The organism is Ekhidna sp., from assembly GCF_040220215.1.
Classification (GTDB): domain Bacteria; phylum Bacteroidota; class Bacteroidia; order Cytophagales; family Cyclobacteriaceae; genus Ekhidna.
In genome coordinates, this window is record NZ_JAVJTR010000012.1 from 1 (window position 1) to 57,671 (window position 57,671).

Annotated in this window: 51 protein-coding genes; 30 read left to right on the forward strand and 21 right to left on the reverse strand. The window is 40.9% G+C overall.

Annotation, left to right across the window (positions count from 1 at the left end):
* The 3 genes from RIC88_RS07100 to RIC88_RS07110 all read left to right on the forward strand — a co-directional run.
* A partial coding sequence (locus RIC88_RS07100) for a tail fiber domain-containing protein (protein ID WP_350216829.1) occupies positions 1–1,795 on the forward strand: 1,795 nt, incomplete at its 5' end.
* Entirely contained in the window at positions 1,795–3,021 is a 1,227-nt protein-coding gene (locus tag RIC88_RS07105; RefSeq protein WP_350216830.1) for a T9SS type B sorting domain-containing protein, read from the forward strand. The genes RIC88_RS07100 and RIC88_RS07105, both read left to right, overlap by 1 nt.
* Positions 3,018–4,055, forward strand: coding sequence for a PorP/SprF family type IX secretion system membrane protein (locus tag RIC88_RS07110; protein ID WP_350216831.1), 1,038 nt, complete (start codon positions 3,018–3,020; stop codon positions 4,053–4,055). The genes RIC88_RS07105 and RIC88_RS07110 overlap by 4 nt, the downstream gene beginning before the upstream one ends.
* On the opposite strand, the gene RIC88_RS07115 is transcribed toward RIC88_RS07110, so the two are convergent.
* Complete coding sequence (locus tag RIC88_RS07115) at positions 4,052–8,122, reverse strand: OmpA family protein (protein WP_350216832.1); 4,071 nt, start codon at positions 8,120–8,122, stop codon at positions 4,052–4,054. The two genes, RIC88_RS07110 and RIC88_RS07115, sit on opposite strands and share 4 nt — an antisense overlap.
* Positions 8,123–8,138: 16 nt before the next feature.
* Positions 8,139–11,120 carry a tetratricopeptide repeat protein gene (locus RIC88_RS07120; protein WP_350216833.1) on the reverse strand — a complete coding sequence of 994 codons (2,982 nt, stop codon included), beginning with the start codon at positions 11,118–11,120 and terminating at the stop codon, positions 8,139–8,141.
* Positions 11,121–11,280: 160 nt separating this feature from the next.
* On the opposite strand from RIC88_RS07120, the gene cysS reads away from it, so the two are divergent.
* Entirely contained in the window at positions 11,281–12,765 is a 1,485-nt protein-coding gene (cysS, locus tag RIC88_RS07125; RefSeq protein ID WP_350216834.1) for a cysteine--tRNA ligase, read from the forward strand.
* Between the two features lie 246 nt (positions 12,766–13,011).
* On the opposite strand, the gene RIC88_RS07130 is transcribed toward cysS, so the two are convergent.
* A complete protein-coding gene (locus RIC88_RS07130; RefSeq protein WP_350216835.1) occupies positions 13,012–13,146 on the reverse strand; it encodes a hypothetical protein in 135 nt (44 codons plus the stop codon).
* A gap of 64 nt (positions 13,147–13,210) precedes the next feature.
* Positions 13,211–14,005 (reverse strand): nucleoside triphosphate pyrophosphohydrolase, encoded by a 795-nt coding sequence (mazG, locus tag RIC88_RS07135; RefSeq protein ID WP_350216836.1) that lies wholly within the window; start codon positions 14,003–14,005, stop codon positions 13,211–13,213.
* A gap of 179 nt (positions 14,006–14,184) precedes the next feature.
* Here mazG and RIC88_RS07140 point away from each other — a divergent pair, with 179 nt between their 5' ends.
* From RIC88_RS07140 to RIC88_RS07175, 8 genes are all read left to right on the forward strand, one after another.
* Positions 14,185–14,412 (forward strand): hypothetical protein, encoded by a 228-nt coding sequence (locus RIC88_RS07140; RefSeq protein ID WP_350216837.1) that lies wholly within the window; start codon positions 14,185–14,187, stop codon positions 14,410–14,412.
* 65 nt (positions 14,413–14,477) lie between these two features.
* Positions 14,478–15,863 carry a phosphoglucosamine mutase gene (gene glmM, locus RIC88_RS07145; protein ID WP_350216838.1) on the forward strand — a complete coding sequence of 462 codons (1,386 nt, stop codon included), beginning with the start codon at positions 14,478–14,480 and terminating at the stop codon, positions 15,861–15,863.
* Between the two features lie 17 nt (positions 15,864–15,880).
* Positions 15,881–16,165 (forward strand): hypothetical protein, encoded by a 285-nt coding sequence (locus RIC88_RS07150; protein ID WP_350216839.1) that lies wholly within the window; start codon positions 15,881–15,883, stop codon positions 16,163–16,165.
* 1 nt (position 16,166) lies between these two features.
* Complete coding sequence (locus RIC88_RS07155) at positions 16,167–17,312, forward strand: cysteine desulfurase family protein (protein WP_350216841.1); 1,146 nt, start codon at positions 16,167–16,169, stop codon at positions 17,310–17,312.
* Positions 17,309–17,767, forward strand: a complete 459-nt coding sequence (locus RIC88_RS07160; RefSeq protein ID WP_350216842.1) for a DoxX family protein — start codon at positions 17,309–17,311, stop codon at positions 17,765–17,767. The genes RIC88_RS07155 and RIC88_RS07160 overlap by 4 nt, the downstream gene beginning before the upstream one ends.
* A 29-nt stretch (positions 17,768–17,796) precedes the next feature.
* Positions 17,797–18,192 carry a hypothetical protein gene (locus RIC88_RS07165; protein WP_350216843.1) on the forward strand — a complete coding sequence of 132 codons (396 nt, stop codon included), beginning with the start codon at positions 17,797–17,799 and terminating at the stop codon, positions 18,190–18,192.
* A 28-nt stretch (positions 18,193–18,220) separates the two neighbouring features.
* The gene (locus tag RIC88_RS07170) at positions 18,221–19,366 is read left to right on the forward strand and encodes an N-acetylmuramoyl-L-alanine amidase (protein WP_350216844.1); all 1,146 of its coding nucleotides are present in this window, start codon (positions 18,221–18,223) and stop codon (positions 19,364–19,366) included.
* 29 nt (positions 19,367–19,395) lie between these two features.
* A complete protein-coding gene (locus tag RIC88_RS07175; protein WP_350216845.1) occupies positions 19,396–19,656 on the forward strand; it encodes a T9SS type A sorting domain-containing protein in 261 nt (86 codons plus the stop codon).
* A 7-nt stretch (positions 19,657–19,663) separates the two neighbouring features.
* Here the strand turns inward: RIC88_RS07175 and RIC88_RS07180 are convergent, their stop codons facing one another.
* From RIC88_RS07180 to RIC88_RS07195, 4 genes are all read right to left on the reverse strand, one after another.
* Positions 19,664–20,053, reverse strand: a complete 390-nt coding sequence (locus tag RIC88_RS07180) for a DUF1987 domain-containing protein (RefSeq protein WP_350216846.1) — start codon at positions 20,051–20,053, stop codon at positions 19,664–19,666.
* 10 nt (positions 20,054–20,063) lie between these two features.
* Complete coding sequence (locus RIC88_RS07185; RefSeq protein WP_350216847.1) at positions 20,064–21,458, reverse strand: PP2C family protein-serine/threonine phosphatase; 1,395 nt, start codon at positions 21,456–21,458, stop codon at positions 20,064–20,066.
* 69 nt (positions 21,459–21,527) lie between these two features.
* Positions 21,528–22,223: a response regulator transcription factor gene (locus RIC88_RS07190; protein WP_350216848.1), complete on the reverse strand. Its 696-nt coding sequence runs from the start codon at positions 22,221–22,223 to the stop codon at positions 21,528–21,530.
* The gene (locus RIC88_RS07195) at positions 22,216–23,451 is read right to left on the reverse strand and encodes a sensor histidine kinase (protein WP_350216849.1); all 1,236 of its coding nucleotides are present in this window, start codon (positions 23,449–23,451) and stop codon (positions 22,216–22,218) included. Before RIC88_RS07195 ends, RIC88_RS07190 begins: the two co-directional genes overlap by 8 nt.
* Positions 23,452–23,580: 129 nt before the next feature.
* Here RIC88_RS07195 and RIC88_RS07200 point away from each other — a divergent pair, with 129 nt between their 5' ends.
* Positions 23,581–23,946: a DUF1573 domain-containing protein gene (locus RIC88_RS07200; protein ID WP_350216850.1), complete on the forward strand. Its 366-nt coding sequence runs from the start codon at positions 23,581–23,583 to the stop codon at positions 23,944–23,946.
* 38 nt (positions 23,947–23,984) lie between these two features.
* Here the strand turns inward: RIC88_RS07200 and RIC88_RS07205 are convergent, their stop codons facing one another.
* Positions 23,985–27,575 carry a metallophosphoesterase gene (locus tag RIC88_RS07205; protein ID WP_350216851.1) on the reverse strand — a complete coding sequence of 1,197 codons (3,591 nt, stop codon included), beginning with the start codon at positions 27,573–27,575 and terminating at the stop codon, positions 23,985–23,987.
* Positions 27,572–28,492 (reverse strand): SdiA-regulated domain-containing protein, encoded by a 921-nt coding sequence (locus RIC88_RS07210; RefSeq protein ID WP_350216852.1) that lies wholly within the window; start codon positions 28,490–28,492, stop codon positions 27,572–27,574. Before RIC88_RS07210 ends, RIC88_RS07205 begins: the two co-directional genes overlap by 4 nt.
* A gap of 130 nt (positions 28,493–28,622) precedes the next feature.
* Between RIC88_RS07210 and RIC88_RS07215 the strand changes: the two genes are divergently transcribed.
* The gene (locus RIC88_RS07215; protein ID WP_350216853.1) at positions 28,623–29,186 is read left to right on the forward strand and encodes an HD domain-containing protein; all 564 of its coding nucleotides are present in this window, start codon (positions 28,623–28,625) and stop codon (positions 29,184–29,186) included.
* Entirely contained in the window at positions 29,165–29,788 is a 624-nt protein-coding gene (locus RIC88_RS07220) for a Pycsar system effector family protein (protein WP_350216854.1), read from the forward strand. The genes RIC88_RS07215 and RIC88_RS07220 overlap by 22 nt, the downstream gene beginning before the upstream one ends.
* Here RIC88_RS07220 and ppk1 read toward each other — a convergent pair.
* The gene (gene ppk1 / locus RIC88_RS07225; protein WP_350216855.1) at positions 29,776–31,758 is read right to left on the reverse strand and encodes a polyphosphate kinase 1; all 1,983 of its coding nucleotides are present in this window, start codon (positions 31,756–31,758) and stop codon (positions 29,776–29,778) included. The two genes, RIC88_RS07220 and ppk1, sit on opposite strands and share 13 nt — an antisense overlap.
* 1 nt (position 31,759) lies before the next feature.
* Positions 31,760–33,013: an adenylate/guanylate cyclase domain-containing protein gene (locus tag RIC88_RS07230; protein WP_350216856.1), complete on the reverse strand. Its 1,254-nt coding sequence runs from the start codon at positions 33,011–33,013 to the stop codon at positions 31,760–31,762.
* Between the two features lie 102 nt (positions 33,014–33,115).
* On the opposite strand from RIC88_RS07230, the gene RIC88_RS07235 reads away from it, so the two are divergent.
* The 3 genes from RIC88_RS07235 to RIC88_RS07245 are packed head-to-tail and all read left to right on the forward strand — an operon-like array spanning position 33,116 to position 36,965.
* Positions 33,116–33,943 (forward strand): GNAT family N-acetyltransferase, encoded by an 828-nt coding sequence (locus RIC88_RS07235; RefSeq protein WP_350216857.1) that lies wholly within the window; start codon positions 33,116–33,118, stop codon positions 33,941–33,943.
* A 3-nt stretch (positions 33,944–33,946) separates the two neighbouring features.
* On the forward strand, positions 33,947–36,331 hold the full coding sequence (locus RIC88_RS07240; RefSeq protein ID WP_350216858.1) for a bifunctional UDP-N-acetylmuramoyl-tripeptide:D-alanyl-D-alanine ligase/alanine racemase: 2,385 nt from the start codon (positions 33,947–33,949) through the stop codon (positions 36,329–36,331).
* 10 nt (positions 36,332–36,341) lie between these two features.
* A complete protein-coding gene (locus RIC88_RS07245; RefSeq protein ID WP_350216859.1) occupies positions 36,342–36,965 on the forward strand; it encodes a DUF2306 domain-containing protein in 624 nt (207 codons plus the stop codon).
* Here RIC88_RS07245 and RIC88_RS07250 read toward each other — a convergent pair.
* The gene (locus RIC88_RS07250) at positions 36,948–37,082 is read right to left on the reverse strand and encodes a hypothetical protein (protein ID WP_350216861.1); all 135 of its coding nucleotides are present in this window, start codon (positions 37,080–37,082) and stop codon (positions 36,948–36,950) included. The two genes, RIC88_RS07245 and RIC88_RS07250, sit on opposite strands and share 18 nt — an antisense overlap.
* A 64-nt stretch (positions 37,083–37,146) precedes the next feature.
* Between RIC88_RS07250 and RIC88_RS07255 the strand changes: the two genes are divergently transcribed.
* Positions 37,147–38,289, forward strand: coding sequence for a 5-(carboxyamino)imidazole ribonucleotide synthase (locus RIC88_RS07255; RefSeq protein WP_350216862.1), 1,143 nt, complete (start codon positions 37,147–37,149; stop codon positions 38,287–38,289).
* Entirely contained in the window at positions 38,289–38,780 is a 492-nt protein-coding gene (gene purE / locus RIC88_RS07260; protein WP_350216863.1) for a 5-(carboxyamino)imidazole ribonucleotide mutase, read from the forward strand. The genes RIC88_RS07255 and purE overlap by 1 nt, the downstream gene beginning before the upstream one ends.
* Here purE and RIC88_RS07265 read toward each other — a convergent pair whose 3' ends face one another.
* The 4 genes from RIC88_RS07265 to RIC88_RS07280 all read right to left on the reverse strand — a co-directional run bounded on the left by RIC88_RS07265 (position 38,781) and on the right by RIC88_RS07280 (position 43,736).
* On the reverse strand, positions 38,781–39,767 hold the full coding sequence (locus RIC88_RS07265; protein ID WP_350216864.1) for a TerC family protein: 987 nt from the start codon (positions 39,765–39,767) through the stop codon (positions 38,781–38,783).
* A gap of 106 nt (positions 39,768–39,873) precedes the next feature.
* Positions 39,874–41,358 carry a sodium:proton antiporter gene (locus RIC88_RS07270; protein ID WP_350216865.1) on the reverse strand — a complete coding sequence of 495 codons (1,485 nt, stop codon included), beginning with the start codon at positions 41,356–41,358 and terminating at the stop codon, positions 39,874–39,876.
* 65 nt (positions 41,359–41,423) lie between these two features.
* Positions 41,424–42,656, reverse strand: coding sequence for a Glu/Leu/Phe/Val dehydrogenase dimerization domain-containing protein (locus RIC88_RS07275; protein ID WP_350216866.1), 1,233 nt, complete (start codon positions 42,654–42,656; stop codon positions 41,424–41,426).
* Between the two features lie 39 nt (positions 42,657–42,695).
* Entirely contained in the window at positions 42,696–43,736 is a 1,041-nt protein-coding gene (locus RIC88_RS07280; RefSeq protein WP_350216867.1) for an anhydro-N-acetylmuramic acid kinase, read from the reverse strand.
* A 73-nt stretch (positions 43,737–43,809) separates the two neighbouring features.
* Between RIC88_RS07280 and RIC88_RS07285 the strand changes: the two genes are divergently transcribed.
* Genes RIC88_RS07285 through RIC88_RS07320 form a run of 8 tightly spaced genes read left to right on the forward strand, consistent with a single transcriptional unit; the run spans position 43,810 to position 50,712 of the window.
* The gene (locus tag RIC88_RS07285) at positions 43,810–44,526 is read left to right on the forward strand and encodes a type III pantothenate kinase (RefSeq protein WP_350216868.1); all 717 of its coding nucleotides are present in this window, start codon (positions 43,810–43,812) and stop codon (positions 44,524–44,526) included.
* A complete protein-coding gene (gene bamG / locus RIC88_RS07290) occupies positions 44,526–45,806 on the forward strand; it encodes a BamG family beta-barrel-assembly machinery protein (RefSeq protein ID WP_350216869.1) in 1,281 nt (426 codons plus the stop codon). The genes RIC88_RS07285 and bamG overlap by 1 nt, the downstream gene beginning before the upstream one ends.
* 13 nt (positions 45,807–45,819) lie before the next feature.
* Complete coding sequence (locus RIC88_RS07295) at positions 45,820–47,136, forward strand: tetratricopeptide repeat protein (protein WP_350216870.1); 1,317 nt, start codon at positions 45,820–45,822, stop codon at positions 47,134–47,136.
* Positions 47,114–47,758, forward strand: coding sequence for an LPS export ABC transporter periplasmic protein LptC (gene lptC / locus RIC88_RS07300; protein WP_350216871.1), 645 nt, complete (start codon positions 47,114–47,116; stop codon positions 47,756–47,758). The genes RIC88_RS07295 and lptC overlap by 23 nt, the downstream gene beginning before the upstream one ends.
* Positions 47,755–47,979 (forward strand): hypothetical protein, encoded by a 225-nt coding sequence (locus RIC88_RS07305; RefSeq protein ID WP_350216872.1) that lies wholly within the window; start codon positions 47,755–47,757, stop codon positions 47,977–47,979. The genes lptC and RIC88_RS07305 overlap by 4 nt, the downstream gene beginning before the upstream one ends.
* A complete protein-coding gene (locus RIC88_RS07310) occupies positions 47,972–49,255 on the forward strand; it encodes a hemolysin family protein (RefSeq protein WP_350216873.1) in 1,284 nt (427 codons plus the stop codon). Before RIC88_RS07305 ends, RIC88_RS07310 begins: the two co-directional genes overlap by 8 nt.
* A 42-nt stretch (positions 49,256–49,297) precedes the next feature.
* Positions 49,298–50,260, forward strand: a complete 963-nt coding sequence (locus tag RIC88_RS07315) for a 1-acyl-sn-glycerol-3-phosphate acyltransferase (RefSeq protein ID WP_350216874.1) — start codon at positions 49,298–49,300, stop codon at positions 50,258–50,260.
* Entirely contained in the window at positions 50,257–50,712 is a 456-nt protein-coding gene (locus tag RIC88_RS07320) for a GNAT family N-acetyltransferase (RefSeq protein WP_350216875.1), read from the forward strand. Before RIC88_RS07315 ends, RIC88_RS07320 begins: the two co-directional genes overlap by 4 nt.
* Here the strand turns inward: RIC88_RS07320 and RIC88_RS07325 are convergent.
* From RIC88_RS07325 to htpG, 3 genes are all read right to left on the reverse strand, one after another.
* On the reverse strand, positions 50,709–51,560 hold the full coding sequence (locus tag RIC88_RS07325) for a toxin-antitoxin system YwqK family antitoxin (protein WP_350216876.1): 852 nt from the start codon (positions 51,558–51,560) through the stop codon (positions 50,709–50,711). The two genes, RIC88_RS07320 and RIC88_RS07325, sit on opposite strands and share 4 nt — an antisense overlap.
* Before the next feature lie 25 nt (positions 51,561–51,585).
* On the reverse strand, positions 51,586–54,156 hold the full coding sequence (locus RIC88_RS07330; RefSeq protein WP_350216877.1) for a M14 family zinc carboxypeptidase: 2,571 nt from the start codon (positions 54,154–54,156) through the stop codon (positions 51,586–51,588).
* Positions 54,157–54,458: 302 nt separating this feature from the next.
* Positions 54,459–56,348, reverse strand: coding sequence for a molecular chaperone HtpG (gene htpG, locus RIC88_RS07335; RefSeq protein ID WP_350216878.1), 1,890 nt, complete (start codon positions 56,346–56,348; stop codon positions 54,459–54,461).
* A gap of 142 nt (positions 56,349–56,490) precedes the next feature.
* Between htpG and RIC88_RS07340 the strand changes: the two genes are divergently transcribed.
* Together RIC88_RS07340 and RIC88_RS07345 are read left to right on the forward strand one after the other, a co-directional pair.
* Positions 56,491–56,757, forward strand: coding sequence for a YlcI/YnfO family protein (locus tag RIC88_RS07340; protein WP_350216879.1), 267 nt, complete (start codon positions 56,491–56,493; stop codon positions 56,755–56,757).
* Positions 56,726–57,082 carry a type II toxin-antitoxin system PemK/MazF family toxin gene (locus tag RIC88_RS07345; protein ID WP_350216880.1) on the forward strand — a complete coding sequence of 119 codons (357 nt, stop codon included), beginning with the start codon at positions 56,726–56,728 and terminating at the stop codon, positions 57,080–57,082. The genes RIC88_RS07340 and RIC88_RS07345 overlap by 32 nt, the downstream gene beginning before the upstream one ends.
* Here the strand turns inward: RIC88_RS07345 and RIC88_RS07350 are convergent.
* A complete protein-coding gene (locus tag RIC88_RS07350) occupies positions 57,075–57,578 on the reverse strand; it encodes a DUF4293 domain-containing protein (protein WP_350216881.1) in 504 nt (167 codons plus the stop codon). The genes RIC88_RS07345 and RIC88_RS07350 overlap by 8 nt on opposite strands.
* Positions 57,579–57,671 lie beyond the last annotated feature (93 nt).

Below are 57,671 nucleotides of genomic sequence, written 5' to 3' on the forward strand. Positions count from 1 at the left end.
CACCACTTCACTGGCTGAAGGGGATGTCATCATCACGGGTACTGAGCAATTAGTCGTTTCTACTACCAATGGAGTGGATGTGACCAATAATGCAACCATCGGAGGCACACTAGGGGTGACTGGCGCAACGACTACAGCAGGTATTACGAACACAGGCAATATTACCAACACAGGCAATGTGATTTTTGATGAATTGTCCTTTGATGCAACACTGGCCGCTTTAGATCAGACAACTGATGCGACGACTTTCAACCTACCAAACTTTGCAGGCGCATCAGCCACCCTTGCCACCACAGCTAATGCAAATGGTGTAATGGCAGCTTCGGAAGTTTCCTTTGCAAATGCAACCTCGGGTCTTTCTGCAACAGATGTTCAGGCAGCTATTGACGAAATAGATGCTACAGTCGATGGTTTATCAACTCCTACAATGCAGCAGACTTATGCTCAGGGAAGTACAATTACTACTAATGGCACAAGTGGTAGCGTTACAATTGCCGGTGATCAGTCATTAGCAGTGACAGCCACTAATGGGTTGAATGTTGCAACTGATACTCAACTGGGTGACGACAATACTTTGGATAGGTTATTTATAGATGCTGAAATTCAAGATGATCTAATTTTTGAGGGTGGGGTTGTCGATGGGAATCGACTTACATTATCACCAGGCAATGCATCTGCTAATTATCTGGTGACTTTACCTCAAGCAACTACAACGCTTGTTGGTGATAATGCTACGCAAACCCTGACAAATAAAACCCTTACAAGTCCAGCAATTAACAGTGCAACAATCGAAGGAGGCACAATTGGTAGCACCACTGCGGCTACAATTGCGAATGTGGATCAAGTAAGAATCGACGGAAACTCAGTTTCTTCGGTTTCTGGAAATCTAGCCATCACAGCTAACGCAATTGCTGATATAGATGGAACTGGAGTTACAATTGACGCATCCTCAAGCACAGTTAATATCAACGCTGCGGCTGGAGCAATTAATATTGGTAACAATGCTAATACTCAGCCGATAAATATTGGAACAGGAGCTGCGGTACGAACCATTACCCTTGGGAATACTACTGGAGCAACTACAGTTAATATAGATGCAGGTACAGGAGGTGTAGATATAGATGCCGCTGAACTTGCCATTTCAGGAAGAGCCTCTATTGGCAACACCAACTTTTTAACTGCTGCAACTTCAGATAGTGGAACCCCAAATAAGATGGGGTCAACTTCTGCAACTTCTGCAAATGTTTTTGCAACTACAGGACTTGCTGTTAACGGAGATATTATCTCAAATGCTAACATTTATGCCAGTGGGGCGCTTACATTTTCCGATGAGAGGTACAAAAAGGAAATAGTACCACTTAAAAATGTAGGTGAAAATTTGGCAAAACTAGAAGGAGTATCATACTACTGGAAGAAAGATGAATTTCCTGATAATGATTTTTCTGAAAGACAGCAAATAGGATTAATCGCACAAGAGGTTGAAAAAGTCTTCCCTGAGTTGGTCAATACTTTACCGAATGGGTATAAGACAGTTAACTATCAGGCATTAGTGCCTGTGCTTATCGAAGCACTAAAAGAACAACAAAAGCTTATTGACAAATTGATTGCAGACCTTACCGAAGAAAAAGCTTCTGCTGCTGATTTGAAAAATGCACTCGAAGATCAGCGTAAGCTTTCTGCTATGCAACTTGAGATCATGAGTAAGCTTCAGGAAGAGAATACAGATATTAAAAGTGATGTTGAGATGCTGAAGGAAATTGTCCTTGGAACTAAAACAGCCGATAAAAAAGATTGATGAATAGATTAATCACCATACTATTCTTTTTACCACTGATTTTATCAGCCCAGCAGCTATATATTCCAAGCAATGCTCTGGTACATATATCTGATGGGGCAAATCTTGAGGTAGGGGGAGATTTGGAGAATAATGGGGTTATTCAAAATAATGGGACATTATCTCTTTATGGTGACTGGCTGATAAACAATAATTTCAATGGGCTTGGAGGGAGGTTGCAATTTCTTGGATCTGCAGACCAAAGAATTAGTCCTCCACAGCTTACCGTTGAAGATTTCATTGTCAATAAAGGAGGTGAGCTCTTGCTTACTGGTGATAGTTATTCTGTATCGAATAGATTGGAATTGGATTTTGGGAACATCGTATTACCTGATGGTTCCAGATTTGTTTTAGAATCGACAGCCCGTGTCTATGAAGGATCTAATGCGTCATATTTCGATGGTACTTTAATAATAAGAGGAAGCGGAATAAAAACCTTTCCTCTAGGATCGAATGGTGTATATGCTCCCGTTACATTACTAAATGTATTTGGACTTAACACCGAGATTGCTGCAAACTTTGAAAGGGATAATGCCGTCGATCCAGTGCCTGGAGATAGTCTACTGGGAGTTTCTCATTTAGGCCTTTGGGAGATTGAACTACTTAATGGTGGTACGGACCCAACGCCAGTTTCCATTGACTTCAGCGAAGAAAACCTGGAGTTGGGTGATTTTAGAATTAATAATGATATCAGGCATAGGGTAAACTCCCCAGTCATTGCATACGCTTCTGATCCGGCTGGAATTTATGAATCTCTTGGCGTTAAGTCATTAATGAATTCAGATTCACTCACTTTTGGAACTATAGAGAGTGAACTTCCCATAATGCCCAGCTTAGGGGAAAAAATATATCTCGCCATGGCTCTTGCACCACGTATACCGGAAGAGGGGCTTTACTACATACCAGAGGCATTTTCGCCACAGGCAAGTGACCCTAAGAATCAGACATTTAAAATTTTTGGTGAACGAATTTCAGAAGATGGCTTTGACCTTCAGATTTACAATAGATATGGATCAATTGTTTATTCTACCAGTTCATTCACTGAGGCTAATCAAAATGGTTGGAATGGTGAAAACCAACGAACAGGAGCAGAGGAGCCTGCTGGAGTGTATTATTATACCGTAAGATTTCAATTTGAAACAGGCCTGCCAGTGCAGCAGAAAGGAGCATTTTATTTAGTGAAATGAAAAAGGTCATCACCATATTGCTCATAGGTTTAGCTGCAAGAGTTGCTGGTCAGGATGCTCAGTTCTCCCAGTACTATGCAGCTTCATTGTATCTAAATCCGGCATTTAGTGGAATATACAATGATCCGTCCATTCATATGAACCATAAGCGTCAATTGCAAAGTGTGGACATTGTGAATGAATTGACGCAGGTTTCGTTCATATTCCCTCTCAAGCCTCAAGGCAAGTTGGAACAATCAATTGGGGGCATAGGTCTAATGGCTTTTAATGAAAAAAGCGGCTTTCAGGGTATCTATGAAAGGAATTCTGTTTTTGCAAACTATGCTCACAATTTAAAATTTGGACTACTGAGTTCGTATTTAGTTTCAATAGGAGTCCAGGCGGGCTATGAGATGCGAAAACTTAATTTCAGTAACCTGGCCTGGGGATCGCAATACAATGCTTTTTACGGTTTCGACAATACCCTTCCGATACCTGTTACGGAATTCGATGATCAGCAGCAAAACATAGTGGTGAATGCAGGAATTATGTACTACTACAACCCTGAGAGGAATTACTTGTTGCATAATTATAGTGCTTTCGTTGGCCTTTCTGCTACTAACCTTAACAGGCCCAACACTTCATTTACGGTAGATTCAGAAAGCCCGGAGGCAATGCTGTTTAAGTATAATGGAGGAATCGAGTTTAAAATGAATAAGTTGTTTATAACCCCTAGTTTGTTGTATTTATATATCAGACAGAATCAGCAGTTTAATGCCGGTCTCAATGTAGCCTACGTACCGAACGCTGAGCAGTATCGTGCCAGGGGGACTCAATTACTTATTGGCACGTGGTATCGCCTCAGGGATTCCTTTATTTTCATGGGGGGAGTAAAAGTAAACTCCCTGACGGTAAGGGTGAGTTATGATATGAATACCACCTTGTTTGTTCCTGAAAAAGGGATTGATTTAGCGCAAAATTCTATGGAGATATCAATACAGTACAGCCTCTCCAAGAACCTGAATATGCGTAAAATATCTAATCCGCTTTTCTAGTTTTTTGGATAAATAATTAATCTGGTGCCCGGCTCTAATTCGGTAGAAATCAATCCATTTTGCTCCATAATCAGCTCTTCAGGGACATTGAATTTCTTGGAAACTACTTGAAGGTTATCACCAGGTCTTACGGTGTATATAAAGTCACTACCACTTTTAATATCCGCCGGGACTACCAAGTTAAAATCAGGTTCAATTTCAACATCTTTCTGCAACCTTATCGGCTGATAAACTGAAAGATCATCATTTCCTAGTCCGTTTAATTCCCTTATTTTTTCTTCTGAGACACCCATGGTCGTTGATAGTTTGGAAACAGTAGCACCAGGTCGGATCAAATAGAAATTACCAAATGATTCCCTTCGTTTTCCTATCAAACGAACATCAATACGCCTGTTTAGCTGCCGACCATACGGATTACTATTGTCAGCAATTGGTTTTTCGGACCCATGCCATATTACTGAAATTTTCGATTGGTCAATCCCATTTGCGATCAGATAGTCCCGTGCTGAATAGCCACGGTTTTTGCTAAGTAACAGGTTATAGTCTGCAGCCCCAGTATCATCGGTATGAGATTCAATCTCAATTTTATTCCCGGCATTGCGGAAAGCAACTATTACGTCATCCAATAGGATTTTAACTTCTGGTCGCAATTCTGATGAGTTTACATCGAAAAAGGCTCTTGTGGCATTTGTGAAAACACCTGACTCTTTCTCACGTCTTCCTTCTACATTGAAGTCTTCGAGAACTACGGATTCAGAATCATTTCCTTTCTTGAAGGTCAGGTCGTATTTAGCCGGGGAAATCTTGAATTCAAACTCTCCCACTGAATTTGTATAGCCTTCAATTACTGTCTTGGTATTATCAAATTCAATCAGCGTTATTGCAAAAGAAGATAGTGGCTTGCCTGAGCTAGCCCCTACTAATTTTCCTGTAATGGTAATTTCATCATAACCATCAATCTTGTCAATTGGAAGGGCTATTTTGATATCGTCAAGTTCTTCAGAGGCCAAAATATCTTCGGCACCCATTAATTTCTTAGTATCAGATGAGCTACCCAAGTCGCTATTAGCAGCCAGAGCGATAAGGTCTACTGGCGCTTCGTCTACATCTTTTGCATCTAATGCAAGGTTTTCTGTCAGAATACGATCATTGTTAAATCTGAATTTCTTAATTCTTTCAAGCAATGATTGCTCGTCTGCTGTAAGTGAACCTCTTGCTCGAGCATCACTTTCAGGTAATACATACCGAGTATTTTTTTGAGGTAGCCCTTTATCCAAAACGACCCTGTTGATGAATGCTTTGCGATCTTGAGATAAATTATTGTAGTAAATAAATGCATCTCTTATGAAGCCTTGCTCGGAGGCCTTAATCTCTTCTCCGGAGACTTTTTTCGACAATGCAGCGATGTGAACCTTTTCTCTTCCTGTTACTTCAGTCAGCTTGTGCTCGTCGCTAAGTCGAACTGTACGATCAGAGTACTCTGTTACTAGATAATCCAGTGCAATTACATTGTCTATAACCCGCTTCTTAGCGTCGCTAAGTGCTTCGTATTGACTGATATCGCTGCTTGTCAATCTAGCCGAAGGATCTGCACCTGAAGCTACAGGAGTCGAAGTGCTTACAATGGTTGGTGTCGTTTCGAAAAAAATAGGCTTAGCTTCTGATAAATATGAATCATAGGCTGTGTTAACAAATCGCTCAACTGCACTCTTTTGCGACTCAGTTAAGTCCGGTCGTAATTTTAATAATTTGTCTACTGTTTCTTCCGGGCTATCACCAAGGGCAGCTTGAAGTTCAGATTGTGAAAAAGTGGTTTCCGTAAGATAAATACTTGAGTTAGCAAGGTTCGAAATTTGCTTTAATAGTAGCTTATCCAGCTTGTTCTGCTCTTGCGTGTTTTTGTTTTTGAAAACATCCAGGTCAGAATTACTTACATTTTGATCAAAATTTGAAAGATCGGAAAGCATAAAAGTTTCCGCGATGGACTTCAGCTTTCCTTTTTCGTCTTCATTTAATGTCTCATAGAAATCCCGATCCTCTTTTACCAGCCGGTATTTTTCTTCATTGCTTAGTCCAATCAACCGCTCTCTAATTGCCGTGCTCACATCATCCACCGCTTCCTGATTGTCCCTAATGAAAACTTTTTCTGACATATCTAAAGCTATACTCTCCAGGTTTCGCTTCTGTTTTAAGTATTTGATGGCAATTCCATCCAGGCTTTTTTGCTCTTTTGGTTCGAAGGAATTGTAGGTAGGAGTGGCAGGCTTGAAGTCCTGCGCGTTTTTTAATCGATCAGAAATTAAGATGTCTATTTTTTCACGCTCATCGGTACCTACACCACTATAGAAACTAAAAACATCATCAGCAAGGTTTACACTATTCCCCATTCCCTGCTGCTCCAGATAAGTAGAAACGATGTTGTCCACTTTTCTTCTTTTATCCGTGCTAAGCTGCTGATAATAATAGTCATCCTCAGTCCGGATGGAACGAATCATATTGCTGGTCATCTTTCTGACCCTGGCATTTACAATCTTATCAATTCGTTCTTTATCGTCTTCGCTCAATGAGTTGTAGACAGCCAGCTGTCTTTCTGTTAAAATCAAGTCAACGTCGGATACGGATGAGGAAAGCATTCTTGAAATAATCTGATTGATAATTTCCGTCTCGCTACTATCGAAATTGTAATCATCTGTAAACAGGGAGTTTCTTCCTGCAATCGTACCTTCATTGGAAACCTCTGAAATGATGTCGCTTTTCGACCTAATATCAAAAGCATAGATGTCAAATTTACCCAAGCCCTCTTCTCTGTTGGATGAGAGATATCCTTTCCGATTGCCCATAAAAAAGAAGATATCGTCTTTGTACGAATTGAATGGAATCCCGGCGTTGTAAATTTCTGCAGATTCAAACTTGGTGCCTCTTGCTATATAAATGTCAAAACCGCCAAAACCTCTGTGGCCATTTGAGGCGAAAAACAATACGCGCTCTCCCGGATCATAGAATGGGGAAACTTCGTTGAAAGGGGTATTTATTTGATCTCCCAAATTCATAGGGGGTCCCCAGTTTTCATCTCCGGAATTAATGCTCATATAAATATCGAGCTGGCCAATACCACCTTCTCTATCAGATACATAGAATAGTGTGTCTCCACCCGGCGTGAGGTTTGGATGTTTTGAGTTGAATCCATACTCATTGATATTAAGATTTAAAGGTTTTGGCTCACTCCATTTGCCACCAACAAGTCGTGAAAGGTATATATGGCAAACATCACCCAAATCCTCGTCACAATTAGTATAATAAAATTTGGTTCTATCTCTATTGAACGATCCTGATCCGTCCCCATATTTTGTGTTGATCATTTTTTCGAAACGATCCCCTTGATCCAGCTCTTTCCACTGTCCATTCACCTTTGTAAATCGAAACAAATCAGCAAAAGACTCACCAAATTGGTTGTCAATTAAGCTTCCTTTCCCACTGCTACGAGCTGATGTAAGGCACAAAATGGAGTCAGAACCTACGCTAAACGCGGCATAGTCATTAAACTCAGAATTAAGCGGGGCGGAAAGAGGGACGAACTTGTGATCCGGGTGGACAAGCGTAATTTGATTTAAGGCTAATTGACACCCATCAATTTCAATCTTTGCTTGTTTGTAGTAGTAACGAAAATTATCTGATTCGTGAAGATCATTATTAACTAAAAAACTTCTGAAGGATTTGAAATTTTTCAAGGCCTGATCATATCTACCCTTCAGCTTTTGCATGGTTGCATAGTAAAAGCCAGCGAGGGGATATCTTATGTCCTGATCAGCGCCAATAGATTCATAATAGTATTCGGCACTCTCATAGTCTTGAACCAGCCTGTAACATTCTCCAAGCTGATATTGGGCTTTCAAGTTTGTTGGATTTTCATCCAAAACTGCCTTGTAATGCCTTATGGCATTCATGTACTGATCATTCTTAAAATAATCATCGCCAATAGTTAAGAGTCTTTGAATCGTTGCGTGATTGCCTTGCGCCGCAGCAAATAATCCAATTAAAAAACCAAGAAGAAAGAACGACTTTCTCATAACTTAAAAATTTTTATTATCCATTACCTGTTAGAATAAACGCCCCCCACACTTTAGGATCATTGTACTTTTCCTTCAATTTAAGCTGTGCGTGCCTGAGAGACTCACTAACATTGTTTGTTTCTGTAAATTTTTTATAAAAATGAATCATTAATTCACTTGTAGCTGCATCATCGACTTTTGTTAAGCTTGTGATTATATTTCTGGCTCCCGCCACCATAAACGCCCTTTGCAGTCCATAAACACCCTCCCCATTCTCAATATCACCCAAACCAGACTCACAGGCAGAAAGTACGACAAGTCGTGTCCGGCTCAAATCTAAATTCATTGCTTCATAAGCTGTAAGTATTCCGTCATTCTCCGGAATAGTTGCAATACCATTAATAAACCTTGAGAATGTAACGGATGCACCAGTTAAATAGATACCAGACTTGAACAAGGGGTTATTGATAGGGCTATTCGCTGAAATAAAATTATATTGATCACCAAAGAAGCCATGTGTGGCGATATGAAGAACCGTAGGGTTATAGGCTGATCTGATTTTCAATTCGTTGGCATCTTTCTTCAAATAAGTTTTCAAATCCCATCCGTCATTTAGAATGCTGCCTATTTGACTAATCTCTGATTCTGATCCCGGAAGACTGGACAGGTTTAAATGGTCTTCTACATTGTCGGGATTAAACGCCGGATTGCCAAATAAATAGGCCTTTTTATTGAAGATTTGAGCCTCTGGCCTAAAAAGGTCTTTTGTACTTGTGAGGTAGGTAACGTAGTATTTATTGATCACATGCTTTCCATCAGGCATGGTTAAAGCATTTGGATTCATTTTATTAAAAATACCATCTGGCGCCATTTTAACAGAGGTAACACCATTAATGACTTTGTCGATCGGATTCCAGAAAACATCATAGGTTTCCTTCTGATCTACATTGAATAGGATTGAGTTTTTGTACTTAGCATAGTGCTGATCTTCAGTTTTATAATCGCCACCCAAAACCACATAAGAAGGCTCTGTTTGCCCATGTTTAAAAATAATGGCCAGATATTGTGTGAAATCAGTAAAGCCGAAAAGGGTGCCCTCAGTTTTAGTTAAAGATTTAAACTCTCTCACCCGAACTACCTCAATAATGGCCTCATTTGGTTTCACATAATCCTGTATTGATTTCCAGTTTTGCTCTACTCGCTGTAGCACTCCTTCAAAGTTTTCAAGCTTTTGCATTAGCTCTTTTTCCTGCCGCTCAACTTTCGATTCTTCAAACTTCAGGTTGATATTTTGCTGCTCCAGCTCTTGTACCCCCATCTGATAGTAGCTGGCAAGTAGTCGCTTGTCAGATTGCCACCTACGAAAATTTTCCTTGAGCTCCTCATCCGGGCTTTCAAAAATGATTTCACGCACCTTGTCGGAGGTGCTAAACAGAATAGCCTTTGTTTTAACCTGAAAATCAAAAATGGTTTTGATGAGATCAGGTTTTTGATTGAGTAATTCAAAGGCGATATAATTGTACCGATCTATATTTGATTTAATGTTCTGAAAGAAAGACTGACGTTCCTGTTGCGTCATGATAGGGAATAATGTACCTATCTGCCCGATTTGTATTTCAATGGATTTTCGAAAGAATTTCTCAGCGTCCATCTTGTTGTTGATAGCCAGACAATGCATACCCATATACTCCAGAGCACTTCCATAACCCGGATGGTTGACTCCCAGCACCCTTTCTCTTATGTCAACAGCCTCTTTGTAGTATTTTTCGGCTTCTAGTTCCCTTCCGTTTGCACTGTAGAGCACACCGAGGTTAATAAGCGTAGTGGCATAATCCGGATGGTTTTTGCCATATATTTTTTCGTCAATCTGAAGTACCTCTATGTAGTACCTCTCGGCCATTGCATTATTGCCCAACTTTCTTTCTACTCTCGCCAGATTATTAAGTGCGTTGGCATAATAAGGGTGATTGCTGCCAAACTTTGCTTTATAGGTGGCCAGTGCAGAAACAAACATATCTCTTGCCAGAGCTACATTCCCTTCATCCAGCGCAAGGGTGCCCAGGTTATTTTTGGCAGTAGCATAAAAAGGGTGATCTGTGCCCACATTTTCTTCGCTTTCTTTCACTACCTCGCTAAACATCTCTTTAGCTTTATCGTGATTGCCAAGTTGATGGTAAAGAATCCCCAAATCATTCAGCGTTTCGATTATTAAGATATCAGCTTCATCAGGAATACTTCTTTTCAGAGAAAGAACTTCCAGTAAGGTTTTTTCAGCCTCACCAAAACGCCCCATTCTTTCATAGAAAAGTGCCAGGTGTTCCAATGACTCGGCCTGCTCCACGGCATATTGACCACCTAATGATCTGTAAATGGTGGAACTTAGGTTAATGAATTTTTCGCCCTCAATGGGATCCCCGGTCAGAATAAGAATTCTCCCTTTGTGCATGCATATCTCAGCAAAATCAGGAGAAAGGTCATTTCCACTTGCCACCAGTTGATCATAGCAATTGTTGTAAATACTCAGTGCCAATGTATAGGAACCTGCCTCTTCATAAAGTGTGGCCAGCTTGGATCTTGCAATCCAGTAATCAACTTTATCTCCGGGAATTTGATCAAAAATGTCCAACGACTTTTGAATGTATCTCCTGGCTAAATCATATTCTACCTGCTCAGTGTATAAGATGCCCATATTTAAAAGGGCATTCGCATAGTCTTTTTGATTTGGGATACCTGCTTCCTCATGGTAAAGGATGGAGAGGTTCAGGTTTCGCTCTGCTTCAAACGGATCAAGCAAATTGAGGCTTAGAAACCCAAGATTGTTGTAGATGTTGGCGCGTTGGTGATACGTCAGGTCATCTATATGATTTTCAACAATAAATTTGAAATTCTCTGTGGCCTGTTCCCAATGATTTTTATCGAGATTTTCTTCAGCTTGAGTGATCAGGCCATTGACGTTTTGACCATTGGATACACCTATTGCTAATGAAAAAAGTATACCAGCAAGTACGTTTTTCATGGCGGTGATAATAATACACCACTAACCTAACACTTTAATTACCAAATGATAAATGTATAATTGAAGGAAAGAGGGAATTTTTTGCAGTTAAAAAGGATTTAGTAACCTAGATGTAAATTTTTCGGTAAATGCCTTTCTTTGTGGCACGAAAAACAGGCGTATGACAGGCAAACTCAAAGTTTTTAATTCCCTCACCCGACAGAAAGAAGAGTTCCAACCCCTTCACCCTCCACATGTGGGAATGTACGTTTGCGGCCCTACGGTTTATAGCAATGTACACCTGGGAAACGTGCGTACTTTTTTGAGTTTCGATGTTGTCAATAGATACCTCCGATTTTTAGGATATAAAGTTCGATATGTTCGAAACATTACGGACGTAGGACACCTTTCTGATACTGGTGAAGATAAGATTTCCAAGAAAGCCAAACTGGACAAGCTGGAGCCGATGGAAATCGTCCAAATGTACGCCAATGATTTTCATGATGTCATGCTACAGTTCAATGCTATTCCACCTGATATTGAGCCTTCGGCGATTGGTCATTTAATGGAACAAATTGAGATGACTCAAAAGCTCATCGATAATGGCTATGCATACGAATCCAATGGATCTGTCTATTTCGATGTGGAGAAGTACCACAAGGAAAATGACAACTCCTATGGTGTGCTTTCAGGAAGGAAGATAGAAGACTTGCTAAGTGACACCCGTGATCTGGATGGTGGTGGAGATAAGAGGAGTCCTTTGGATTTTGCACTATGGAAGAAGGCTGCTCCCGAGCACATTATGCGGTGGAAAACCCAGTGGAGCGATGGATTCCCGGGCTGGCATCTGGAGTGCTCGGTGATGAGTACCAAATACCTCGGCGAAGAATTTGACATCCATGGTGGTGGTATGGACTTACAGTTTCCTCATCATGAGTGTGAGATCGCACAGAATGCAGGCACCCATGGAAAAGGAGGAGCGAAGTATTGGCTGCACACCAATATGCTTACGGTAAACGGTCAGAAAATGAGTAAGTCGCTAGGTAACTCGTTCCTTCCACGTGAGCTAATGACCGGAGATCATGAGCTGCTGGAACGAGGCTACAGCCCGATGACGATTCGTTTCTTTATGATGCAATCGCACTATGCGAGCACACTCGACTTTTCCAATGAAGCACTGGAAGCTTCCAGAAAAGGATATGTACGACTGGCCAACGGAATGCGCCTGATGCATGAAATGGAATGGATCAAAGACTATGGCGAGCTGGATGAAAAGCAGGTAGAACAGATCAATAAGATGTGCGACAATTGCTATCATGCCATGAACGATGACTTTAATACTGCCCTGACCATTGGGCATTTGTTCAATCTCGTAAAAAAGATAAACTCACTCCACACCGGACAATTGAAGTATGCTGAAATCGGTGAGGAGGCTTTTAAGCGAATGAAAAAAACTTTCTTGGGCTTTGCTGAGGATGTGCTTGGGCTGAAAGTAGAAGCGGATGTGAACTACAAAGTACTGATAAATACTATTATTGGAGAGTACAAAGACGCAAAATACAATCGTGATTTTGAGCGGGTGGATAAGCTACGAGCCGAGCTAAAAGCAGAAGGCATTGTAGTTAAGGATATGAAGGAGAAAATTGAATGGGCCTTTGAGGAGTGAGGTCGATTTACGATTGATTCGATTTGGGGATTGAAGATTGTTCTTATTTGCCCTTAATTTTTTGCTCCAATTCTTTGATGCATGTTTCAATCACTGGCATAATTTCTTGAAATTGATTTTCTGTTGACTCACTTGAGACTTGTAAATATTCTTGTTTAGAGAACTTTTCTTGAATTTTTTTAGTCGAGCAAATACAATACTCTTTTGTAAAAGCAGGATGATTAATAGCAGTTTTATCAGCATCCTTTAAGCACTATTGACCAGGATTTCGTAATCACTCTGACTCCATTCAGGCTTTACTAAAAGCTGCTGAAGCCCATTTATTGACCCATAACCAGCTACTAGAATAATTAGGAAAATGACCAAATGTTTTCCTTTCATAGTCTGGATTATTCTTTCTTTATTCAAAATATCTAATCTTCAAATCGAGTCAATCACCAAATCGTCAAATCCCCTTAGCCCTTTCCCAATACGCATCCATCTCTTCCAGCGTCATCTCTCCCAGACTTTTTCCATCTTTTTTAGATTCAGACTCGAGATACTGAAAGCGTTTGATGAATTTCTTATTGGTGCGCTCCAGTGCTTCTTCCGGATTGATGTCCACAAAACGCGCATAATTGATCAATGAGAATAGCAGGTCACCAAACTCTCCGGCTTGCTTTTCCTTGTCGGTTTCCTGCTGGAATTCTTCCATCTCTTCATTTACTTTTTCCCACACCTGATCCTGGTTGTCCCAGTCAAACCCAACCCCTCGCGCTTTTTCTTGTATGCGCATCGCCTTTACCAATGCAGGTAAAGATTTAGGCACCCCGCCCAGCACAGATCTGTTCCCCTTTTCTTTCAGCTTAATCTTTTCCCAGTTGGCTTTCACGGTTTCTTCGTCTTCAGCATTCAAATCCCCATAAATGTGTGGGTGACGGTTGATCAACTTATCACAGACCGAGTTCAACACATCGTCTACATCAAAGGATTTTTTTTCCCTCCCAATGCGGGCATAAAACACCATATGGAGCATTAAGTCTCCCAACTCTTTTTTCACCTCGTCCAAATCATTTTCGATGATCGCATCGGAGAGTTCATAGGTCTCCTCAATAGTGAGATGACGCAGCGTTTCCATTGTCTGCTTCTTATCCCACGGACAATTCTCCCTCAACTCATCCATGATGGTAAGCAGACGGTCAAACGCTTCGAGCTTGGCTTTTCTGTTTGGGTCTGGGGTGGATAGTGGTTTGTTTAGCATATCTACAATAAGTCATTAACATCCCCCTTCCATCGCTTTTGCCTACACACCCCCCTTCAAAGGGGGAATAATGTCCCCTTCAGGGGACTACAGGGGTGTCTTTTGGAATTATTACAAAGATGAGCTTGTTCATCAACTACAGCCGCAAATTGGCTAATTTTGTACCAAAATCGGAACGAATGCAGGTAGTATTATTAGGAATCGGAATATTCGCGTTGTTTTTTGTGGGGTTGTCCATCCGTATTTTGCTAAAAAAAGATGGAGAATTTAAGGGGACATGCGCCTCTCAAAACCCTTACCTCAACAAAGAAGGTGCGTCCTGTGGATTTTGTGGAAAGACCGTGAAGCCCGGAGAAGACTGTGCAAACCCTGATTCTGAGGTAAATAAGGTCCTCGCCAAGTTCTGACAAGAAGGCTTTTTACTTCTACCTACATTTCTATCTTTGCGCACCGCTTTAAAAAATAGAACGCTTTGACATTAATAAAATCAATATCCGGCCTGCGTGGAACGATAGGAGGAAAAGCCGGAGACAATCTATCGCCTCTTGATGTTGTCAAGTTTGCTGCCGGCTATGGTGCCTGGCTCAAGGACACACATAAGAAACCTAAAGTTATTATTGGTAGAGATGCACGCCCATCAGGCGCGTCTTTTACTCAACTGGTAGCTAATACGCTGATCAATCAGGGTATAGATGTTATTGATTTGGGGTTGAGCACCACGCCTACCGTAGAAATGGCGGTACTTGCCGAAAAAGCACAAGGTGGTATTATTCTTACAGCCAGCCACAATCCGGCAGGATGGAATGCCCTCAAACTTTTGAACAATAGAGGTGAGTTCATTTCTGCCGAAGAAGGAAAGGTAGTGCTAGACTACTCCGAATCGAGTGACATTGAATTCGCTCAATCCGGGAAGCTTGGCAAACTAAGCAACAACGATTTTTACATTGACTATCACATAGAACAAATCCTGAAACATCCACTCGTAGATGTTGAGGCAATTAAAAAGGCCGGATTTAAAGTCGTGGTTGATGCGGTAAATAGTACCGGTGGAGTATCTATAGTGCCCTTACTAAGACAAATGGGAGTAGAAGTAAAAGAACTTTTCTGCGAACCAACAGGCAACTTTCCTCACAATCCTGAACCACTCCCTGAAAACTTGCAGCAAATCTGTAGCGAACTGGAAAATGGAAGCTATGACCTTGGGGTTGTAGTGGATCCTGATGTTGACAGGCTAGCTTTAATCTGTGAAAATGGAGAACCATTTGGTGAAGAGTATACACTTGTTGCTGTTGCTGATTATGTGCTTTCACAGAAAAAGGGAAATACGGTTTCCAACTTATCCTCAACCCGGGCATTGAGAGATGTGACAGAGAAACATGGATGCGAATACAACGCATCAGCTGTTGGTGAGGTTCATGTAGTATCCAAAATGAAAGAAACGAATGCGGTGATTGGCGGAGAAGGAAATGGCGGAGTGATCGTTCCTGACTTGCATTACGGAAGAGATGCTTTGGCTGGTGTGGCATTGTTTTTAACTCATTTAGCCAAATTTGGAAAGAGTGCTTCTATGTTGAGAGCGACCTATCCAAACTACCATATTTCCAAAAACAAGATTGAATTAACACCGGAAATCAACGTGGACGGTGTATTGGATGCAATCAAGGAAAAATACAAAGGTCAGCCCATCAACACGATCGATGGTGTAAAGATCGAGTTTGATAAGGAGTGGGTACAATTACGAAAGTCAAATACTGAACCGATTATTCGTATTTTTGCAGAGTCAGAAAGTCAGAATACAGCCGAACATTTGGCTAAAAAGCTGATGATGGACATTAAGGAGATCATATCCAATACCTAATTCGTTATATTTAGATAATGAAAAATGAGGACAAAATAGTTGAGTTACTATCTGAAATGCTAGTCAAACAAGATGCGTTTGTGACTGGAATTGATAAGGTAGATAAACGGTTCAATGGTGTAGAGCGCAAGCTTGGAGGAATGGAGCGGGAATTAAAAAAAGTTGCTGCTATACAAGAAAGACAGGAGCAACTCATGCTTAAACTCCTCGAAATCATGGATGATGATGTTCCAAAATTTGATCAGGTTATTAATATAGAAAACCTCAAGGATGGATCTGTGATCTTGAAAAGGCATCAATAGTATGAAAGTGTATTTTGATAATGCTGCTACTACAGCGATCGACTTAGACGTTTTTGAGGCGATGAAGCCTTATATGCTGGAACATTTCGGTAACCCATCTTCCATTCATTCGCATGGAAGGCAGGTTCGAACGGCTATAGAGCGCTCAAGAAAAAAAGTAGCTGATTTATTGAATGCTGCGCCTGCAGAAATCTTTTTTACTTCCGGCGGAACCGAAGCTGATAATACGGCCATTCGATGCACGGTGAGCGAAAAGCAAATCAAACACATCATCACGAGCAAAGTTGAACACCATGCCGTACTTCATACTGTCCAGTCATTGGAAAAAAGAGGTATGAAAGTGAGCTATGTTGACCTGAATGACAAGGGTCAGGTCGATTATGATCATTTGGAAAGCTTGCTCAAAAGCAATCCGGATACGTTGGTGACGTTGATGCATGCCAACAATGAAATCGGCAACCTGCTGGACATTGAAAAAGTGGGCGACATGTGTCAGGAATACAAAGCATGCTTCCACTCAGATACCGTACAGAGTATGGCGCACTACGCGCATGACATGCCTAACCTGAAATTGGATTTTGCTGTAGGTTCTGCTCATAAGTTTCATGGGCCAAAAGGAATCGGCTTTTTATACATCAACCATAAGAATAAAATCCATCCATTCATCCACGGTGGTGCCCAAGAGCGAAACATGCGTGGAGGCACTGAAAACGTGTACGGAATCGTTGGCCTGGCTAAAGCCATGGAGATTGCGTATGCTGATATGGATGGACATAGAAAGCACATTGAAGGTCTGAAGAAGCACATGATTGAAAAGCTGAAAGCATCGATTGATGGAATCGCTTTCAATGGGGTTTCAGATGAACTTGACAAAAGCCTTTATACTGTTTTGAATGTTTGTCTGCCACCAAATGACGATAACGACATGCTGCTGTTCAACCTGGACATTGCTGGCGTTTCTGTATCAGGAGGAAGTGCATGTAGTAGCGGGTCAAGTATTGGGTCACATGTCTTGGCGGAGCTAAACAGGGATCAAAATCGTGGAGCGATTCGATTTTCTTTCAGTAAATACAATACCTTAGAAGAAGTGGATTATGCGGTTGAAAAGCTGACTCAGCTTTATCAGCCTGAGATTACTTCTGCATGAGGATAAAACCAATTTTTCATTCTTTTCAAGCCGGTGATTTAATTCACATTATTCCCAGATTAATCGTAGCTATTATTCTGGCTCAAACCCTTCCATTTAAGTTTAGCGGAGCGGAAGAAAGTGTCTGGATATTTGAGAAGATCGGATGGGAACCTTGGGGTCGTTATCTGATTGCCAGTATTGAGTCTGTTTCCACTTTCCTCCTACTGACCAACTATTACATTTTTGGTGCCATCATTTCACTCAGTATTATCAGTGCCGCCAACTTCCTCCATTTCACGAAGCTTGGTTTTATTGTGAACAATGATGGAGGATTACTTTTCATAATGAGCATCATCGTCATCTTCTGCTCGCTTTGGATCATCCTATATTGGAACATGCAGCGAGTGGAAAGCAAAACCTCCAACTTTGATTTCGATTGGAGCGATGAAGATTATTTGGAAGAGGATAATTAACTAGCTGTTTCAGACGTTATCGAAGCGTTATGAAAAAAAAGTTTGTTTTTGCTATAATTAGTACAATAATCATTCTTTCGTGTAAAGAAAATAATTCAGAGTTAATACCAGTTGAAGGAACCTACTCAGGTGTTTTCAATGTGCATTATGACGATCAGACTAACAGTGGAGAAACCAGGCTTTCTTTACAATCAGGAAAGTTTGAATGTGATGGAAATCCCGATAGGATACCTGCAGGGGGTTCTGGGACTTATAAAGTGGAAGCTAATACGATCATTTTTAGAGATGAAAATGTCTGGACTGCAGATTTTGACTGGGGTCTTATTCTATCCGGTGAGTATACTTATTCTTTTGATGGAAGTAATTTGATATTAATAAAAACTAATGGATGGGGTAAATATGAATATTTGCTTAAGTTAGAATGATTTCCCGCCCAATACGTTAGCATCATTAATGAGGGTTAAACTAGTTTTTATTCTTCTGGTAATCATTGGGCATTTGGCTTCAGGTCAAAAGTTGATCTCCCAATCTGAGCATGTTGAGTTATTTCAGCAGCAGAGTACTGACTCGCTTGTCACGCTAAACTCTTCAAATACAATAACAGCCTTAGCCATTAAATCTGAGAGTGAAGGAGTTTTCAAGTTGGTGCTTGGCGAAGAGGAACGAATGATCCCCAGAGACCCTGATGTGGACGATCCTACCTATTTTATTTCACTGGAAAATCCCACGAAAGAGATAATCCTCTTGGTTCGCGAAGGAATTGATTTTGATATATACCTGATCGCCAGTAGTCAGCCACCCGCTTTTAGTCCGGATCAATTTAGAAATTCACAATCCAATGAATGCAATGATCCACCACCGGCCGTACCTCAATCAACCTGGAGGAGTGGCTTACCCGAACCCAATTACACACGTTCTTTTCATGAAGTCTTTCATAATGTTATCCATCACTCCGCAGGGTCAAATACAAATACCAATTACACACAAGTCGTGAGGGATATTTACCTCTATCATACTGAAGTAAATGGCTGGTCTGATATCGGGTATAATTACCTGATAGCTCAGAATGGCACCTTGTATACCGGAAGAGATCCCGGAAACGGCAGTCAGGATAATGTGCGAGGCGCACATTTTTGCGGAGCAAACTCAGGTACATTAGGCATTTGTCTTCTGGGAAATTATGAGACGGCAACTGTCACCGCATCTACGTGGGAAACTTTAGAATCGCTCGTGACTTTTGAGCTGCTGGATCAGGGTCGCGATCCATTTGATTCATTCAATCATTCGTTGGGAAGTTTGGGAACAATTGTCGGTCATAGAGACGGGTGTGCTACCCTCTGTCCGGGTGAGAATGTGTATAATCAATTGATGACTTTCAAGTCAACTGTAGATGCTAAAATGCAGGAATGTATAGAACCTGAATTGTTGACAATAAAAACTGATACCACATTAGTAAAGGTTGCCGAAACTGTCGTTTATCAGGCACAGGGAGATTATGAGGAGTTTGAATGGATACTGCCTGGAGCGCTTCCACGGACATGGAGAGGGGAGTCTGTTTCAGCGACTTATGCAGTTCCCGGAACTATGACATCACACTGATCGCAAGAAGAGGATCAATCTCAGATACATTGACATTAGATGAATTCATGAAGGTAAGCTTGATGGAAAATGAGCCAGTGGTTTTTCCTAATCCGGTTTTAGGTCAAAATAAGATCAACATTGATTTTGTGGATGAAATAGTAGCCACAATGCTTTATGATTTTAATGGGAGACTGGTCGGCCAGTGGAATTCTGAATCCATCCTGCTGAACGAATTGCGACCAGGCATCTATTTTTTATCTATTAAGACAAGCACTCAGGTTTTTAAAGAGAAACTGGTGATCCTTTAGACAGGATTTATGCCGCACTTTTTATCATTTCAATGTGGATAGTGATTCCTACAATATCCTGAAAATCCATTCCGGTTTCCAACATATCTTCATCATCTTCCTCAGCAAACCAGATGACCTTGACATTTTTTCCTTTGTCCTCCAGTTTTTTTAGCTCTTTGATAATTAAATAAATGCACCGCGCAGAGCTGGTGTTGAAGTACATCATTTTAAACTTTGCCTTGATATCATTTTTAGCAGATTTGGACATCATGGCTATGGCTCTTAAGAATGGCTCATAAAACTCCATTGTGTTTTCCGGGCTGGATCGACCCCCTAATTTTATAATACCGGCCTGATAATTCACACAGGCATATGGAGTAGTTCGGGTTGCTTCTTTTATATAGGACTCTTTCATAATACTGACTTTAGACTTTCACACCGATAATGAGCATATCATCTAATTGCTCTTCATCACCTCGCCAATCTTCTATCTCTTTTTCGAGGAGTTGCAATTGTGAATCAGTGTCTTGGTTATTGATAGATTGTAAGAATTTTTTAAAGTTTTTGGAGGAATACTTTCTGTCTCCCTCACCTCCAATTTGATCCTGGAAACCATCGCTATAGATATAGAATGAATCGCCTGCTTTTAGCTCCATGGAATGGTTGGTGTACTCTTTGTCTATTTTACCAAAATAGGAACCTATAGGCATGCGATCGGCACGTGTCTCGAGCAACTCACCATCTCTGAAAAGACATAAAGGATTGAAAGCACCAGCATATTCCAATACTTTGGTACGATGATTTATGGTGCAAAACGCTATATCCATTCCATCCTGCTGTGAGTTTTCTTCTCCTTGCTCCATGGTGGTGATAACCTCTTTTCGCATTGCATTTAAAATCTTAGCTGGTTCTGTATGATGGTCGGGGACAATCTTGTTCAGAATTGTATTTCCAATCATACTCATAAAAGCACCAGGAACGCCATGACCTGTACAATCTACCGCTGCGATGTAAGAGATATCATCTACGTGCTTGAACCAGTAGAAGTCCCCACTAACAATATCACGAGGGCGATAAAATACAAAAGAGTTTGGAAGGTATTTTTTGATACTTTTTTCCGAAGGCAGAATCGCTTCCTGAATTTTCTTGGCATACCGGATACTTGAAGTGATATCCTTGTTTTTAGACTCAATGATTTTCTTCTGTTTGTTCAGTTCCTTGTTTGATGCTTCAAGTGATAGCCGAGCAATGATTTCTCGTTTGGTCAGATTATATCGCGTTTGAATCAGAATGATGGAGAAAATCATGACTGTACCGGTGAGTAATCCACCGCTCGCGAGGATTTCCTCTACTCCGAGGGTGCTGTTTCTAATCAAGAAAAAGAAGTTCGCAGCAATAGAAATAACTACCACAATAATGGACCAGTAGATTTTCCATAGAACAAGCATGCCTGCACCAATAAATAGCGCGATGTAGGCGAGCGTGTGTTTTTGAAGAAGATCAGCATCCATCAAACTCCACATGAATGCATTTTGAATAGAAATCAGGAGGAAGGGAACGAAAATCAGGAAGTCAGCAGAGATATTCAGCGGCTTTCTTAGAACCAAAAGGATGGCTGTCAGCGCTGATACTGCTAGTCTGAATATGAAAAAGACCTCAAAATGGTGATTAACATTGATGTAATCGGTAGCGCCAAATACAAGATTGAAAATAACAGCGACCCATGCTCCTGCAATGTGATACTTGACTGTTGCTCGCTTGAGGGCTCCTTCCCATTGCACTTCAAGAGCACGTTGGGCTAGAATTTTAGATGTATTCATAAACTCCTTTCGGTTGTTGGTTAATAGATAACCAACCTACGAAGGGAGCCTGTGTTTTGGATTTCTGATTTAAGTGCTTTCTGAAATAATCAGACTAAACCCAACTCCATGATGGTTACGAATTTCGAGTGTAGTGTCTTCCCTTAAATACTTCCTCAGGCGTGTAATGAAGACATCAAGACTTCTTCCTTTGAAATAGTCGTTTTCTCCCCAAATGGTTTCAAGGATAAACTCTCTTTTTACAAGCTCATTTTGATTGCGAATGAGGAGGCCAAGCAAATCGCCCTCCATTTGCGTCAGTGTTTGTTTGTGATCCTTATAGGAGTACAACAGGTTTCTAACATCAAATTGTGAATCACCAAGTTGAATAATCTTAGTGCCTGATTCCTGTGATGGTTGGTGATTGGCTCGCCTTAAAAAAACATTGATACGGTATTCCAATTCTTTCATGGAGAATGGCTTGGTCACATAATCATCTCCACCTATTTCAAAGCCTGCAAGCCTGTCTTCTTCTTGTGATTTAGCAGTTAAGAAAATAATAGGGACAAATTCATTCACCTCTCTGATCTTGGATGCCAGCTCAAACCCATCCATTTTAGGCATCATCACATCTAAGATGCAAATCTCGAATGTGTCTTTTTGAAAAGCATCAAATGCCTTGGATCCGTCTGAGCACCAGGTCACTTCGTTGTTCAGTGATTGCAGATTATCCTCGATCATAAAACCGAGGTTTTCATCGTCTTCTGCGAGTAGGATTTTAGCCATTAGGCAATGTTATTTTAAATGTACTCCCAACTCCTTCAGTTGAATCGACCGAGATTTTACCTCCTAATTTTTTTATTTCTGAAGCCACAATATGCAGCCCCAACCCAAAACCTTTTTGATTGTGCTGGTGACTGGACTCAGGGACACGATAGAATTTCTTGAAAATCTTTTTTTGATGTTTCTTCGGTATTCCCTGACCATTATCACTAACCGAAATGGTAGTACTCTTTGATGACTGATCGACATGAATTGAAATATGCTTTCCACCATATTTCACGCTGTTATCTACCAGGTTTCTCACACAGTTCTCAAGGAATTTTTTATTAGAAAGTATTGATCTGTCTGCAGTGCCTGATAACGACCATTCAATCATTTCACCGGAATATTCCTCCTTTACTTCTGTCACTATATCCTGAAGAAACTCCATGATTTGAACAGGAGCTTTCTCTACTTTTAAATGTGACTCTAATAATGAAGAGTGGAGGATGTCCTCAACATTTTTCTGTAGTCTACCAACCTCTTTTTGTATGACCTGAACATACTTATTCTCCTTATCTCCGGATCGTTCTTTCAAAGTTTCTGAGGCGAGCGATAAAGTGGCTAATGGCGTTTTTAATTCGTGGCTGACATTGTTGATGAAATCTTTTTGAACCTCACTTAATCTCTTTTGCCGTAGAATCACGAACAAAGCAAATCCGAAGAATATGGTAACAACTAGTGTAATTGCTGTGGTGAATTTCCAGAGGTCAAATCCCGCAAAAAGGTTTCTGGACTTTTCCGGAAAGTAGACCCCAAAATAGTACTCATCGTTCTTGAGTACCGGCATGATATCTTGATCATTTTCTGCCATGAGGTTCACATTCTCAGCATATACCATCTTATCGTTAGCGCAATCGTAAACCCCATATTCAAAATCCTGCGAAATAGACCTTTTTTTAATTTCTGCAGAAATGAGATACTCGAGATTGGCCAGATCTATTCGATCATTTGTACGCACGATGAAATAATTCCCGGACACTTGCTCCACTGGATTAACCGTTGGAAAATCTTTTCCGTTTGCTTCGCAAAGAGATTCGACCACATTTCTTAAGGCTACCTGCACATTATAGTTGAAAACCTGATCTTGTTGCTCGATTGCACGGTTGAGCCAAAAGACTTGCGTGCCTACAATACCTAATAAGGTTAAAACAGCAAGAATGATTAAAACACGAATGTGTGCATTCTTCATACCATCAAAAGTAAGCACTTCAAAGGGTAGAAATTGGTGTTTAACAACTCGTTAACAATCATTAAGAGGTTATTAACAGTGATTTGGAAGCTGACCACACAGCTTTGGTTCAAACAAAATTTTAGAAATATGAGAAAAGCAACATTTATCGTAATGCTGGGTATCGCAGTAGCTGTGGTAGCCGGGATGGCACCTTTAAAGTGGAAAACTACTTCAATTGATTTGGGTCAGGTTTCCAAAGATGAGGTTAAGGAGCTAAGTTTTGAATTCACCAACACCAGTGGGGAAACCATAAGAATTATTGAAGCCAAAGGTTCATGCGGATGCACAAATGTGAAGTATCCTGAAGGAGAGATCAAGGCTGGTGAATCGGCATCTATTTCTGCCAATTTCAAATCCGGGAAACTCGGTGCTTTCAAAAAGAATATTCGAATCAAAACCTCTGACTCTGATGAGTACACTTATTTGTACTTCAATGGAGAGGTGGTAGAATAATTTCTGAGTAGCAAGCTGCCTAACCTGGTGGCTTGCTATTAAAAGAAAAAGCTCATGGAGAAAGTCGGCAGGTTCTCATCTTCTCCGAATGCATAATTGAAATTGAGTACTACCGTATTCAATGGACTTAGCCACACACCAAAACCTTTTCCTGTATGCCATGCATCAGAGTTTTCACCATCCACCCAAACTCTACCTGTGTCATGAAATCCAAGTATTCCGAATTGGCCAGGAAAAATGTAGCTCCTGAAAGAAAACAATTTCAATCTCAAATCGAGGTTATGATAAAAGGACGTTTGCCCGTAAAATCTGGTACGCCTTGTGCCTCGAAGGTTAGAACGACCTCCCAGAATATTAGCATTAAAGAAATCAAACTTGTCTGATGTGATGTGTGCAGCCCCGAGTCTGTTAGCGATGACCAGTCTGGATGGCAGCTTTGCTGTCAAGTAGAAAGCCCACTCCGCACTTAATCTGGTGGTGTTTTCAGAAAAATCAGTGATGGCTTCCAGGTGTTCTACTTCTGCTTTTGCCGTCATCCCGGCTCTAGGTAAAACCTTTTGATCTCTCGAGTCAAACGAAATCCCTGTTAAAAATCGAGCGTACTGATTAGACTCAAAATCATCCTGATCGGATGGCTGATCCGTAATGAATCGGTTGGCGGTTTCTTCTACTTCTACAGATTTGTATCCGGAGCTAACATAGAATTTGGCCTTCGCACCAACATTTCTTGATACACCTGCATTGAGTTCAAGCCGATCCATTCTCACACGGTAGTAGTCAATTGGATCGTCATCCGGAGCTACAAACTGATCCATCAGGAATTCTGTCTTATTTCCGATACCGAAGTAATTATTCACGAAAAAGGGTTCCTGCCATAGCGCAGAAGTGTTTAGGTCCCACTTTCCAAATATGTCAGTATAATCACCGGAGTAATCAAATTGAAAGGAGCCTGTCTCAAATGCTCCAATGGCAGTAAATTTGTGCATGGCAGCAAAAGGTTCTTTTCTCCAGCCATGCTTGGTGTAAACAAAGCCACCTCCTAAAAAGATGCCGTCATCGGGGTTGATAGCACCGGTTACCAGTGGCATCAAAACATCATATTTGAATGCTTTGCGGTCGTATCGATTGATATTCGGATTGTCACTTAGTTTTAAAATTCCTTTGGAATTCCCCTGAACACGTGTGCTCTTGTAGCGGTCATAGATCTTTACTTTTTTAAGTTTTTCATCAGCATTTCCATTAACAATTAGATCCTTGTCTGTGCCTCCAATGACACGAATTTTAATTTTGGAATCAGCACCCTTTATTTCAAACACGTCTTCTCCATCCAATCCATAGAGCCTAACCTCCTTTGTCTCATCTGACTGAAAGATCCGCTCATAAATCACTTGTTCCAGTTCCCCATCTTTCTTTCTTTTTCTGACGGTCACTTTCGTTTCTCTCTCATTTAGATGTTCGACCAAAAAATGCTCATGTTTATCCGATCCAGTTATCTCAACTTCTTTCGATAAATAGAGGTACAACTCGCGGGCATAAGATTCCATATTGTCACGTCTGGCCTTAAGTCCTGTTCTGATTCGCACACCGGTTAGTTCTTCAATTTTATCAGGCCATTGAGCTACTGCACCGTCAATTACTTCATCTGTAAGGTTTGCTTTTAAAAATCTAATTTGTTCTTCCCAGTCTTCCCAGTCAGGTTCATTCATAAATGTCCGATCAAAGAATCGTGCATTTTGACTTATGCCGGGGGCCCAATCCACTTCTTCATCAAATCCTTCAATTTTTGGTAAGGCCCACTTTCTGGCAGCAATCTTTGGAATGATGCCCTCATTGATAAAAAAGACCTGATCCCGATCCCTAGGAATGGGGCGATAGATATTGCCATTCTCTTTATCAATTTGTGCCCATCTCCATTGGTCATCGTGTCGGTCCCAATCCCCAATCCACATATCGAAAAGACGATTTCTGACAACAAAATTTTGATCCACTTCATTGTCATTATCCTCTCTCAGATTTTCAATGACCGTATCAGTCCCGTCGATATCCTCTCCACCACCAAAATGTGGGTCTCTGGATGCTGCCTCATTAGGACGTTCTTCATAAAGAGCCAAGGTTCCGGCGAAGGTGTTTTGAAATTGGCCCAGGCGAGGATCATTTGGGATGAATACAGGTTTAGGATTGGTATGATAGATATTGGCAGCTTCCGCCAAAGGAGGCACTATAAATGCGCCGTAAGGGTGAGAAGACGAAATCTGGTCTTCCACTATATCCTGAGCAAAAGTTTTCTGAAGAGCTGTGGGAATAGCATTTTCAGGATATTTTTCAATAGATCTTAAAACATATTCTCTTCCGTCTTCCGCTTCCAGGCGCAGTGATTTGGTTTGCATTCCCCCACCTTTTTTGACAACAGAAAGACCCCCTTTTTCAGTACCAATATCGAAAACGTCAACTTCAACCGGAGTACTCCAAACATCTCTGTAGTTCTTGCCAAGCCATCGATGTTTCACTTTATCACCTTCGTATTTCCTACTCGCTACAACAGTTATTGTACTATCTGAAAAGTTTAAAGGGGCTGTTTCTTTTGGACTTTCTTTTAATTCTTTTTGGTAAAGCTCAGTTTCAAATAACAGACCACCTTCAACGCCCCAATAAGCTACGCCTGCTTCGCCAGTTTCTTGCATCGTCAGAATGGCGAATCCTTGTTCTTCTTTGGCGAAAAGACTTCCTTTCCCTTTTTTCACATGGGTAGTTTTTGAACCAGATCCGCTGACAATAAAGTGATGCCCGTCCTTTTGAATAAACTGTAGTGAGTGTTCATGCCCCGCCGCATAAACTACATTTTCGGCCTGATTCATAGCCGCAATTATCTGATTCATCACTGCCCGGTATTTCGGGTGGGTGTTATCCTGAATGTTACCTATCAGTCTTCGAAATAATGGCTGCAGACTCCCCAAAATTGGGAGTGGCAACATTTGATTTTTGAAGCTAAAATTCCCGTGATGTTCGCCATATGTATAAACAGGATGGTGTGCTGCAATCAGGATATGCTTTCCAGCATTTCGAGTAATAATTGCTTTTAAATCTTCTAGTGCCTCTATGGTTGATTTGTTCTCACAGTTATCATCTTCATCTGGTTTGTCCCACCCGTGTAGGAAATACTGTGTGTTTAGAATAATTAAAGTGGACTTGTCGCCCATCGGGATTTCATAGGGTCCGGGACATCCGCCGGTTGGAAGGAAAATATTCTCACCCTCAAAGTAGTCTCGGACGAACCGCTCCATATTGAGGGCACGTTCCCATCCAAAATTCCTACCTTGAGCCCAGTCATGATTGCCGGGAATGATATAGGCTTTACCTGGAAATGCTTTCATGATTTCAAGCTGCGGTATCAACTTGTTTTCCATCTCCTCTCGCAGGGGATCTTCTATATCAGGGAGTCCCTTGGGGTACAAATTATCACCAAGGAAAACGAGAAAATCATTGGAGGTCGCTTCAGCAATTTTGTTCTTGAGGAGATTAAGGTTTAGATCTGGGTTTTTGGGTTCTCCAGCATCTCCTATCAAATAGATTTTTTGGCTCAATGAAAGGAAAGGAAGTAGAAGTAAGGCGATCGACACAAATTTTTTCATGAGCTGACTTTCATATCAAATTTTAGAATATACCCTCGGTCACCTTCCCCTTCACTGCTAATATACAGGTCTCCATTTGGAGCGAAGCATATACCTTCCGGTTGACCCAACACACGAGGTGAAATGGGATAGGTGCCTAAAATTTGACCTTTTTTATTCACTACGACCATCATTTTCCCGATGGAAGACAGGACGTAATAATGCCCTGAAATGGGATGAGTGGCAATGGCAGATGGCTTGAATTTGATTCGATCTTTCTCATAATCAAAAGACTTGTGTGTTTCCCAAAATGCTTCTAATTGTTTCGGTCCGATAATAAATCTCGGTGTTAATGAAAGCTTTTTAGTGCCTAAATCAAAAGCGTAAAAAGCGCGCCCTTCAATTTCAGACTTATCAATATGTCCATCTTCTTTACATGCAATCAAGAGTTCATTTCTTGAGCGATCATATCCGAGCCCTTCTGTGTCATTGTCACTATGAAGCTCAGTTTCATACTTTTTGGAAATGGTTTCTTTTTCCTCACTATAATTGAAATGAAAAATATCACCATCATTTTTCAACACATAGACATCCTCGCCTACAAGTTCGATTCCTTCATAATCATCCGCTTTGTAGAATGTGATGGAATGAACAATTTTTCTTTGTTTTAGATCGTACTCAAAAATTTTCCCTGACTCGTCATCTACCGTAAGAACATTGGAAGGATTCTTGTATGTCAAACCTGAGATTTCTTCCAGGACGTATGGTAAGAAGTGTTTTTCACTTGGCCTTTTTAAGTTGTAGGTGTGTTCTAATTGATGGTCGACTAAAAACAAGCTATCAGCGTGCTGACCAAAAGAGGAGGTGGAGCAACTTTGGTTAAAAGAAATGAGAGAAATGAACAATAAAATGAGCAATATGTTCTTTATGAAATTCATAGGTTGTTCTAAAATGTCAAGGCTACAACACTAAAATGCTTATTTTTTGTTCTATTTTGTGCAGGATTAGATGAGAATGATGACCGAGAGTTCAATTATTAGTCTTGTAAAAGATCATACAATAAAGCTATTGTCAAAGAAGCTGCCTGATAATATGACTTATCATTCTATTAATCATACGCTTGACGTAGTAAACTCAGCCATTGAGATTGCTGAGAAACAAAACCTTAATTATGAGGAGGCAGAAATCGTTCAGATTGCAGCCTGGTTTCATGATATTGGATACATCAGAGGCTGTGATAACCACGAGCGGAATGGTGCAGAAATGGCACGAGAGTTTTTGTCAGAACATGATTACCCCGAGAGTAAAATAGAAAAAGTAGAGGGGTGTATCATGGCAACCCAAATGCCTCAGAAACCTGATAATATACTGGAACAAATTATTTGCGATGCGGATATGATGCACTTGGCAGGGCATAACTACTTTGCGAAAGCGGACCTTTTGCACAAGGAAATTGAAAAGACGAAGGTTTGCAAAATACCCGAATCTGAGTGGCTGAAAATGAATCAGGAATTTTTGGATAAGCATTGTTTCTTCACCGAGTATGCCAGGAAGAATTACGAGGCGGCAGTGAAAGAAAATCTTAGTAAAATAAAAGACCGCTTAAAGTCATGGAAAAAGGCGAAAAAGTAGAAGAGCTGGAAGAGAAAGTCACCAAGCTAAAAAAGAAGGTGAAAAAGGCGAAGGAGCTCAAGCCAACCCGTGGTATTGAGACCATGTTTCGCACCACTTCCAAAAATCACATGGAGCTGAGCGCCATCGCTGATAATAAAGCGAATATCATGATATCGATCAATTCGATCATCCTGTCTGTCCTCGTTTCCGTACTCATCAGGAAGTTGGAAGAATACCCTCACATGACTATTCCGGCTATAATGTTGACACTGGTTTGTCTCACCACCATTGTATTCGCTGTTTTGGCTACTCGACCGAATGTGACCACTGGGAAGTTTAAGCATGAAGATATTATCAATAAGAAAGCGAACTTGTTGTTCTTTGGGAATTTTCACCGGATGAAGCTTGAGGATTATAAGTGGGGAATGACTGAGATGCTAAAAGACGCAGATTACTTGTATGGCAGCATGATCAAGGATATTTATTACCTCGGAGCAGTTTTGGGTAAGAAGTATCGTCTATTAAGGATCAGCTACACCATTTTCATGTTTGGCTTTGTTCTGGCGATTCTCGGGTTTATTGTTGCCGAGCTTTTCTTCAAATCTCCTTATCCGTATTGATCTTTTAGATACTCATAAGTAGCCGTTTGAGCACGTACCTTACCTTCCTTTTCAGGTCTATCATTTTTCATTTCAGGGGATAGCCAAACACCCTTTATGTCATCTTTCCATTGAAATTTCAATATGGTAAGTAGCTCCTGTTTCATTAGGTCATCGTGTATAGGAAAACAAACCTCAATACGTCGGTGCAGGTTTCTTTCCATCCAGTCCGCTGATCCAAGATAGACCTCTTGTGCATCATCATTATGAAAATAGAAAATCCTCCCATGCTCAAGATACCGGTCTACAATTCGTTTAACCTTTAAGTTTTCATTGGGCACCACGCAGCAAATACTCCTGACGATTAATTTGATGTCTACCCCCTTTTCACACGCTTCATAGAGTTTATTGATGAGCGCTTGCTCCTGTAGGTTGTTCACTTTTATGATGATCCGAGCTTCTTTTCCGGATTCGGCATGTTTTACTTCCCGATCAATTTTCTCTATAAATTTTTCATAGGCTCCAAATTGGGAAACGATTAGCTGTTCGAATGGAGGAGGAGTGTATTTCGTTAGGAGGTGTTCAAATACATAGGACAACTCCTGCGTCATTGATTTATTAACTGTCAATAGTCCATGATCGCAGTATATTTCTGAAGTTTTTTCATTGAGGTTTCCGGTTCCAAAAAATCCATACATGATATCTTTTTTCTTTACCAGGGCAACCTTCGCATGAACCTTTAATCCGGGAAGGCTATAAATTACTTTAACACCGGCCTCCTTCATTTTGATCGCCCATTCCAGGTTGTTCTGTTCATCAAATCGAGCCTTTACCTCCATAAAAACGGCAACTTTTTTTCCGTTCTTGGCGGCACTAATAAGAGACTCCCCGATCAGCGAGTTTTTAGCCATCCGATAAAAAGTGACGTTTATTTCCTCAACATCAGGGTCAATAGATGCCTCATTGAAAAACTGAAGTATGTAATCGTATGACTGGTATGGGAAGTGAAGGAGATGATCCTGGCTTTCAATGCGCTCGAGAATTGATCTGGATTTTTCCAGATCAGAAGAACGAATTGGAGATTGCTGAGGATACACAAGCTTTGGATCAGAAATTGATATTTGAAAGAAGTCATTGAGGTTATGATACCTGCCACCAACGACCATATCTTCTGCTGCCAGCTTAAGTTTTTCTCCAAGTATTTTCAGCATCTCCTCATCTATTTCACTATCGAATAGAAATCGAGACGGTGACCCTAAATTTCTCTTTTGGATTTGCTTTTCGATTTTGCGGACCAAATTTCCTGAAAACTCATCATCGATTTGTAAATCCGCATCCTTATTAAGTTTTATGGCATGCATTCCGGTGATTTTCATTCCGGGAAATAGCAAGTCTGCATGCTGCCTGATTACATCATCTAGAAAGACATAATATGTTTCATCTTTGAAATGATACTTTGAAAATCGAGGAAGATGATTGGTTGGGATATTCACTAAAAAGCTTTTCTGCTCCTCGGTTTTTATCACCAAATAAATGGCCTGATTATCTAGAAACAGCGTTTTAGCATTATCAATGCTAATGGGACGAAGAAATGCTGAAACGTGTGTTTTGAAATAATGGAGCAAATCAGTTCCAAGCTCTTTTGGAATTTGATCAGTGTGAGTACAAATCACGTGTTTGTTGTTGGCTAGCTCTTTAACAATATGATCTAAGATCTTGCCATATTCATCAAGTTGTGTCTTTACTTCGACATGAATATCGCCCAACAATGTTTTTGCATTGAAGTCTAACCGCTTGTTAATTTTCTTTTTGTCAATCTCTTTAATGTTCCGGATGCTTGCGACCCTAACCCTAAAAAATTCATCCAGATTGGAAGAATAGATGGCGATAAACCTCAATCTTTCCAGCAGTGGAACAGAATCATCCATTGCTTCCATCAACACTCGATAGTTGAATGATAGCCAGCTAAGGTCCCGATTGAATAATTTCACTTTAGGCTAGTTTGATGATTTCCATTTCCTGATCTATTCCTTTGAGCTTCACTGCACCAAGAGAAGTTCCGGTTTTGGCTAAGTGACGGATGTTTTCATAGAATGTCGCAGATACCAACCATGAACAATTGTAATCTTTGGTCAGCTGTTCCAGTCTTGCAGCGGTGATGACAGGAATTCCCGAAATAGAAAATTGCTGTCGTGTGCTATTTCCAATATTGCCAGCAATTATTTCTCCATTGTGGATGCCTATCCCAACTTTGATCTTCTCGCTCCACTCAGATTTATTCATTTGGGAGACTTTCGATAGAATATCCCTTGCCGCTTTGAAAGCATTTTCTGGAGTATCACCATCCTCTGATGCGAATGATGCCATGAGCCCATCCCCCATAAGCTGATTAATCATTCCATTGTTATCATGAATGCAGTCCATGATTGGTCCGAAAAATCGATTTTGAAATGCGTTTACATCTTCCGGAGAAAGGAGTTGCACTTTTTGCGTAAAGTCTCTGATGTCCAGAAACATCACGGAAGCTTTGATTTTAAAGCTTGCCCCCCCTGCCTCTTTCAGGGCACGAACCACCTCTTTTGACACTTGCTTGCTAAAAAGTGATTCAATCTGATCACGTTCCTCCTGGGTTTCGATTGATATCGTAAGCCTTTTCTTGAGCTCCCTCGCCACAAGCCCTGCACAAGCCCCGGCGATTAAAAACATGATTGCTTTGGTGTAGTAAACCAGAGAAGGTAACATGTAAGAAGTGTCATAATTTTCAAATGCCCAAAAGGTAATCACGGCATATAAAATGGCTATGATCAAACCATTAAGAAAACTCAACCAAAGGCTTAAATGGAGGGCTGATACGATAATAATTGGTACGAATATGAAAATAAGCGGAGAATCCAGGAATATGCCATTGCCTTCCCATTTGATAATAAAGTACAACCAAATGAAGGGGACTATCGAGTCCAGTAAAATGGAATAATACTTATACCAGACAGGCAAAGGTTTTTCGCAACTAGAAATTTTGCCTACCATCATACGTGAAAGAAGAAGCAAAACAATAAATCCAATGGAGGTGTAGATTCCGAGTTTCATGCTCCTTTCATCAAGGAAAACTTCTGAAATGGTGATCGGAAAAAGTGTGATGTTCAAAAAAAGCAGGATCAGTCCAATGGAGAGAATTCCCAGGAAAATTTCGAGTCGCCTTTTCTCTGTTTTAACAATCTCCAGATCAATACATTCTTCTAGTTGCATTAAGGGTTTTCCTTTTGGTCAGATAAGCGTAATTTTAATAAAACGCCGAAGTAATAAGACTTTTATGGGTCAGGTTAGTTCCTTTCTCCAATGTAATTATTTATGAATATACGGTTGCTTACAGATGCGGATTTCGAAAAGCTATTTTATACGTTCAAAATGGCCTTTACCAACTATGAAGTGAAGCTACAACCAACTGAAGAAGAATTTGCTTATCGGATTCAGAAGAAACTACAATACAACCGAAACATTTCTGCCGGTTGTTTTGATGGGGATCAGATGACAGGCTTTATCCTTCATGCTTCCAATGTTTATCAGGGAATACCTACGGCGTATAATGGAGGAACTGGGGTTCTGCCTGGTTTTCGAAATCAGAAAATTGCAGAGCAGATGTATGCATTTCTTATTCCTAAAATTCAGAGCGAATTTCTGGCAAGAATTTTATTAGAAGTGATTGAGCAAAACGAAAAAGCGATTTCACTTTATGAAAAAATTGGCTTCACGGTTAAACGAAAGTTTAAATGCTATAAAATGATACAGCCCATAACTTCAACTTATGGCGGGACTGTGACAGAAGGAAATATTAGTAACGTGAACTTCAATTTTAATGATTTTGAGCCTTCATTCTTAGACAGTTCTGCTCAGCTGAAGTTGGGTGATGAAAGAGTTTTGTTGGCAAGGCAAGAGGATGAGGTAACAGGATATATCATATTTCAGCCACATTTAGGCCGGATATCTCAGATGGCAGTGGATCGGATACATCGTCAGAATGGAATAGGGGAGGCACTTTTGGCAGCAGCACAAAGTGAATCTAAAAAGCCACTGACCATTATGAACATCCCCGAAGATGAGTTAGGGTTTGATGCTTTCCTTACAAGGGCAGGTTTTCAAAATCAGGTCAATCAATATGAAATGGAATTGATAATTTAGGTGATGCTTTTCTCCCACCTAAAGGACATTACTAACGGCCAACTAAATCTCTATTCAGATAGCGAAGTGATCAGATTTTCGACGGACTCACGTACACTGACCGGAAATCCATCAGAAGTATTTGTGGCTATCAGAGGTAAAAGAGACGGTCATGACTATGTGAAAAGTGCATGGGAAAAAGGGGTTAGAAACTTTATTCTTGAGAAAGACCTGCAATTATCTGAAGCAAACTCTTTGGTGGTTGAAAGCAGCTTAATGGCATTACAGCAAATTGCTGGTAATCATAGAGCCCAATTTGACATTCCGGTAATCAGCATAACAGGCAGTAACGGAAAGACTACCGTAAAGGAATGGTTATCCACAATCCTGTCAGAAAGGTACTTTGTAGTCAAAAGCCCTAAAAGCTACAACTCCCAGGTTGGAGTGCCTGTCTCTCTTTTAGAGATTCGAAATACACATGAGATTGGTGTTTTTGAAGCCGGAATTTCCAGAATGGACGAGATGAAAAACCTCCAAAAGATGATTCAACCATCCATTGGAATTTTCACCAATCTAGGACAGGCTCATGATGACGGGTTTGAGTCATCCGGGCAAAAGCTGTCTGAAAAACTATTGTTATTTTCTGACGCAGAGAAAGTGATTTGTAGGAGTAACACCTCCTATTTTTCTTCTATTGAAAAGAAGCTTAGCGAACGGGTCGTTTCTTGGAGTTTGAATGGAAATGCCAATTATAAAGTGATATGGGATAACGGGTATATCAAGGTGAATGAATCTACTTTCACTACAGAATTTGAAAGTAAGACTCAGCTTGAAAATCTGACTCATGCAATAATAACTGCAAAAGAGCTAGGGCTGGATCAAGAAGAAATTCAAAGTGGAATTAACCTGATTGAGGGTATCCCAATGAGGTTGGAACTAAAGAAAGGCATAAATGGATGCTACATTCTGGATGACTCATATAATAATGATGAGGCTGGGTTGAAAGTGGCTTTAGATTACCTGGAATTCCACAAACAAAACGCATCCAGAACACTCATTCTTTCGGATATATTGCATTCGGGAAAGCCTGACCAAGATTTGTATCGAGATATTGCCAACATGCTCAATGATAAACAAATAAGTCGTTTGATCGGCGTAGGACCGAGTATAAGTAAGGCAGCTGGTTTGCTTCCTAAGTCCTCAGAATTTTTCAAGGATACTGATGATCTTTTAGAAAATCTACCACACTTTCAGGATGAAATGATAGTGGTTAAAGGAGCCCGAAATTTTGAATTGGAAAGAGTGGTAAAGCGACTTGAAGCTACAAGCCACGGAACTGTGCTGGAGGTAAACTTTGAAGCACTGCAACACAACCTCAACCAGTACCGCGCACTATTGAAACCGCAAATCAAATTAATGGTAATGGTAAAGGCCAATGCCTATGGAAGCGGCCTTTTGGAAGTGGCCAATTTTCTACAGCATCAGCGGGTAGACATGCTTGGAGTGGCGTATGTGGATGAAGCAATCCAGCTGAGGAAGAACGGAATCAGTATTCCGATCATGATTATGAATCCGCATACGGAAAGTTTTGAGCAATTTGAGCGGTATGATTTACAAGCTGAAATCTTCAGTATTTCACATTTCAATCGAATGCTAAAGGATACTAGTGAGCAACCACGGATTCATTTGAAAATTGATACCGGGATGCATAGGCTGGGCTTTTCTCCCGAAAAAATTGATGAGTTAATAAGTAGACTAAAGGAAAATCCTCAGGTGAGAGTGGAGGGCATATTTACCCATTTTTCCAGTTCAGATGTAGCCAGCGAAGATGATTTTACGATCAATCAAGCACAGGTTTTTGAAGCAGTTTATGAAAAGATTGCTTCAGCTATTGGGTACAAACCGGCAAAGCATGCTTGCAATTCTCCGGGAATGGTTCGATGGCCGCAGTATCATTTTGACATGGTGCGCCTGGGTATTGGTCTTCATGGTTTTGACCCTACTGACCAATTGCCACTTAGACTTTCAAGCCAGCTTAAATCAATAGTTTCACAAATTCAACACCTAAAAGCAGGGGATACCGTCGGATATTCCAGAATGGGAAAAGTAGAGCGTGATAGTAAAATAGCCGTGGTGCCTATTGGATATGAAGATGGGTATTTAAGAATTTTTGGAAATGGGAATGCCAAAATGAGTGTTGCTGGGAAACTGTGTCCAACCGTTGGGAATGTCTGTATGGACATGGCAATGATAGATGTTACTGATGCAGATGCAAAAGAGGGAGATGAAGTCATCGTATTTGGGGAGGAACCTTCCATCAAAGATCTGGCTAGCTGGGCTAGTACGATTCCGTATGAAATTTTAACAAATGTGAGCAACCGGGTAAAGCGCATATTCGTTTCAGAGTAAATTTAGCATTATGAAAGCCAGGCCAATCATCAAGTTTCGAAATGGATTTTATGGGTTCCTCTGCATAGGAGTGGCACTTTATGCACTGTCCCACTTATTTAGAGAAGACTTTTACTCATTCAAAACAAATGGTATTTCGGATGTATTCACCTGGCGGATTGCTTTTCACATGCATTTCATAGGAGGAGCAGTAGCACTAGGGCTTGGCTGGACGCAGTTTTTAAGAAACTTTAGAAATAGTTATTTACATATTCATAGAAGAATCGGTTACCTGTATTTGGTAGCAATTGTGCTGATTAGCTCACCGGGCGCATTTTACATGGCCATGTTTGCCAATGGTGGCTTTAATAACGTGCTTGGGTTTGGAATGATGGCACTATGCTGGTTTGGATTTACTGTTATGGCTTTCATGAAAATAAAGAATCGTGACATTGATGCGCATGAGCGGTGGATGATCCGAAGCTTTGCTGTGACATTAGGAGCTGTCACGCTCAGGATATTTATGCCATTGATGATTATATCAGGGATTCCCGAAGCAGAAGCTTATCAGGCCATTGCCTGGTTTTGCTGGGTACCAAATTTGTTTGTAGCAGAATGGATCATCCAGCGTAAATACCTAGCCGCCGCAACCTAAAAATTTCTTGAAGTCTACATCTTCAGGAAATCCCGGCTTTTCATTTTCCTGATCCGGCTTTTCATTTTCAGATTCCTTTTTGGTGCTTTTTTTCGACTTTTTGGCTTTTTTACCCATAACATAAAGTTACTCTTTATTTATTTCCATACTCAAAAGAGGTGAGTCGGGTTATCTTTGCCGGATGCCTGCAAAAGACATTACAGACCTGAAAATCGGAGTACTTGGTGGAGGTCAGCTTGGCCGAATGATGATCCAGTCAGCCATCAATTATAACCTCGACATTTCGATATTAGATCCTGATCAAAATGCACCATGTGCACACCTGGTCAAGAATTTCTCTGTTGGGAAACTAACGGATGATGAGTTGGTGTATAATTGGGGAAAGCAATTTGACCTGATAACCATAGAGATCGAAAATGTAAGTGTAGCAGCCCTTAAAAAGCTACAATCAGATGGCGTCAAAGTTTTCCCCCAACCCGAAATCATTGAGCTGATTCAGGATAAGCGCAAACAGAAAACATTTTATAAAGCCAATCGCATTCCTACCTCAGATTTTGTACTTACCGAAAATGCAAAGGAAGTAGAACAACAAAAAGACATGCTCCCGGCTGTAAACAAGCTGGGAACTGAAGGATACGACGGACGAGGAGTGCAGATGATCCGAACGGAGGATGACTTGGTCAAGGCTTTTGATAAGCCGGGATTACTGGAAAAGCTCGTTGATTTTGATAAAGAAATCAGCGTGGTAGTGGCCCGAAATGAAAAAGGAGAAATGGCATGCTTTCCGGTCGTTGAGCTTTCTTATCATCCCGAACAAAATCTGGTGGAGTTCCTTTTTGCTCCGGCGCAAATTCCCAAAGAGGCAGAAGAGCAGGCATATACACTCGCAAAAGATGTTATAGAGAAATTAGATATGGTAGGCCTGTTGGCCGTAGAGATGTTTTTAACAAAAGAAGGAGAATTGTTGGTTAATGAGGTAGCTCCCCGAACTCATAATTCCGGGCATCATACCATCGAAGCGAACCGTACATCACAGTTTGAACAGCATCTAAGAGCAATCCTGAATTTGCCACTTGGATCTGCAGAGCTCATCACACCTGCAGCCATGGTAAACTTACTAGGAGAGGATGGGTATACCGGGAATGCGCAATATGAAGGGCTCGAGGAATGTATGGCGATGAAAGGAGTTTATGTGCATCTTTATGGAAAGAAACTAACAAAACCTTTCAGGAAAATGGGGCATGTCACCATTGCAGATGCAACTATAGAGGATCTAAAGATCAAAGCGAGAAAGGTTAAGGACACATTAAAAGTAAAAGCATAATGGCATCACCTAAAGTGGGAATCATCATGGGGAGCAAGTCTGATCTCCCGGTCATGCAACAAGCAGCAGATATATTGAAAGAGTTGGGAGTAGAGTTTGAGCTTACGATAGTATCAGCCCACCGGACACCACATAGAATGGTAGAATATGCGGAGGGAGCCAGAAATAGAGGACTTCAGGTAATTATTGCAGGGGCCGGAGGAGCTGCACATCTACCGGGTATGGTTGCCTCACTTACTACCCTTCCAGTGATTGGTGTTCCTGTTAAGTCTAGTAACTCCATTGATGGTTGGGATTCAATCTTGTCTATTCTCCAGATGCCCGGAGGTATTCCTGTGGCTACCGTAGCGCTGGATGGTGCAAAGAATGCAGGTATCCTAGCTGCTGAGATTGTTGGATCTACAGATACGATGATTGCAGAAAATCTTCAGAAATATAAAGATACACTTCGCGATAAGGTGATGGAAAGCGTTGAAAGCCTAAAGAAATAATTATTCTTCTGCAGGTAGTTTTTCCTCTATAATCTCTTCCGGTTCCTTGTCTTTTGGAAACATTAAGGATAGTACAATTGCCAAGGTCAAAGCTCCAATAATTACCCCGAAAGAAAGGAATGTTGGGACGTGAATTTCAAAAATTTCTGCCAGCATCTTCGCCCCAATAAATATTAGAACTACAGAAAGTCCTTTTTGTAACAGATAAAACTTGTCCAGGACATTGGCAAGCAGGAAGAACATTGCCCTCAGTCCCATCACAGCAAAAATGTTTGAGGTGTAAATCACAAACTCATTTTGAGTGATGGCGAATGCTGCAGGTATGGAATCAACCGCGAAAATTAAGTCAGTAGACTCAATGAGAATAATAACTAAAAAGAGTGGAGTGAATAAAAGTTTACCTTTTTCCCTGAACCAGAATTTACCACCCTTGTCAGTGGTGCTCATTGGAAGTATTTTTTTGGAAGCTTTTAGCAATGGATTTTTTTCTGGCTCTAGCTCCATGTCCTCATCCTCACCGAACAGTTTAATCCCGGAGTACACAAGGAAAACACCAAATACATAAAGAATCCAATGAAATTCAGCTATTAAGAGCGCACCTACGAAAATGAATACAGCCCTGAAAACAATAGCTCCTAAAATACCCCAGAACAAAATATTGTGATAGTATTCCTCCTTGACATTGAAATATCGGAGTATTAGAAGTATTACAAATATGTTATCGACTGAAAGAGCTTTTTCCGTTACGTAAGCAGAGAAAAATTCCAGAGTGGCTGCAGGTCCTTCGCCATAAAAATATATGAGCGTACCATAACCAACTGAGACCAAAACCCAGAAAATAGACTGTTGAATTGCTTCTTTTTGGGAGACCTTCTGGTGTTTTTTGTGAAAAACACCGAGATCAACAATCAGGAATAAAACGATTATAACACCGAAGACTCCAAAGAGAAGTCCTTCATTTTGTCCTGTGAATAAATTCAGCAACATTTTTTCAGGTGATTATTATTGATTAGGGCGCTTTCCAAATTAACTAATAAAGCGCAAATAAAGAAAATTTTATCCGATATGGAATAAAGTAATTTAATCCCGGTATTCAATTGCCCATAAAGAAAAGAATCCAAATGATGATTAATACAGGGAGTAGTATAGGAATAGAGTACTTTACTATATAAGAAAAGAAAGATGGCATTTTAATACCTACTTGCTCTGCAATGGACTTCACCATAAAATTAGGGCCATTACCTATGTATGTAAATGCTCCAAAGAACACTGCCCCAAGTGAAATTGCCATGAGTGAGAGGAGTGAGTCCTTATATTCATTATTAGCGAAAGCAATCACTTCTTGTATTTTATTTACATCGGCCCCTACACTTGCCATGGAGGCAGTTAAAAAGTTAACATAGGTAGGAGCATTATCCAGGAACCCGCTTAAGATACCTGTACCCCAATACAACGTGCTTGGGCTTATGAGTTTTTCTCCCTCCGGTGATTGGGCAAATTGACTCACAAGTTCTAGTGCAGGCATCATGGTAAAGAATATTCCGATAAACAGGAACGCCACTTCTCTGATAGGCTCAAAGCTGAATTCATTCCCTTGCATAGCCTGAAGATCAGAAAACCTGTAAGAGCCATAGGCCGCCATCAACATTATGATCTCCCGTAAATATGAAAATTTTTGCCCCTCATATTCAATTCCCGGAACCCATTCAAAAACATTTGGATCCAGAAAAACAGCACCAACAACTATGGCGAGCCAGAGGAAGTTTCTTCTTCCTTTTAAGTCCACTTTTCCAGTTGGGGGTACTTCTTCCTCTTCCTCACCTCGCATCACGGCGTAATTAGTCTTATTGCGGATATCGAATAGATAAAAGAATCCAAGCAAAATAATACAAGCAATGACCCATGGTACCAGGTTATGAATAAGCGTCCATTCGAATGGAATCCCCTTCAGAAATCCCAAGAAGAGTGGAGGATCTCCAATTGGTGTCAATGAACCTCCTACATTACTCACTATGAAAATGAAGAATACAATGTGGTAAGGCTTTATCCGATTTTTATTGAGTCGGATAAATGGTCGGATCAGCAACATAGATGCCCCGGTTGTTCCAATGATATTGGCGATCACAGCCCCGATTGCCAGAATGATCACATTGGTCAATGGCTTAGCCTCCTTATCCACAATGATCAAGATGCCGCCAGAGGCTACAAACAAGCCGGTGAGCAAGGCTATAAATTGTATGTACTCTGCAGTAGAGTGAACCGGACTATGGTGGTTATGAAGATAAAACAAGTAATATGTGCAGACGAGAAAAGCCAATATTACTGAAATGACGGGATAGCTTTTATGCCAAAAATGTGGATAAAAAAGAGGTCCGGTTGCGATCATTACCAATAACAGCACAAATGGAAATACACTCCACAATGCGGGCTTTTTAGAGGTATGTGCTTCTTCCGCCCCTGAGTCATGATCGAGCGTTTGATGGGTCTCCTGCTGCTCTTGCACTTGCACAGAATCGCTGGCTTGTGCCACTACGATTACGGACATTAATAAAATGGCAACAAGAATTCTACCGATCATACTTAGGCGTTACTGATTATTACTAAAGTTATCATTAGCTCAGACAAAAACAAACCTACTTAAAATCAAACAAGCTTATTTAACGAAATAGTAAAGGCGGTTTCAGCAAGGTTTGCTCGGGTGTTATTTTCTTTATGAACCGCCTGGAGGGCATCTCCGATTGTTTTTGAACAATCATTGAAGATATCAGCATCCGTCAAAACATCATCATTATCCGGATCCATTAAAAATGCGAATGTTCGAGCCATTCCACAATTAGCAATAAAATCTGGCAATAACGACACCTTTTTATCTACAAACTCAGCAATTGGCCCATAAAAAATCTCTTTGTCGGAGAATGGAACATTCGCACCACATGACACTACTTCAAGTTCATTATTGATCATGGATTCTGCCTGATCTTTTGAAACCAGTCTTGAAGCTGCCGCTGGAATAAACACCTCGGCACCCATTGACCAAATTTCTTTATTCATTTTCTCAAAAGGAATCAAATCGTCTGCTACTAGTTTGTTTCCTGCCTTGTCATGAAAAAGCCTTTTGATGTGATCCAAGCTATACCCATCCGGGTTCATTAGGCCACCTTCACGATCAATTATCCCAACTATTTTTACACCATATTTGGCTAAATAAAGGGCAGCAGTAGAGCCAACATTTCCCCATCCCTGAATAATCGCCCTTTTCTCAGAAATATTTCCTCCCCAAATTTGATAATAGTGGCGTACAGCTTCAGCCACACCATAACCGGTGATCATATCTGCCACTACATACTTTTTTGGCGAATCCGGAATGTACTCCTGATCTTCTAAAACCTTAGAAACTCCTTGCCTGAGACGCCCTAGCATATGAATCTTGGTTGGTTTTCGCGGATTGTAGTGACCGTTCACAATACCTTCCTGTGGGTGCCACAAACCAAAATCTTCTGTGATAGGGATTACCTCGTGAATCTCATCTATATTTAAATCACCACCAGTACCGTAGTAGTTTTTCAACAGCGGGTAAACTGCATGATACCATCTTTTAAGTACTCCTTCTTTCCGTGGGTCATTCGGATCAAAATTGATTCCTGACTTTGCACCTCCTATTTGCGGGCCTGAAACCGTAAATTTTATCTCCATGGTCTTAGCCAGGGACTCTACTTCCCTTTTATCAAGACCTACCCTCATACGAGTACCTCCACCTGCAGCACCACCCCTTAGTGAGTTGATAACTACCCAGCCTTCTGCTTCAGTTTCAGGATCAGACCATTCAAAAACGATTTCTGGTGTTTTATCTTCAAATTTTTTAAGGAGTTCTTTCATTGTAGTGATTTCAGTATTTTGAGGGCGCAAATCTAATCATTAAGGAAGATGAATCACACCCGAAGAGGTGTCTTTAGATGCCCCGGTCACAGACGAGAGCACATTGATTTCATTTTTGAACCGCTTAAGCGCTAAAAAAGCGAATACTATTGACTCTTTAAAGTCGATCAACTTTTTATCAGGAACCACTACCTCGCACCTGTCTAAACTTTTAGTAAGGAGCTCAATTAGAAAGGTGTTCTGTGCTCCTCCACCGGTTATGAGCATCCTGGAGTCTATTCCTTTGGGTAGACTTTTGACAATTTGATCCACAATTACGTGGGTGTATGTATGAAGTCCATCACTTGGCTCGACTGTGAGGAGTAAAACTTGGTCAACAAAATTGTTTGGGAGCGATTTTGGAGGAGGGGCTGAGAAGTAGGCATTTGATGATATAAGTTCATAGAATGACTTATCATACCTCCCTTTTGTGGCAAGTTCCCCGCCATCATCGTATGGAAATCCAAGTTGATTTGAAAAAAAGTTCAAAACCTGATTACATGGACAAATATCCCAGGCTATTCGATTTGCTTTAAGCGAAATATTTGAAATGCCACCCAGGTTAAGACAGATATCATACTCACCAAACAACGTAAAGTCACCATATGGCACCAAAGGTGCACCCTGGCCACCATGTTCGATATCCAATGTCCGGAAATCTGTAATGGTAGGTATCCCACAATTTGCGGCTATTGTTTGCCCATCTCCCAGTTGCCAACTAACCCCATTATGTGGTTCATGAATGACTGTATGGCCATGTACACCGAGAAGGTCAACAAAACCTAAATCTGATTTAAAAAGATTGATTTTTTCACTTATCCATTTTCCAAACTTTATATCCAATGCCTGCTGCTTTTCCAAACTTAGACTGGGGGAATTTTTCAACTCTGCAAAAAGCCCTTCTTCATATGGAATTGTATCACACTTTTCTATTAGATAATTCCATTCATCGTTTTTTAGGTAAAAAATTGAGCAAACCAAATCAAGCCCATCCATAGAGGAACCTGCCATTGCCCCGATGATTGAATATGTTTTTTTCATTTATTCGGAATATGCTGAGATTGCATCAATTATGCTCATTTCATTTCCTTTGCCGGTCAATTGATCCAAATCTATGAGTGAAGATATAAAAGTAATACTGGTGGACATTGGGAATAGCTCCATTAAAACTACTGAAGTGGTGGGTGGGCGTTTTCAGGAAACATTGATTTGGAAAGACCTTCAGCAGGCTTTAGATCGATACGGAGAATCGCCACTCATGGTGTCATCAGTTCGGAAGTTGGACGAAAGGCTATCCGGCAAAACCAACATTGAGGTTTTGTCCCATCTCACAAGGCTCCCCATTTCCCTGAATTATAAAACCCCGGAAACCTTAGGGGCTGACCGTATAGCAGCCGCGGTGGGGGTATTTGATTTATTCCCTGATATGGATAACCTGATCATTGATTTGGGTACATGCATGACGATTGATTTGGTGGAAAAAACTGGTGTCTTTAGAGGAGGGGTTATTTCTCCGGGACTTGTTATGAGGATGAAAGCTATGGCACATTTTACAGATCAACTTCCGGATATTTCCGGGGAATGGCAGGAATTCAACTCTTCGGAGCTCGGTCAATCGACCAGGGAGTGTTTGTTCAGTGGATCATTTTGGGGTATTGTTCATGAAATAAATGGCGTTATACAGACATTAGAGAAAGATTTCACAAGTCTTAACATGATAATGACGGGAGGGGACGCTCATTACTTTGAATCCAAGGTAAAAGCACACATCTTTGCAGGCTCAAAAATTGTGCAGAAGGGTCTATACCGAATTTGGAAGTATCAGCAATAATGAAAAGGATTTTAGCAGGGGTTGCCTGTTGGTTTATTTTAGGGCAGTTCGCTCACTCTCAATCGATTTATTCATTCCAGGGATTGGGTAGCCTCAATCACCAGGGTATGCCGAACAATGTTGGAATGGGGGAGGTCGGAATTGGCTCGCCTACGCTTTGGCATATAAATACGCAAAACCCGGCCAACCTTGTTTACAATACATTCAGCACTTTTCAAGCCGGATTGGAAATTGACCGAAGAAGCTTTTCCGGGACTGATGTTTCCGGGACTGACGCAGATGGTGGGTTGCGTTTTCTAGGCTATGCTTTTCCTATTATGCCCGGGAAATGGTCGTCATCCATAGGACTTCTCCCATATAGTTCTGTGAGCTACAATACATTCTCTGAAAGTGAGGTTACAGGAGTTGACGGAGTAAGACAGGTTTCTGATAACAGGGGCGAAGGAGGGCTCACAAATTTTTTCTGGGCCAATGGATTTAGAATAAAGAACAAATTTCTAGTCGGGATAAAAGCGACCTACACCTTTGGTGCGATAGATAAATCTTCCAACATTTTCCTATTTGAACAAAGAGAAGTTATTTCGGAAGGAGATACCTCATTAGTAAATGTTTCCATAGGAAATCCTATTGCATTCTCTGAGCAAAAATCATATTCAGATTTAAGCGTACTTTTTGGGTTTGGATACAGACATAAACTATCAGAAGAGGCATTTTTAAATTTTGGGGCTATATACTCTCCCAAAAGCCCACTTAATGGAAATTCAGAGATTTCTTTAATAAGACTCTCTAACTCAGGAGGTGAAATTGAAACCGTGCCGGTTTCTGACGAGAAAATTCAGTTTGACCTGCCTCGTACCATTGGCTTTGGTATGTCCTACGAAAAGCTAAATCAATATAAAATTGGCTTTGATATTGAAGCTAGTGGATGGGGTAGTGCCGGAGAAAGTGCCCAACAATACAATAATTCTTACAAAATTGCGGTTGGTGCAGAGTATGTTCCAAATTATAATGATGTGAACTCCTATTGGAAGCGAACGAAGTATTCAGCAGGGTTCAACTATCACAAACTACCTTATATCGTAAATAATCAGGCACTTACTGATTTTGGTATTAATTTTGGTGCCTCTTTACCAGTTAGTGGCTTTTCGAGTATGGACCTAGCGTTTAAATGGGGACAACTTGGAGAATCATCTAATGGATTAATTAAGGAAACCTATTATAAAGTTGTTATAGGAGCGACTATCAATGATAGATGGTTCATTAAAAGAAAGTATGACTAGCAAAAAGTGAGTTATGAAGACGATTACTAAAATACTTGGAGTAGTTTTTTCCCTATCGATATCCATAGGAGCAAACGCTCAAAATGGATGGAACTGGGGAGAACAGGTAGATGTGGCCAAGGAAAAAAATGTCCTTTACACAGATGCAAAAAAATCAAAAAACTACAAGGCAGCTTTGCCGCCATTGAACTGGTTGCTTGAAAACACCCCGAATCTCAACCCTTCTATCTATATCAATGGAATAGATATCTATGAAGAACTAGCCAAGAAGGAGAGCGACGAAGCAAAAAAAGAGGAGTATATTCAAAAAGCATTGGGTCTCCATGACAAAAGAATGGAGGTTTATCCGGAAGATAAAGCGGACATAATGGAGCGTAAAGCCATTTTTGCCTATTCATTCTACAAAAAGGAAAGCGATAAGTATTTCTCAGTTCTTGAGATTTTTCAAAAAGCATTTGATTTGAATGGCGCTAAAATGAATCGTGGTGCTCTGGTAGCGTACATGGACATGGTGTATAAAAACTACCTATATAAGAGACTAACGGATGAGGAGGTAATTAATACTTACTCAGGAATTTCTGAAGCACTTTCTGAGCAGCGTAAAAATGCAAGTGAATCTGAAAGAAAGAAAATTGATAGTTCATCGGATTTAGTTGATCGTCTACTAACAGCGACGAAGGTTGAAATCAGTTGTGATTTTGTAGAAGAAAAGCTTGGACCAAAACTAGCTGGTGGGGATGATGTTAATATGGCGAAGCAAATCTTTAGATTGATGCTGAAGGGCAAATGCTTAGATAGCCCACTGGCACTGAAAGCTGCTGGAATTATCCAGGGCGATGAGCCTACTTATGGAGTTGCTAAGTTCTTGGCGCAAAAAAATGGTCAGGATGGAAATGACGTGCAAGCGATAGAATATTTTCAGGAAGCAGCTGGTCTGACGGATGATAATGCTGAAAAAGCAGAAATGTATGTGAACATTGCACAAATCCAAAGGAAGAATGGGGAGAAATCGACAGCAAGAAATAGTGCGAGACGAGCACTATCATTCGATCCTTCTTATAGTGATGCCTACAAGCTTATAGGAGATCTTTATATGAACAGTTTCAACGATTGCAAACAAGAGCAAAGCCAAGTGCAGGATAGAGCTGTATTCATAGCTGCATACAATGAATATAGAAAGGCTGGAAACAGCAGCGCCATGGCAGCAGCTAAGGCACAGTTCCCATCCATTGAAGATATCTTTAATGAGGGAAAAGAAGAAGGCCAGTCAATTACCATTGGATGCTGGATAAACACAACAGTAACCCTTGAGAGAAGACCTGCTAATTAATATCAGCAAAACAAACAACATAATTGCGGCCTGGAAAGCTATTCCGGGCCGCTTTTTGGTTTTAGGTGCTTGCCTGTTTTTATTGGCATGTAATCAACGCAAGGATTTGATCGATGCACCACTCTTCGAAGGCCCACTTTCTTCTATGGATAGCGCAGTTACATTGCTCAGCGATTCTGGGATTGTAGTTATGAAAATGGATGCCCCAACGCAAAGTAATTTTGAAAATGGGGACAGAGAATGGACAAACGGGTTTTATATTGAGTGGTATAATAGCAGAGGTCAGGTTACCAGCTATTTCTCTGCAAACTATGTTTACTTTACCAAGGCAGACAACCTCTACCGGGCAGAAGGAAATGTAATTGTGAAAAGCAAGGCAAAAAATGATGAACTAAATACGGAGGAATTATTTTGGGATCAATCAAAAGAAAAATTCTATACTGATAAATTTGTAACGATTAAGTCTGAGGATGAAGTTCATACAGGTGAGGGGATGGAATCAAATCAGGACTTCACAGAGTACCGAATCCTGAAGCCTAGCGGAACATTTACCCTGGAAGATGATCCCAAGCGACCTGCACAACGTGAGATCCCCCTCAAACCAATCCCGAAAAAACAATGAAATTATTTGACATAATATTGTTTGCGTTAGTGCTTGTAACGTTTATTATTGGGATAGATCAGGCAATTGTAGTTGGCATAGCCGAATCCTATTGGATTTTTATGTTTAGTCTGGCACTCTTATTTTTATATGGTTATCGGAAGGGTCAAAGACAGGCCAAAGAAAAGGAAGAGCTAAAATCTTCCGGAAAACAAAAGAAAAAGAAGCAAAAGCATGGATGATCCGCTCCCCTATTTGATCATACTCACCTGTTTATTCTTCTCGGCGTTTTTTTCAGGAATGGAAATCGCGTTTGTATCAGCGGATAAACTTCATATTGAAGTATTGAAGAAGAAAGGGACTTTTGCAGGAAAAGTCCTGGCAATGTTTACAAGCAATCAGTCCCAATTCCTGGCTACCATGCTTGTAGGCAACAATATTGCGCTGGTGCTTTATGGTATTTACATGGCGGGATTACTAGAACCAGTAATTGCTTCTTCCTTACCAGCTGCTATTTCAACAGATGTTGTGGTGTTAATCATCCAATCTATTATTTCTACGGCACTGGTATTACTTACAGCGGAGTTTCTTCCCAAAAGTTTATTCCTCATCAATCCTGATTTCTCCATTCGGCTTTTTGCCATTCCGATGGGAGCTGTCTACACCCTCATGTACCCAGTGGTATTTCTCGTAGTGAAAATCTCAGCTCTTTTTATTTGGATGTTTGGATATAAACTTTCAGATGAAAAGCCAGTGTTTGGATTGACAGATCTGAACAACTATATCAAAAACAATATTTTAAATATCAGGGACGAGGAGGAGGCTGAAATCGATGCGAAAATTTTCAACAATGCAATCGAATTTAAAACCATCAAGGTTCGAGAGTGTATGATTCCACGAACAGAGATCGTAGCTGTAGATGTAACAGACTCAATAGATGAATTAAAAAAACATTTTGTTGAAAGCGGGCATTCCAAAATTCTGGTGTACAAAGAATCGATAGATGAGGTCATCGGATATTGTCATGCGCTGGAATTGTTTAAAAAGCCGGTTGATGTCAAGTCTATTTTGACAGAAATACCGATTGTCCCTGAAACCATGCTTGCCAATGAGCTACTCATTCAATTCATCACCGATCGAAAAAGTCTTGCATTGGTCGTGGATGAATATGGAGGAACCTCCGGTCTGGTAAGCATAGAGGACGTCATTGAGGAAATTTTTGGTGAAATTCGGGACGAGCATGATGATGAATACCTTACCGAGCAGCAGCTTGATGAATTCAATTTTATATTTAGTGCCCGCCACGAAATTGACTACCTGAATGAACGCTATGATTTAGCACTGCCCGAGGGAGAGTATGATACGCTTGGCGGACTCATTTTTGCCTATCACGAAGACATCCCAGAGGTAAATGAAGTAATCGAAATTCCACCTTTTATCATCACCATTTTCACCATGGAAGAGAACAGGATAGATAAGGTGAAGCTAACATTGATCAACACCGAAGAGCTTGTATAAATGACAGTCTTTTACGCATGCTTCAGAATTTTTATGAGGTTAATGCTGAGACTGTATTATCATAAAATAAAAGTTGAAGGTATTGAAAATGTGCCTAAAAGAGTACCACTTCTCGTCACTCCGAATCATCAAAATGCTTTGATGGATCCCCTTTTGGTTGGCGCCTTTGCTCCTATTCCACTGCACTATCTGACCAGATCGGATGTCTTTAACAAATGGACGAATCCAATCCTCAGGTTATTTAATATGATGCCTGTTTATCGAATACGGGACGGCTACTCAAAGCTTGCACTCAATGATAAAATCTTTACTGACTGTAGTGCGATATTCCAAAGTAAGGGATCAGTTCTCATCTTTGCAGAAGGCAATCATGGAAAGGAATATTTTCTAAGACCGCTAACAAAGGGAGCATCCAGGCTTGCCCTGAAATCGCAGGCTGAGTTGAACGAAGACCTGATGGTCTTGCCTGTAGGCTTAAACTTTTTTGAGCACCGGAAACCCCGGTCTACGGTATTGATAAAATTTGGCGAACCGATTTCAGTTCGTGATTACTTAGCCGATTATGAAGAGAATCAATCAACAGGCTTAATAAAGATGAGGGAGGCCATTAGTATTGCAATGAAAAGCACTTTGGTCATTCCTGATGAAACGCAGGATTATGAATTGCGAAAGCAGGCAATTTTCCAGCCTAAGAATGAATCACTGTCTTTTAAAGAGCTTCGATCAATTGATCCAACGAAAGTGAAGACCGAGAAGCGTGAAAAGAGACATCATCGTTTGGCCAAAATTTTAAACCCAATACCCTTCTTTGTTATTGCCCGCAAACTTTCCAACGTAGAGGATGTTGTATTTCATTCAACGCTAAAATTCAGTATTGCATTGATCGCATTTCCTTTATGGTGGCTCAGTGTTTTTTTACTTCTTTTCTGGTCAGTGGGAATTAATATAGCCATCCTTGCGGTTATAGTGATGATCTTAGGACTTTTCTATAGCTATCAACGATGATCGACATAGTCAACTACCTACCTAAACATGCTATAGCGTTTAAGGAGCTAAACGAGGCATGGATCAATCAATACTTTGAGATGGAGGAATCGGACAGAAAAATGCTGGATGATCCCCAGGGCTACATTCTGGATAAGGGAGGAGCTATCATCATTGCTGAGATGGATGGAGCAACCGTGGGTACCTGCGCTTTGATTAAAATGAAAGATAAGACTTATGAGTTGGCAAAAATGGCAGTATCTCCAGAGGTACAGGGAAAGAAGATCGGATGGAAAATAGGAATAGCTACCATTGAGAAGGCCAAAGAGCTGGGTGCCGATACCATTTATTTGGAAACCAACAGCGTACTAAAGCCGGCTATAAATCTTTATAGAAGGTTGGGATTTAAGGACACAGACGGTTACTGCTCGCCCTATGCCAGGTGCAACGTGCAAATGGAGCTGAAGCTCTAGTTTCTTCCTTTCAGGAACTTGCTCCGATCGTAGATTAGCGTACCCTTGTTGTCCCACTCCCGGGCTATGTAAGGATTGAATTTAAAATTAAAAGGATCATCAGGGTAAACCACCTCGCGCTTCACACGGCCAGCATCGTAGTATTCCCTCCAAAGACCAACCTTGTGACCAAACTTATAATTGCCTCTTACTGCTAAAGATCCATCTTCATGGAACGCCCAGTACTCACCGTCTTTCTCCCCAAAGTGAACAGGAATCACCTCTTTCAGTTTGGTTTTCTTAAAATCATAATAGGCCAGTTTTGACTCTTGCGGCCATCCTTTCCACCAGTAGGACTTGTCTTGCAGGATGTCATGTCTATTGAACCGAACCCAGCGTCGGTGCTTCATGCCTTTGTAATACCATCCTTCTTCCAACACCTGCTCACCGAGCATTTTTTTATAAGGGCCATGTAGTACACCTGCATTTTTCTTATCTACCCGAAGAGAATTCATGACTTTCTTTTTCTTGTAGTCGTACCAATAGAAATCAGAGGCATATTCCGGTGGACCTTCGTATTCCTTCAATACATTGAAAATCTCAAAAACCACGTCGTTACCAAAACCTGTTCGGGTGAATGCTTTTCTGGTTTTGATACCAAAGTAAACATTACGTTTTTTCTTCTTCTTTTTTTGCTTGACAGGCTCAATCCCTTTATCCTCCTTGGCTTCTTCTTCAAGATCGAGGGTAAGTGGGGTGTCATAATCCACCTTAAACAGATCTTCAAGTGATTCACCGTCTTGAGAAAATGCAGAAAGCCCCATAAAAATGAGGCTAACTGTCAATATCGATTTAAGCTGAACTTTCATCCAGTGATTATTTCATTTTGGTTAATCATTCGCCTGCACTGCGGCTAATTGCTTCTCCAAAAAACAACGCATTCATGAAGATTTTATTGGTTCCATACCAAAATGCCCTGAAATTTGGATTATCCGCCAAGGTAATCACTTTTCCTCTACCTACATTGGAAACCGTAACCGCAGGTGAGTCTTTGAATTTTTCCAGATTCTCCTCAGAAACATATCCTGAAAGCAGTGGATTTTCTGTGTACATCAATGGGTTGGCGTATGCATTTTTAGACTTCTGCATCACCAGATTATGGTTTCTGAACAGTGGCATTCGGTCACTTTCCATGCCATAAGCGAGTGGATGTGTCAGATCTACTTTTGCTTCAAAGATTGATCCGCCCGTTACCTGAGCACCTCTTTCTTCATCCAGGTTTTCGTATGATTTAAACTCATCCTTTTTATCGTCATCTTCTTTTTCATCCTCCTCAGCACCAAATTTCACACTTGTAATTTCTGCATCACTCAGCCACTTGCCGCCATTCTTCCAGGCAATGACAACCCCACCTTGAGAGATCCATTCCTTTAGGTTTTTCTTTTGCGAGTCACTCAGTGAGCCCCACATGTTCGGAATAATGATGCGATTATATCTGGATAGATCTCTGCCTAGCCGATCTACAGGAAGTTTAGTCACCTTCATTTTATATCGCTGGTCCAATAGGTGCCATACTTCACCCGCTTCATAGCTGCTTACGCCTCCTTCTACCAACACTGCCACTTTAGGTTCCTTTATGGTTGAGTTACTTGTACTGCCGAGATCTACACCACTTTTGGCTAAACCTGTCTTTAGGGAATAGACATTCACACCATCTTCTTTCACAATTGAATCAATGGTCTGCTCAATCCATGCGCGCTTATTTTCCTGAATGCCTACAGGGATGATCATGGTTCCTCGTGGATACGTTCGGTTGTCATCGGTATGCGTTTCATTCAGCATCTGCACCACTACTTTCTTACTTAGCATTCTATTGATTGCTCGGAAACCTAAATACCCATAAGGCTCAATCGCATAGGCGTATGCTCCTTTTTCGCCGACCAGTTTAGCAGTTGGAGCGGATGGATACTCAACTAATTCTCCAAGCATCCCTGAATTAAAATCTTTGCTGCCTAGCTCAGCATATGGTAGGTTGAACGCCAGCGGCATAGTCCATGTGGAGACATCATAGAACAGGCTATCAGTAAATGAAGTACGTGTCTCGAAGATCGCTTTCGCTAAGCGATATTGATTCTGATTCATTGGTACGATGTAGCCATTACCAGACGTGAACTGCTTTCCATTTTTATTAATGGAACTTTTGATTTCATAAACCTCAATCTCATGCTGTACAAGCATTTTCGCTAGCTCATAATTTCTTACCTTATCTTTGGACGAGCCAAAAACATAGGCTTTTGCCGCATCTCTGGAAGCCAGGTTTGAAGCACCCTGATAAAACTCTCTTTGATAATCAAGAAACTCCGTTCGATGTGCTATACCTGATGCCAGTGTAGAAAGCGAAGCAGTGAAATGATTTCTTACCGCCATTGGGAAGGTCAAAATACCGTAATCATTTTCCTGAGCATGACCTCTGGAGCTGGCCTGCTCAAACAGAATTCCAACACTACCGTTCACATCCGGGTAAGTAGATCCTTTTCCGATATAGAAGTCATCAAAACTTTCTTCGCTGTAGTAAAGGGATCCAATATCATCCAGATACTTCGCATGAAATGCAGCCATCTTGTGTGTCAACTCCACATTCTTATCAGGTGTCCATGGAAATTTTCTGGACGGAATTCCAGGCTGGAAGAAAAACGTAGAGTTGGTTCCCATCTCGTGATGGTCTGTCAGGATGTTTGGTTTCCACTCATGAAATCTAGCAATTCGTCCCCTCGATTCCGGGTGCTGCAACGGTAGCCAGTCTCTGTTCAGGTCAAACCAATAGTGATTGGTACGTCCACCCGGCCATACCTCATCGTACTCCCGATCATTAGGATCGGCGTTGATCACATGTGCTCGGTGCATGTTTACCCAGGAGGAAAAGCGATGTAAACCATCCGGGTTAAATGAAGGGTCAATAATGATGATGGAGTTTTCCAGCATCTCGTCAATTTCAGGACCGATGGCAGCTGCCAGGTAATAGGCTGTCAGCAAAGAAGCGTTTGAACCGCTGGCTTCATTTCCATGAACGGAATATCCCAGCCACATAACGATGGGCATTTCATCGGTATTCATCCCTCCGGACGAAGACGGATCTGTTAGTTTTTTGTGATCAGCTTTGATCTGATCCAGATTGGCAAGGTTCACTGGATTGGAAACAGTAATCTGAACCAATGGACGTCCTTCATAGGTACGGCCAATTTCGTCAATGATCATCCGGTCGGAAGCTTCGGCTACTGCTCGCATATAATAGAGCAATTGATCATGGCTGACGTGCCATTCACCAGGGTGATAGCCAAGCACCTCTTTCGGGGTTGGAATATCAGGGTTGTAGGAAAGCCCTTCCGGGAGATAGTAGGTCATGTCTACCTGCGCGAAAGACCAAAAAGAAAGGAGGGTTAAAAGTAAGGTGAGATGCTTCTTCATATGCTTGAATTTTAGGATGACTAATCTAAGGAAATGAAGATGGAGAAAAAAGGAGGGTTTGATGGGTGGTAGGAGCTAAACATTAATGTTTTACAGAACCAACTGAAATAAAAGGATTACCAAATTCCCTTGGGAGGATGACTGAAGGGAATCCGAGTCATGGGAATCTTTTGACTTAGAACTGAGTCTTAAGATCCCCAAGTCTTGCTCCTTTCGTCGCTACGCAAGGGGATAGGAAAGTAGATAAATGAAAACCCACTCAACTGAGTGGGTTCCTTCAATGATTTCGTGTCATGTAATGACTATGCCAAACTCAACTCCACACTTCGATTTACAAAGTCTGTGAGGTCTTTGCCCTGAAGCATGCCTTGCGAAAGAAGTGCCAGGTCATAGGCCTGCTTAGCTAGTTTTTGCTTTGCCTCGTCAGAATCTGCTCCCAGAATCTTTTTGGTCATCGCATGATTGGCATTCACAGCAACGGACAAGGTCATCGGCATATCACCAAACATCATTGGGCCGCCACCGGTTGCCTGCATGTCTTTCATCCGTCGGATAAACTCCGGCAGAGTAATCGTGACCGGCATATCGTCGATAGCCATTGGCTGAACAGTCACGCTGTTGTTTTTGTCGTTGATTGCCTTGTCAAAAATGTCTTTCAGGCTTTCCTGCTCTTTTTCTGAAAGTATAGATTCTTTCTTCTCGTCCTTGTCAATCAGCTTATCAATGACATCCGCATCTACACGCTGAAGCTGGAACTTCTCGTGCTTCTGCTCCAGGTGATTGATAAAGTGCGGATCAATCGGGCCAGTCAATTCAATTACATCGTAGCTGCGCTTCTGTGCGGTATTGATATAGCCATGTTGCTTGTCTTTGTTGGTGGTATAAAGCGCCACCACATTTTTGTCCTTGTTGGTTTGATTTGCCTCGATGTGCTTCTTGTACTCCTCAATCGTGAAGTGCTTGCCTTCCATGTTTTTCACCAAAGCAAAGTCCTTCGCTTTTTCATCAAACTTCTCCTCGGAGATCATTCCGTATTTCACGAACACACCAATGTCTTCCCACTTCTCTTCGTATCCTTTTCGATCGTTTTTGAAAAGCTCAGACAGCTTATCAGCTACTTTCTTAGTGATGTACCCGTTTATCTTCTTCACATTGGAATCCGACTGCAGGTAACTTCTGGATACATTCAATGGAATATCAGGAGAGTCAATCACCCCGTGCAAAAGCTGCAGGAATTCCGGTACAATATCCTTCACCTCATCGGTAATGAACACCTGACGCGAATACAACTGAATTTTGTTTTTCTGTAGGTCGAAATCCTTTTTCAACTTAGGGAAATAAAGCACTCCGGTCAGGTTGAATGGATAGTCCACATTCAGGTGAATCCAGAAAAGCGGATCATCGCTGAACGGATATAATGTTTTATAGAAATCAAGGTAATCCTGATCCTTCAGCTCACTTGGAGATTTTGTCCAGATAGGATCAGTATCATTGATGATATTGTCTTTCTTGACCGTTTTGTATTTTGGCTTGTCATCCTTGTCTTTGCCATCTTCAACCTGCTCTTCTTTTTGACCAAACTTGATAGGGATAGGTAAGAACTTCGAGTATTTGTCGAGGATGCCTTGAAGTCTGTGTTCATTAAGGAATTCTTCCGAATCATCTGCGATGTGGAGGATGATATCGGTTCCTCTTTTCTTTCGAGTACCTTTTTTGATTTCAAAATCAGTTTCTCCCGTACAGATCCATTTAGCTGATTCAGCACCTTCCTGGTGAGAAAGCGTATTGATCTCTACTTTCTTCGCGACCATGAAAGCAGAATAGAACCCTAGCCCAAAATGACCGATGATCTGCTGGTTATCTGCTTTGTCTTTGTATTTCTCTACGAATTCGGTTGCGCCGGAAAACGCAATCTGGTTGATGTACTTCTTTATCTCTTCTTCCGTCATCCCGATTCCATTATCGGAGATGGTGATGGTTTTTTTCTTCTCGTCGAATGACACTTCGACAGTCAGCTTACCAAGCTCACCGGTGTATTCTCCTAGGGAAGCCAGTTGTTTGATTTTCTGTGATGCGTCTACTGCGTTGGAAACCAACTCACGCAAAAAGATCTCGTGATCTGAATAGAGGAATTTTTTAATGATCGGAAAGATGTTTTCCGTGTGTATTGAGATTGTACCTTTCTCTGCCATCGTCTGATTACAATTTTTTTAGTTGTTACTCAGACGCCTAAACTCAAATACTATTCCAGAGAGGCAAAACTGACAGGTTGGCAGAAAACTAATTTGGTATTATTTTCGTATTACTATTTGTAATGCCATTTATAATACGATCATGAAAACGATTAGTTTGAAAATGCCGGAAGATATTTATAAAAAGGTGGAGAAGTATCGAAAGTCGATGAATAAAAACCGAAGCAGCTATGTGATGGAGGCAGTAGTAGAATACACCCGAAAAAAGGAAAGGGAAGAATTGGAAGAACAGCTTCGAGAAGCAGCAAAGAAAACTGCCCAACAATATGGAAAAATAAAGGATGAACTGAGAGAATGGGATAATACCATTTTTGATTATGAAAAGCATTATGGCATTGAAAAGGAATAAGTTCGATCTATGGCTTGCTAATTTAGGGGTGAAGGCTGGGACAGAAATGGGAAAGGTAAGGCCGGTTGTTATTGTGCAATCAGACATATTGAACGCCCTCAATTCAACGATTGTTTGTCCTATCAGTTCTTCCCCCTGGGAAATGACACATTTACAAATTCAACTTGAAGAGGGGGAATCTGGCTTACTTCACGATTCAGTAATATTCATAGATCAGCTAAGAGCACTGGATAACGACAAATTGATTCGGAAATTAGGTACACTTTCTATGGAAAAACAATCTCAGCTGAATCAGAAACTTAAACAAATCCTTGATCTTACCTAATCCGATCCGCACTCCTCACCAATTGCTCGTCTTTTCGGATGAAGCGGTTCGCCAGGAAATTATTTAGCATAGCTACAATAGGAAGGTAGAAACCAATAAGAAACGTGCCTTGCACCTGCGGGTCGAACAGTCCATTTGCTTTGCTGATGTAAAGGTAGGTACCCACTAAAGTTCCAGCTGTGATCAGTGAGAACAAAGCATTTAATTTGACTTGCGTCATTCTGTTCTTGTAGCGAGTGACAGAAAACAACATCACTAAAGCTGCCAGTATCGCACCTATGGAAAGTAAAAAGGTGTCTTGTGTGCCTAAAAGCTGCACCTCACCAGTCTCAGGGATATGCTGCTCATACCTCAATTGAAAAGCATCCATGATGGCATACTCTCTTTTTTCTGCTTCATAGTTTTGATCTGATTTCTCCCAGATAGGAAAGAAAAGCATTAGAATCATCGCAAGCGCTGCGATTGTCATGAAGATGGTTTGTACTCGTTGTAGCATAATTACACTATTTGTAACTCAATAAGTTTAATATAAGGTTTACAAACAAAAAAAGAAGTCATTCCAGAATGGAATCTATGGACAACTTTCCGA

What these genes read in the sequence shown, in the direction of transcription:
- RIC88_RS07235 (WP_350216857.1), top strand. Translation starts at nt 33,116, where the DNA reads ATGAATATACGGTTGCTTACAGATGCGGATTTCGAAAAGCTATTTTAT.
- RIC88_RS07185 (WP_350216847.1), bottom strand. Translation starts at nt 21,458, where the DNA reads ATGAATACATCTAAAATTCTAGCCCAACGTGCTCTTGAAGTGCAATGG.
- RIC88_RS07265 (WP_350216864.1), bottom strand. Translation starts at nt 39,767, where the DNA reads ATGTTGCTGAATTTATTCACAGGACAAAATGAAGGACTTCTCTTTGGA.
- RIC88_RS07295 (WP_350216870.1), top strand. Translation starts at nt 45,820, where the DNA reads ATGAAGACGATTACTAAAATACTTGGAGTAGTTTTTTCCCTATCGATA.
- RIC88_RS07165 (WP_350216843.1), top strand. Translation starts at nt 17,797, where the DNA reads ATGAAAAAAAAGTTTGTTTTTGCTATAATTAGTACAATAATCATTCTT.
- RIC88_RS07155 (WP_350216841.1), top strand. Translation starts at nt 16,167, where the DNA reads ATGAAAGTGTATTTTGATAATGCTGCTACTACAGCGATCGACTTAGAC.
- RIC88_RS07190 (WP_350216848.1), bottom strand. Translation starts at nt 22,223, where the DNA reads ATGGCTAAAATCCTACTCGCAGAAGACGATGAAAACCTCGGTTTTATG.
- RIC88_RS07110 (WP_350216831.1), top strand. Translation starts at nt 3,018, where the DNA reads ATGAAAAAGGTCATCACCATATTGCTCATAGGTTTAGCTGCAAGAGTT.
- RIC88_RS07180 (WP_350216846.1), bottom strand. Translation starts at nt 20,053, where the DNA reads ATGAAAGAGTCCTATATAAAAGAAGCAACCCGAACTACTCCATATGCC.
- RIC88_RS07150 (WP_350216839.1), top strand. Translation starts at nt 15,881, where the DNA reads ATGAAAAATGAGGACAAAATAGTTGAGTTACTATCTGAAATGCTAGTC.
- mazG (WP_350216836.1), bottom strand. Translation starts at nt 14,005, where the DNA reads ATGCTAAACAAACCACTATCCACCCCAGACCCAAACAGAAAAGCCAAG.
- RIC88_RS07330 (WP_350216877.1), bottom strand. Translation starts at nt 54,156, where the DNA reads ATGAAGAAGCATCTCACCTTACTTTTAACCCTCCTTTCTTTTTGGTCT.
- RIC88_RS07205 (WP_350216851.1), bottom strand. Translation starts at nt 27,575, where the DNA reads ATGAAAAAATTTGTGTCGATCGCCTTACTTCTACTTCCTTTCCTTTCA.
- bamG (WP_350216869.1), top strand. Translation starts at nt 44,526, where the DNA reads ATGAAAAGGATTTTAGCAGGGGTTGCCTGTTGGTTTATTTTAGGGCAG.
- RIC88_RS07250 (WP_350216861.1), bottom strand. Translation starts at nt 37,082, where the DNA reads ATGGGTAAAAAAGCCAAAAAGTCGAAAAAAAGCACCAAAAAGGAATCT.
- RIC88_RS07210 (WP_350216852.1), bottom strand. Translation starts at nt 28,492, where the DNA reads ATGAATTTCATAAAGAACATATTGCTCATTTTATTGTTCATTTCTCTC.
- RIC88_RS07285 (WP_350216868.1), top strand. Translation starts at nt 43,810, where the DNA reads ATGAGTGAAGATATAAAAGTAATACTGGTGGACATTGGGAATAGCTCC.
- RIC88_RS07140 (WP_350216837.1), top strand. Translation starts at nt 14,185, where the DNA reads ATGCAGGTAGTATTATTAGGAATCGGAATATTCGCGTTGTTTTTTGTG.
- RIC88_RS07105 (WP_350216830.1), top strand. Translation starts at nt 1,795, where the DNA reads ATGAATAGATTAATCACCATACTATTCTTTTTACCACTGATTTTATCA.
- RIC88_RS07345 (WP_350216880.1), top strand. Translation starts at nt 56,726, where the DNA reads ATGAAAAGCATTATGGCATTGAAAAGGAATAAGTTCGATCTATGGCTT.
- RIC88_RS07245 (WP_350216859.1), top strand. Translation starts at nt 36,342, where the DNA reads ATGAAAGCCAGGCCAATCATCAAGTTTCGAAATGGATTTTATGGGTTC.
- RIC88_RS07200 (WP_350216850.1), top strand. Translation starts at nt 23,581, where the DNA reads ATGAGAAAAGCAACATTTATCGTAATGCTGGGTATCGCAGTAGCTGTG.
- htpG (WP_350216878.1), bottom strand. Translation starts at nt 56,348, where the DNA reads ATGGCAGAGAAAGGTACAATCTCAATACACACGGAAAACATCTTTCCG.
- RIC88_RS07160 (WP_350216842.1), top strand. Translation starts at nt 17,309, where the DNA reads ATGAGGATAAAACCAATTTTTCATTCTTTTCAAGCCGGTGATTTAATT.
- RIC88_RS07220 (WP_350216854.1), top strand. Translation starts at nt 29,165, where the DNA reads ATGGAAAAAGGCGAAAAAGTAGAAGAGCTGGAAGAGAAAGTCACCAAG.
- RIC88_RS07320 (WP_350216875.1), top strand. Translation starts at nt 50,257, where the DNA reads ATGATCGACATAGTCAACTACCTACCTAAACATGCTATAGCGTTTAAG.
- RIC88_RS07315 (WP_350216874.1), top strand. Translation starts at nt 49,298, where the DNA reads ATGCTGAGACTGTATTATCATAAAATAAAAGTTGAAGGTATTGAAAAT.
- cysS (WP_350216834.1), top strand. Translation starts at nt 11,281, where the DNA reads ATGACAGGCAAACTCAAAGTTTTTAATTCCCTCACCCGACAGAAAGAA.
- purE (WP_350216863.1), top strand. Translation starts at nt 38,289, where the DNA reads ATGGCATCACCTAAAGTGGGAATCATCATGGGGAGCAAGTCTGATCTC.
- RIC88_RS07305 (WP_350216872.1), top strand. Translation starts at nt 47,755, where the DNA reads ATGAAATTATTTGACATAATATTGTTTGCGTTAGTGCTTGTAACGTTT.
- RIC88_RS07240 (WP_350216858.1), top strand. Translation starts at nt 33,947, where the DNA reads ATGCTTTTCTCCCACCTAAAGGACATTACTAACGGCCAACTAAATCTC.
- RIC88_RS07115 (WP_350216832.1), bottom strand. Translation starts at nt 8,122, where the DNA reads ATGAGAAAGTCGTTCTTTCTTCTTGGTTTTTTAATTGGATTATTTGCT.
- RIC88_RS07120 (WP_350216833.1), bottom strand. Translation starts at nt 11,120, where the DNA reads ATGAAAAACGTACTTGCTGGTATACTTTTTTCATTAGCAATAGGTGTA.
- RIC88_RS07310 (WP_350216873.1), top strand. Translation starts at nt 47,972, where the DNA reads ATGGATGATCCGCTCCCCTATTTGATCATACTCACCTGTTTATTCTTC.
- RIC88_RS07280 (WP_350216867.1), bottom strand. Translation starts at nt 43,736, where the DNA reads ATGAAAAAAACATATTCAATCATCGGGGCAATGGCAGGTTCCTCTATG.
- RIC88_RS07340 (WP_350216879.1), top strand. Translation starts at nt 56,491, where the DNA reads ATGAAAACGATTAGTTTGAAAATGCCGGAAGATATTTATAAAAAGGTG.
- RIC88_RS07230 (WP_350216856.1), bottom strand. Translation starts at nt 33,013, where the DNA reads ATGCAACTAGAAGAATGTATTGATCTGGAGATTGTTAAAACAGAGAAA.
- RIC88_RS07170 (WP_350216844.1), top strand. Translation starts at nt 18,221, where the DNA reads ATGAGGGTTAAACTAGTTTTTATTCTTCTGGTAATCATTGGGCATTTG.
- RIC88_RS07255 (WP_350216862.1), top strand. Translation starts at nt 37,147, where the DNA reads ATGCCTGCAAAAGACATTACAGACCTGAAAATCGGAGTACTTGGTGGA.
- RIC88_RS07325 (WP_350216876.1), bottom strand. Translation starts at nt 51,560, where the DNA reads ATGAAAGTTCAGCTTAAATCGATATTGACAGTTAGCCTCATTTTTATG.
- RIC88_RS07270 (WP_350216865.1), bottom strand. Translation starts at nt 41,358, where the DNA reads ATGATCGGTAGAATTCTTGTTGCCATTTTATTAATGTCCGTAATCGTA.
- RIC88_RS07275 (WP_350216866.1), bottom strand. Translation starts at nt 42,656, where the DNA reads ATGAAAGAACTCCTTAAAAAATTTGAAGATAAAACACCAGAAATCGTT.
- RIC88_RS07350 (WP_350216881.1), bottom strand. Translation starts at nt 57,578, where the DNA reads ATGCTACAACGAGTACAAACCATCTTCATGACAATCGCAGCGCTTGCG.
- RIC88_RS07130 (WP_350216835.1), bottom strand. Translation starts at nt 13,146, where the DNA reads ATGAAAGGAAAACATTTGGTCATTTTCCTAATTATTCTAGTAGCTGGT.
- RIC88_RS07195 (WP_350216849.1), bottom strand. Translation starts at nt 23,451, where the DNA reads ATGAAGAATGCACACATTCGTGTTTTAATCATTCTTGCTGTTTTAACC.